Origin of the sequence: Cupriavidus phytohabitans (assembly GCF_000426345.1) — a bacterium.
Lineage (GTDB): Bacteria > Pseudomonadota > Gammaproteobacteria > Burkholderiales > Burkholderiaceae > Cupriavidus.
Map to the genome: position 1 here is coordinate 1 of NZ_AUFE01000011.1, position 57,671 is coordinate 57,671.

42 protein-coding genes and 1 pseudogene (1 of these 43 running past the window's edge) are annotated in these 57,671 nt (G+C 61.9%); 25 read left to right on the forward strand and 18 right to left on the reverse strand.

Annotated elements, in window-relative coordinates:
- The 4 genes from K309_RS36355 to K309_RS0110740 all read left to right on the forward strand — a co-directional run.
- On the forward strand, window positions 1–284 hold a 284-nt coding region (locus K309_RS36355; RefSeq protein ID WP_035877218.1), incomplete at its 5' end, for a transposase.
- Window positions 285–343: 59 nt separating this feature from the next.
- Window positions 344–2,047 carry a glyoxalase superfamily protein gene (locus tag K309_RS0110730; protein ID WP_029046408.1) on the forward strand — a complete coding sequence of 568 codons (1,704 nt, stop codon included), beginning with the start codon at window positions 344–346 and terminating at the stop codon, window positions 2,045–2,047.
- A 412-nt stretch (window positions 2,048–2,459) separates the two neighbouring features.
- Complete coding sequence (locus tag K309_RS0110735) at window positions 2,460–6,590, forward strand: hypothetical protein (protein ID WP_029046409.1); 4,131 nt, start codon at window positions 2,460–2,462, stop codon at window positions 6,588–6,590.
- 299 nt (window positions 6,591–6,889) lie between these two features.
- Window positions 6,890–8,809 (forward strand): hypothetical protein, encoded by a 1,920-nt coding sequence (locus tag K309_RS0110740; RefSeq protein WP_029046410.1) that lies wholly within the window; start codon window positions 6,890–6,892, stop codon window positions 8,807–8,809.
- 585 nt (window positions 8,810–9,394) lie between these two features.
- Here K309_RS0110740 and K309_RS0110745 read toward each other — a convergent pair.
- From K309_RS0110745 to K309_RS43935, 7 genes and pseudogenes are all read right to left on the reverse strand, one after another.
- Window positions 9,395–9,907 carry an HAD domain-containing protein gene (locus K309_RS0110745; protein ID WP_029046411.1) on the reverse strand — a complete coding sequence of 171 codons (513 nt, stop codon included), beginning with the start codon at window positions 9,905–9,907 and terminating at the stop codon, window positions 9,395–9,397.
- Between the two features lie 133 nt (window positions 9,908–10,040).
- The gene (locus K309_RS42895; protein WP_232232359.1) at window positions 10,041–11,066 is read right to left on the reverse strand and encodes a helix-turn-helix domain-containing protein; all 1,026 of its coding nucleotides are present in this window, start codon (window positions 11,064–11,066) and stop codon (window positions 10,041–10,043) included.
- Window positions 11,067–11,504: 438 nt separating this feature from the next.
- Window positions 11,505–11,861 (reverse strand): annotated as a pseudogene (locus K309_RS43930) (TniQ family protein); the annotation flags it as partial.
- A 991-nt stretch (window positions 11,862–12,852) separates the two neighbouring features.
- A complete protein-coding gene (locus K309_RS39185; protein ID WP_051320412.1) occupies window positions 12,853–13,632 on the reverse strand; it encodes a TniB family NTP-binding protein in 780 nt (259 codons plus the stop codon).
- Between the two features lie 11 nt (window positions 13,633–13,643).
- Complete coding sequence (locus K309_RS36365) at window positions 13,644–15,620, reverse strand: TnsB C-terminal domain-containing protein (RefSeq protein WP_198030804.1); 1,977 nt, start codon at window positions 15,618–15,620, stop codon at window positions 13,644–13,646.
- On the reverse strand, window positions 15,583–16,170 hold the full coding sequence (locus tag K309_RS41650) for a TnsA endonuclease N-terminal domain-containing protein (RefSeq protein WP_051320414.1): 588 nt from the start codon (window positions 16,168–16,170) through the stop codon (window positions 15,583–15,585). The genes K309_RS36365 and K309_RS41650 overlap by 38 nt, the downstream gene beginning before the upstream one ends.
- Window positions 16,171–16,559: 389 nt before the next feature.
- A complete protein-coding gene (locus K309_RS43935) occupies window positions 16,560–16,970 on the reverse strand; it encodes a helix-turn-helix domain-containing protein (RefSeq protein ID WP_035877220.1) in 411 nt (136 codons plus the stop codon).
- A gap of 567 nt (window positions 16,971–17,537) precedes the next feature.
- Between K309_RS43935 and mads1 the strand changes: the two genes are divergently transcribed.
- The 7 genes from mads1 (at window position 17,538) to K309_RS42415 (ending at window position 27,547) form a co-directional block, all read left to right on the forward strand.
- Window positions 17,538–17,738 (forward strand): methylation-associated defense system helix-turn-helix domain-containing protein MAD1, encoded by a 201-nt coding sequence (gene mads1, locus K309_RS0110770; protein ID WP_029046414.1) that lies wholly within the window; start codon window positions 17,538–17,540, stop codon window positions 17,736–17,738.
- A gap of 74 nt (window positions 17,739–17,812) precedes the next feature.
- A complete protein-coding gene (locus tag K309_RS0110775) occupies window positions 17,813–20,692 on the forward strand; it encodes an SNF2-related protein (protein WP_029046415.1) in 2,880 nt (959 codons plus the stop codon).
- Window positions 20,692–22,440 (forward strand): AIPR family protein, encoded by a 1,749-nt coding sequence (locus tag K309_RS0110780; RefSeq protein WP_029046416.1) that lies wholly within the window; start codon window positions 20,692–20,694, stop codon window positions 22,438–22,440. The genes K309_RS0110775 and K309_RS0110780 overlap by 1 nt, the downstream gene beginning before the upstream one ends.
- An 11-nt stretch (window positions 22,441–22,451) precedes the next feature.
- Entirely contained in the window at window positions 22,452–24,152 is a 1,701-nt protein-coding gene (locus K309_RS0110785) for a site-specific DNA-methyltransferase (protein ID WP_029046417.1), read from the forward strand.
- Complete coding sequence (locus tag K309_RS0110790; RefSeq protein WP_029046418.1) at window positions 24,152–26,881, forward strand: DEAD/DEAH box helicase; 2,730 nt, start codon at window positions 24,152–24,154, stop codon at window positions 26,879–26,881. Before K309_RS0110785 ends, K309_RS0110790 begins: the two co-directional genes overlap by 1 nt.
- 36 nt (window positions 26,882–26,917) lie before the next feature.
- Window positions 26,918–27,181 (forward strand): DUF8758 domain-containing protein, encoded by a 264-nt coding sequence (locus K309_RS42410; RefSeq protein ID WP_198030805.1) that lies wholly within the window; start codon window positions 26,918–26,920, stop codon window positions 27,179–27,181.
- Between the two features lie 21 nt (window positions 27,182–27,202).
- The gene (locus K309_RS42415) at window positions 27,203–27,547 is read left to right on the forward strand and encodes a DUF8757 domain-containing protein (RefSeq protein WP_198030806.1); all 345 of its coding nucleotides are present in this window, start codon (window positions 27,203–27,205) and stop codon (window positions 27,545–27,547) included.
- A gap of 452 nt (window positions 27,548–27,999) precedes the next feature.
- On the opposite strand, the gene gyrB is transcribed toward K309_RS42415, so the two are convergent.
- The 3 genes from gyrB to dnaA all read right to left on the reverse strand — a co-directional run bounded on the left by gyrB (window position 28,000) and on the right by dnaA (window position 34,039).
- Window positions 28,000–30,525, reverse strand: a complete 2,526-nt coding sequence (gyrB, locus tag K309_RS0110800; RefSeq protein ID WP_029046419.1) for a DNA topoisomerase (ATP-hydrolyzing) subunit B — start codon at window positions 30,523–30,525, stop codon at window positions 28,000–28,002.
- Window positions 30,526–30,737: 212 nt separating this feature from the next.
- Window positions 30,738–31,853: a DNA polymerase III subunit beta gene (gene dnaN, locus K309_RS0110805; protein ID WP_029046420.1), complete on the reverse strand. Its 1,116-nt coding sequence runs from the start codon at window positions 31,851–31,853 to the stop codon at window positions 30,738–30,740.
- A gap of 368 nt (window positions 31,854–32,221) precedes the next feature.
- A complete protein-coding gene (dnaA, locus tag K309_RS0110810) occupies window positions 32,222–34,039 on the reverse strand; it encodes a chromosomal replication initiator protein DnaA (RefSeq protein ID WP_029046421.1) in 1,818 nt (605 codons plus the stop codon).
- 803 nt (window positions 34,040–34,842) lie between these two features.
- Here dnaA and rpmH point away from each other — a divergent pair.
- From rpmH to tam, 5 genes are all read left to right on the forward strand, one after another.
- Window positions 34,843–34,977: a 50S ribosomal protein L34 gene (gene rpmH / locus K309_RS0110815; RefSeq protein WP_008650850.1), complete on the forward strand. Its 135-nt coding sequence runs from the start codon at window positions 34,843–34,845 to the stop codon at window positions 34,975–34,977.
- Between the two features lie 156 nt (window positions 34,978–35,133).
- Window positions 35,134–35,589, forward strand: coding sequence for a ribonuclease P protein component (gene rnpA / locus K309_RS0110820; RefSeq protein ID WP_156914340.1), 456 nt, complete (start codon window positions 35,134–35,136; stop codon window positions 35,587–35,589).
- Between the two features lie 10 nt (window positions 35,590–35,599).
- On the forward strand, window positions 35,600–35,908 hold the full coding sequence (gene yidD, locus K309_RS0110825) for a membrane protein insertion efficiency factor YidD (protein WP_029046423.1): 309 nt from the start codon (window positions 35,600–35,602) through the stop codon (window positions 35,906–35,908).
- 21 nt (window positions 35,909–35,929) lie between these two features.
- A complete protein-coding gene (yidC, locus tag K309_RS0110830) occupies window positions 35,930–37,600 on the forward strand; it encodes a membrane protein insertase YidC (protein WP_029046424.1) in 1,671 nt (556 codons plus the stop codon).
- Between the two features lie 226 nt (window positions 37,601–37,826).
- On the forward strand, window positions 37,827–38,597 hold the full coding sequence (gene tam / locus K309_RS0110835) for a trans-aconitate 2-methyltransferase (protein WP_029046425.1): 771 nt from the start codon (window positions 37,827–37,829) through the stop codon (window positions 38,595–38,597).
- A 25-nt stretch (window positions 38,598–38,622) separates the two neighbouring features.
- Here tam and K309_RS0110840 read toward each other — a convergent pair whose 3' ends face one another.
- Both K309_RS0110840 and K309_RS0110845 read right to left on the reverse strand, forming a co-directional pair.
- On the reverse strand, window positions 38,623–39,009 hold the full coding sequence (locus tag K309_RS0110840; RefSeq protein ID WP_029046426.1) for a VOC family protein: 387 nt from the start codon (window positions 39,007–39,009) through the stop codon (window positions 38,623–38,625).
- Between the two features lie 25 nt (window positions 39,010–39,034).
- Complete coding sequence (locus K309_RS0110845; RefSeq protein WP_029046427.1) at window positions 39,035–39,472, reverse strand: PaaI family thioesterase; 438 nt, start codon at window positions 39,470–39,472, stop codon at window positions 39,035–39,037.
- Window positions 39,473–39,650: 178 nt separating this feature from the next.
- Here K309_RS0110845 and K309_RS0110850 point away from each other — a divergent pair, with 178 nt between their 5' ends.
- The 6 genes from K309_RS0110850 to K309_RS0110875 all read left to right on the forward strand — a co-directional run bounded on the left by K309_RS0110850 (window position 39,651) and on the right by K309_RS0110875 (window position 44,827).
- On the forward strand, window positions 39,651–40,481 hold the full coding sequence (locus K309_RS0110850; RefSeq protein WP_035877249.1) for a CHAD domain-containing protein: 831 nt from the start codon (window positions 39,651–39,653) through the stop codon (window positions 40,479–40,481).
- A gap of 99 nt (window positions 40,482–40,580) precedes the next feature.
- On the forward strand, window positions 40,581–42,008 hold the full coding sequence (gene mnmE / locus K309_RS0110855; protein ID WP_029046429.1) for a tRNA uridine-5-carboxymethylaminomethyl(34) synthesis GTPase MnmE: 1,428 nt from the start codon (window positions 40,581–40,583) through the stop codon (window positions 42,006–42,008).
- 37 nt (window positions 42,009–42,045) lie between these two features.
- The gene (locus K309_RS0110860; protein ID WP_029046430.1) at window positions 42,046–43,290 is read left to right on the forward strand and encodes a glycosyltransferase; all 1,245 of its coding nucleotides are present in this window, start codon (window positions 42,046–42,048) and stop codon (window positions 43,288–43,290) included.
- Window positions 43,291–43,332: 42 nt separating this feature from the next.
- Window positions 43,333–43,908 (forward strand): OB-fold putative lipoprotein, encoded by a 576-nt coding sequence (locus tag K309_RS0110865; RefSeq protein ID WP_029046431.1) that lies wholly within the window; start codon window positions 43,333–43,335, stop codon window positions 43,906–43,908.
- 27 nt (window positions 43,909–43,935) lie between these two features.
- Window positions 43,936–44,136, forward strand: a complete 201-nt coding sequence (locus tag K309_RS0110870) for a hypothetical protein (protein ID WP_029046432.1) — start codon at window positions 43,936–43,938, stop codon at window positions 44,134–44,136.
- A gap of 136 nt (window positions 44,137–44,272) precedes the next feature.
- Entirely contained in the window at window positions 44,273–44,827 is a 555-nt protein-coding gene (locus K309_RS0110875) for an Sbal_3080 family lipoprotein (RefSeq protein ID WP_029046433.1), read from the forward strand.
- Window positions 44,828–44,869: 42 nt separating this feature from the next.
- Here the strand turns inward: K309_RS0110875 and K309_RS0110880 are convergent, their stop codons facing one another.
- From K309_RS0110880 to K309_RS0110890, 3 genes are all read right to left on the reverse strand, one after another.
- A complete protein-coding gene (locus K309_RS0110880) occupies window positions 44,870–45,841 on the reverse strand; it encodes a M14 family metallopeptidase (protein WP_029046434.1) in 972 nt (323 codons plus the stop codon).
- Window positions 45,842–46,102: 261 nt separating this feature from the next.
- Complete coding sequence (locus K309_RS0110885) at window positions 46,103–47,074, reverse strand: Bug family tripartite tricarboxylate transporter substrate binding protein (RefSeq protein ID WP_029046435.1); 972 nt, start codon at window positions 47,072–47,074, stop codon at window positions 46,103–46,105.
- Between the two features lie 124 nt (window positions 47,075–47,198).
- The gene (locus K309_RS0110890) at window positions 47,199–48,152 is read right to left on the reverse strand and encodes a LysR family transcriptional regulator (protein ID WP_029046436.1); all 954 of its coding nucleotides are present in this window, start codon (window positions 48,150–48,152) and stop codon (window positions 47,199–47,201) included.
- A gap of 164 nt (window positions 48,153–48,316) precedes the next feature.
- On the opposite strand from K309_RS0110890, the gene K309_RS0110895 reads away from it, so the two are divergent.
- Window positions 48,317–48,931 (forward strand): hypothetical protein, encoded by a 615-nt coding sequence (locus K309_RS0110895; protein WP_029046437.1) that lies wholly within the window; start codon window positions 48,317–48,319, stop codon window positions 48,929–48,931.
- A gap of 8 nt (window positions 48,932–48,939) precedes the next feature.
- Window positions 48,940–50,535, forward strand: a complete 1,596-nt coding sequence (locus tag K309_RS0110900) for a GMC family oxidoreductase (protein WP_029046438.1) — start codon at window positions 48,940–48,942, stop codon at window positions 50,533–50,535.
- Between the two features lie 137 nt (window positions 50,536–50,672).
- Here K309_RS0110900 and K309_RS0110905 read toward each other — a convergent pair whose 3' ends face one another.
- From K309_RS0110905 to K309_RS0110915, 3 genes are all read right to left on the reverse strand, one after another.
- Entirely contained in the window at window positions 50,673–52,160 is a 1,488-nt protein-coding gene (locus tag K309_RS0110905; RefSeq protein ID WP_029046439.1) for an efflux transporter outer membrane subunit, read from the reverse strand.
- A gap of 1 nt (window position 52,161) precedes the next feature.
- Window positions 52,162–55,314, reverse strand: coding sequence for an efflux RND transporter permease subunit (locus K309_RS0110910; RefSeq protein ID WP_029046440.1), 3,153 nt, complete (start codon window positions 55,312–55,314; stop codon window positions 52,162–52,164).
- A 72-nt stretch (window positions 55,315–55,386) separates the two neighbouring features.
- Complete coding sequence (locus K309_RS0110915; protein ID WP_029046441.1) at window positions 55,387–56,637, reverse strand: efflux RND transporter periplasmic adaptor subunit; 1,251 nt, start codon at window positions 56,635–56,637, stop codon at window positions 55,387–55,389.
- Between the two features lie 563 nt (window positions 56,638–57,200).
- Between K309_RS0110915 and K309_RS0110925 the strand changes: the two genes are divergently transcribed.
- A protein-coding gene (locus K309_RS0110925; RefSeq protein WP_029046443.1) for a TetR family transcriptional regulator crosses the window boundary here: on the forward strand, window positions 57,201–57,671 show its 5' portion. It continues 267 nt past the right edge of the window; only the first 471 of its 738 coding nucleotides appear in the window; the start codon lies at window positions 57,201–57,203; its stop codon lies beyond the right edge, outside the window.

Here is a 57,671-nt window from a genome sequence, read left to right on the forward strand (position 1 = left end):
TGACGTTCTACGACTTCCCGGCCGAGCACTGGCAGCACATCCGCACGACGAACGCGATTGAGTCGACCTTCGCGACTGTGCGTCACCGCACGACGCGCACGCGCAACTGTGTGTCACGAGCGACCTTCCTTGGCCTGGCCTTCAAGCTGATCGAGGAAGCCGAGAAAACCTGGCGCCGCATCAACGGTGCCGAACACATCGAACTGCTCTTGAAGGGCATTCCCTTCAAGGACGGTGCCCCGGCGCAAGACAATCCGCCGGATCAGCAGAAACTCGCCGCCTGAGAACCGGCCACGATCAACCTTCGTACACCAGATTTGACTTTATCTCGTCGGCGCCTGACGTGGGCGCCTCGCCAAAATCCGCCGAGATTCAAGCCGCAGCACTGTGGGCTTACTTCAACACCAGGCTGCCACGCTTCTCCCCACAGGCCGCCGTCGATATTGTCGCTCGGTTGCCTCCAAAACTCGGCGACAACCCCAAAATACTAGCCAAGCGCCTGCGAGAGGCAATGGCCGCACACGGCGTTAGGATCAAGCACGCCGCCGCACTCGAAGCCGCATCGCGGCTTTGCGGTTACGACAACTGGCACACTGCCAATCGCACTCTTAACGCTCCTCGGCTTAAACTCATGCCAATTTCTGTTACGGGGAGCATGGCGGACATGTTCACGACGCCGGAGAAGCAGTTCGAGAGTTGGCACGACCTCATTGAGCCTATGTGTCGATACTGCGACGCCAGATTGCAAGCCATATCGACGAAGATCCTGCAAGTGCATTTCGCTTTAACGTACGCCATGATCGGGACTCCGGCGCGCCGGGAGGGCGAGCACGGCGGTGTGATCCAGCTGGAGCCGCTCCTCGGTATCAGCCCGATAGCCGGGGAAGATGACTGGCTAGATGGAGCCGCATCGGCTTTTGAAGCCCTCCGGAGACATTTGGAAGAACAAGGCGTAGCGGTGCTGGACGGCATTTCCGCTTTGCAATTGCTGCACAAGTACGACGACCGTGAATCGCTCAGCTATGGGTTCCCCGGCGTTCGCGTTGCTGATGTCTGCAACTCGGAGCTGGTGCTTATGCGGGAGGACAACGACCTCGCCCCCAACTCCGGATATGAGATTGCCCGAGGCGATGAAATGACCTGCTGGGCACAGCTCGAACTGGCGATGAAGGATCACTCAAACAAGGAAGTGAGGCTGGATGGCGACGCTTGGCGTATTGGGAATGGCCGGTATGTGTGGGACCTGGTCACGCTTCATCCAGGCGACTATTACCCTAGGTTGACCAACAGGCGGCTCAACAAGGAGGATTCTGGGCGGCTGTTTCGCCGTTACCAGCTGGCGAATCGCACTCTGTCTGGCCAAGTGAAGTATCACGAGGTCAACAAGACGTTGGCTTACCTCACCAGCCCTATGGAGACATACCGAGTGGACCTGCACAGGGTGCTCCTAGCGTTGGCGAAGGTTGGACACACCTGGGAATCGATCTGCAACCTGCTCGAGGCAGAGCAGGAGCTAGTTCCAGAGCTTCCGATGGGCATCGTCATTTCACTCGTGGAACAACTCAAAATGAAAAATCCAAACGACATCTTCGCGCGCCCCAGTCGTGCCGAGATGGTTCGGATTGATGATGACACCATTCTCCGCGCGTTGCTCCCGCGCGTGGACACAATTCGCTTCCAATTGGGTGCCTTCGTGCCTGAGCATGCCAAACCGACAATTAGGGAGGCCGTCGAGGACTTGGCCGACTCGCTTCGTGTTCGCAACTTGACTGCGAGCGGCACTCTATTTAGTCATATCAGCTCCGACGACCAACTACCGCAACTTGTCTATGGGCAAGACGGAGAAGAGCTCCGCCTCAAACTGGAAGAGCTGGGGCTCATCCTCTACGCGAGCGTATTGCCGCATCTCTTTCCAATGGAAGGAATGAGCGAGAGGCTGCCAGCGATGGAGAATGTTGCGCCATATGCATTTGGCAACTCCCTGTACCTGCTCATTGAGGCGCTCGACGATGGAAAGGCCGGCAGCGCGGACCGGTCCCCCCTTTGATCAAATGAACTCCCACCCCACTTAAGTGGGTGGATTGACAGGGATGTAGCTGGCTTCGTAATATGGCAGCGCGGTTCGTAGCCGAACCGTAGGCAAGTTGGCGCCTGTCAGTGCACGCTAGCTCGGAGCCGATCCGAGGACCGGCAAAGCCAGTTGGTAATTACTAGAGATCCCGGCTAGGTGAACTCCTGGAAAGCCGGACAACGCGTGCCGTCCGTAAGTGCTTTCCGCTATGGAGCTCACTTATGACAGTCCCAGTCTCTGGCGCTGCGATCTCTCCCTACGTGCCCGCATTTGGTCAGGCTGCCGCATGGGCCTACAACCAGCATCAATTCCCTCGATCAACCACCGGCAACGCATCAGTCGCCGTCGCGGTATCCCTCCCTGACATCAATTTCGAGGGGCAAGCGCGATGAGCACCGCTCGCAAACCTCGCACTGCCAGCGACATCTTTAAGAAGGGCTTCCTAGAACCATATCTTCGCGCCGGAGATAAGCCGTTCATCAAGCTTCTGAACTGGTACACCGGATTTGGCAAGACCTACACCGCTGCAGTCTTCGCCATTGACCTTTTTATCAACTGCGACGTTATTCCGGTCTTCATCGCCCCCCTGCAATCCATCGTCTCCGGTTTTGCAAACGATGTTCGATGGCATAACGATAGCCGAGAGTATGCCGACCAGATCGAGCAAGCAATCAAGGCTCGTGGCGCCACAGTCCCGGTGCACCGGCTCTATTCGGTGGACTACCATCTCAATGACCGTACGTTCTTCTCTGCTGCGTTTGCCCTAGTCGACTGGCTTAGCGCCAACCCGCGCGTATCCGCGCAAATGGAGCGGTCTGATAAGCAGGCCGACACGCGCAAGGGCTACGCCGCGCGGGTGGCGGAACTCCGCAGCAAGTGCGGCATGTGCCACGCCTCTCAATTCCTCTCAATGTCGCCCGCGGACGATACCTACGAGGACACGAAAGCTGCGTATCTCAAAGCGGCGCGTCGAGCTCGATCGATTGCCGACAGCTTTACAAGACGTCTTATCGTTTTGGACGTCAGTACTCGGCATGCGGAGGACCCTATGGAGCGGTATATGGCCGTGCCTCAGGTAGCCGAGATGGTTCGGCGTCTATATTCCTTGCAGTCCTTCCTAGACAATCCTGGCATCATCGTCAGCACAGCCTCCAAGGCACAGGTCGCCCAAGAGGTGTACGGATTTGACGAAGCAAAGGGGAAGTATGGCTGGTGGAAGTTCGAGAATCTGCCGTTGTTCCTAGAAGAACTTAACCGTGACGAGAGCATCCTGGGCCGGATAGTGTCTCGCCGGCCCGACTCGGCCCGGGTGGTGACCTTCGTCGACGAGGAAGAGGATTCCTACTGGTATCTCTTTGACCAACGCAAGTCCACCGTCAACTCCGAAGGCCGCAACGACCTCAACATTGTTATCACTGAATTCTTCACCTACTTCGACCTGAAGTGGCCCCTGGCTTTCGAGGGCCACGGCGGCCCCGAGAGACTGGGGCTTGCAGGAAAAGTATACGATCACCTGGAACACTTCGCGCAGGTGGCGGAGGCCGTCAACCGAGAGTTTGAGGCCGAGAAGCTGAAAATGCGCGCGAAGTACATTCCCGAAGGCCGTCGCGTCGAGATCTTCCGAAATGAGTTGCTCGCGAAATTCCCGGGGACGGCTGACCGCCTCGACGACGACGAACTTCTGGAAGTACTCCAGCAATTGCACGACAAGAACGACGTGCAAAGCCAGTTCACGCGGTTCAGGCAAAAAGCGAGGGTGCTGGCGCAGCTCCGAGAGTACGTCCGGAAGATTCGCGGGTCCGGCCGTTCGGAGTACACGGCGTTCCGGGAACTTCGCGACCTGGTGTTCGACAAGAAGTTTTTCACCATGAGTCGATCCACCTACGGGGAAGTGCTGGACCAGCCCGGCCAGACGTTCTTTAATGAGTCCGCCAGTGTGATGGACACCGAGTTCCTCCAACAGGTCGAACTCAAGCGCGACACAGGCCACCAGACGGTCCGGCTGCACTACCACGAGGGCGAAATCCCGGAAGACGCCTACACCTTGCTGAATTATCTGGAGCTGGTGCTATTCGTCGCACGCGTCCTTGCCGTACGAGATGGCGAGGACGCCGTGGAGTTCGCGAAGGCCGACATCGAACGGTATCCGAATCTCTATAAATTTCGCAACGACGTGCGCCGGCTGTTCAAGGACCCTGTGACAACGGAAGGGCTAGCCCAGGAAACGAGCAGCGATGAACTCCTGACCGAAGCATTCTTCTTTAACTATACGAAGAGCGTCGTCACCTTGGAAGAAAGCTGGCGCCAAGCCGAGGAATACAACCTCCCTGCAGACGTTAGCTTGACCCTGACTATCACGACACTGCGGGCGACGCCAGAAGAGGACGTCGTGCATGCCCTCGGCCGCACGAACGGCATTTACCTCATGAGCGCAACGGGAGGCCTGTCGACCGCCTCCACCGGTGCTTTCAACACGCATCAATTGCGCCGTGCACTCGAGACTAAGAACGGCGTCTTCGGCGAGATGGCCGAGGAGGAGCTCGATATTGTGTCTGAAGCTGCTCGACAGCTTCTCGAGAAACGCGAGCGGCACGTCACCATCCTTAATGACAACGATCCTGCGGCTCGCTTCGGCGTCTCGCCGGGCTACAACGGGCTATTAGCGCAGTTTAAGGAAGCAATCCCAAAGAAGGATGAATCGGGATACACACTTCTCAACCGCCACAAGCACAACGAAATTGAGGGCCTTGTCGCCAGTCTCGACCGCCTGCTATCGAGTAATATGCGCTCCGGCCTGGTCCTCTGCCAAACGGTTACGCGCATTCAAAAATGCTTGATCCGTTTGGCCAATACCGAGGATGGTTGGGTCAAGCAGAAAGACCCGACCGGCAACCACTTCGTCATCAAGGCGCGGATGCTACCGGCATACCGCAAGAGCGGCAGCAGCGAAGATGTAACGCTTATCTTGTACAACGGACCACGATTCCGCAAACGTGATGCGTCCAAGACGGGTGCTGCGCAAGAAGCGGATGACGCTGGCCAATTTAACCAGGAGCTGATCGATGCTCTGGATATCTCCAGCAAGAAGGTACTCCTTTGGACCGCTTACGCCTCGGCGTCCCGTGGCATCAACTTTGTTACCACGCGCAATGGTGTCGAGCAGGACTTCGAGCTGTTTTGCCTGCTCAACGACCCATACTACACCCGACACACGCGCCCGGGCAGCCGCGGTTTTTCGATGGAGATGTTCCAAAGTTTCGCCCAAGTAATCCGCGACGAGAATGACGAGTGGGCGATGATGTCTCGCGGGGACCTGTTGTATCAGTATTCGCGCAATCGTTGGAAGCGGCTGCGCAAGGAACATGTTATCGACATAACACGCACTGTTTTTCAGGCGCTGGGTCGCGGCGAACGCAGGCCGCACGAGGCGATGCCTCGACAGCTCGTCTTCTTGAGCTCTGAGGCTGCTCGGATGGTCCACCTCGGCTTGCGTCACGCCGACGAATTGCGCCGGCGGGCTTCCCCAGCTCAACGCTCAGTCCTGGCAGCGCTGGAGTGCTATAACATGGAGTCCGCAGTCTTCTCGACTTCAGAGGAGCGCAAGGCCAACTCGGTAAATAGCCTTAAGCTCGCCATTGCATTCCGGAACTTCACCAGCGAAACGCCAAAGCGATTCCGCTCGGATTCGGACGCGCGAGCCACCTGGACGACCCTCTTCGACACGCTGATGTTCAAGGATCCGGTCAAGTACCTGGCCAAACTTGAAGCGGCTGGAGTGCCGCCCGAATTCCGCAATGGGTGCTATCTGGAAGTACCGGTGACTGCCGAGCCGTACACCAAGGAAGTTGCTATCGCAGGCATGACGGAAATGGTCATCACCGATGCCGTCGACGGGACAGACACCTATGATTGGATTGGCACCCTTGCACCGGACGGCCTGTTAGCTCATTTGTCACCGAACACACGGTCGCTTTTGCGAGCCTGGGGTGGATTCGAGGTAAACACGCCTAACGGCAAGCGCAAGCTGCTTCCACAGCCTTGGTTCGTTACCGAAGTCATGAAGGGCTATATTGCTGAGCTTGAGTTCGAAGCATATGTAGGCGACCAGTTCGGCCTCTCCACTGAGCAACTAGCGCTGGGGGATGGGCAGCTACAGTACCTGGCGCTAGCATCTCATCCCCTCTATAGCGAGTTGTACCAGCTATACGACTACTTCCTTGAGGTAGGTGACGACACAATAGTAGCCGTCGACATGAAGAACTGGGCTCGCAGTACTGACCGACTGAAGAAGGTGGAGTTGCAGCAGGAGGCTGTGGACAAACACGAGCGGTTGCGCGTGCTGCTGCCAGACAAAACGGTGCATGCGATCTACATCAACCTCTATGGTGCGCACAAGCATACGGTGGAGCATCCATCCCGAGGAAGTATCCGTTTCATGTCGCTCTTCGTGCCAAACACCAGTGGCATTGAGACGTGGATCGCCAATCAGAACCTCGCCAGCGTACTTCTCGGACAATAGGGTCGGATTCACAGATGCCTATACGACAACTTGACGATAGGGCCGCTGTTGCGCGGCTCAATTCCATCCGTTTTCAAGTCCCAGTGATGGAAGCAGCTCGGCGATTAGCTAGCTGGCAAGCAAAGGCTGGAGGGCTCTTGGTCCCAATACCTGTGCCTTTACCTCGCACACCGGTATCGGATGGTGAGGCCGAGGGAGGCGGTACAACGTACTTCAAGGATCGTGCGAAACAAGTCCGAATGCTGATTGCCGCAGCACTAGGGTTGGACAGTAGAGCCGCTAGCAAACTCACATTCACCATGAGCTCCAAGGACGCATGGTACCTTGGGCCTCGGCCAAACCTGGACCACGCAGCAATGTTGGCGGCAGTCTCAGCAGCGCCTGCCAAGTTCATCGAACTGATGCTACACCGGGAGCTCATTGAAGCCGCTGCCTTCGACCCTGAGCACATATTCGTAACCGGTGGCTTCGGGCCAAACGTCTACCTCGGCAGCGCCAGCCAGGTCGTCAAAAAGCGCCTGCAACTTGCTCAGGCCAGTTTCAGCATCAAGCCCAAACACGATCTCCTACTGTGCGACGTAACGTCGAAGGTCTTTGCTCGCAAAACCAAGACTGGCTCCGCTTCACCTCCTGCCGCCACGCTCGCGCTCGACGCTGGGCACGGGTTCATGCTCGGAGTGACACGTCTGGTTCCGGACGACTTCTTTGAGGTAGATGCTCGGCGCTATCCAATGGTTGGGGTTAGCCTAGACACAGTGAAGCTTCGCCAGAGCCGTCTCTACTATTTGAACGTTGTGACAGAGTTTGCGCTGGGGCTTTTTGAGAAAGCCGGCGTGCCCGTGGCGCGGGATACGTTTATCGCAACCCACTGCGTCGAGGATGGCTACATTCCGCTGGAACCACTAGCAAACTTGCAGCGTCCGCTGGCCATCGTAAACGCCAGTGGCGAGCCGATGGACGATGAAGCACTTAAGCCGCTAGCTCGGTTCCCCGATTTCTTTCCGGATGGCTACCATGCCGCTGGCAATAAGAAGGTGCACTTTGAGGCTCCGATAGTGCATACCACCAATCAATGGCAGGGAGATCCGGATGAGCGCCTGAATTACCTGTTCCTCAACGGCGAAGGGGACGAAGAGTACGGAAGCGTCCGGGTCTCAAAGGCTGGCAAAGCCGCGCCAGACTGGAGCCACACCACCGTAAGTTCGGCGTATGCAGCCCTCTCTCTGGGAGATACGATGGCGGACCCCTACACACAATGCAAGTTCCGACACTTAATGGAGTGCGACACTGTCAAAGTATGCATGCAGGGCATGGACGTCTCGCCCGCCGCAATGGCATCGATGCTCCCTGGCAAAGGCAACGCTGAGGATCGTCAGCTACAGGAAGCGTTGAAGCGCTGCCTTGTAGAGCTTTCACTCAAGGAAAGCCTTCTGGGACACAAGCCAGTACCTACGCCGACCATGCCACCGGGGCTTCTGCCAGCATCCCTAACGCTTCTTGCGACCCGCCAGATTCGCATGCCAGGCCGACGGCCTCGCAAGCAGCTCATTTCGGCAGTGGATGTCACCCTTGATACCCGAGGATTTTCAGTGGAAAGGGTACGCCGCTCGCCTTGGTCGTCCGATGCGATGGCTGCCATCGACTTCGTGGCCGAGTTCCCTTTCCTACAGGCGGAGGGCAAAGATTGGATTCGCGATGGCCAGCTATGGATCCTGGACCACAAGAGCCGGGAGCGACTTACGGTTTGGGCCGGCAACTTCGTTCCTCGAATCATCTTGAACGACAGATACGCTAGCATTGAGGCAGCTCTTGCAGCGCAGGATGCCTTCCTTTCTTCACAACGTGCGGGAGGGGGCGGACGCTATTATTCGAAGGGCCGCGATTTCAACCTGTTGCCATACTACATGTCCATGCACCGCGTTGGCGAGCATGTTCGTGGGGAGCGAACAGGCACGCGCATCCCCGTTCAGGACTGTGGCTCGTTCTTGCGTGTCTTTGTCCCGCCGGAAGGGGGAGTCAATGGCTCTGGCGACGCTCTGTCGGGAATGCGGGACATTATGGTCTACCGTGGAGACGACACTCTGGTCGACGGCGGACTGCTCGAGACGCAACTGGCCCAAATCTATCTCCACACGATGACAAATGGAGTTCTAGTGGGTGGCGACAACTCCAAGATGAGCATCTTGGAAAAGCTTGCGCGGCTCGCGCTGGAGAACTGACACAGTGTCAGCTAGGCAGCCCCTTCCCTGGCAATTTCCGGCGATCTTTCTGCCAGCATAGCCTGGCTTGCCCCATTCTCGGTCAATCTGGTTAGGGCGATGTGGAAGGCGGGCCGGGTCCTACTAGGGATCCATGACACGAATGGATCAGTACGTCTCCAAATGCCCGGGCGGTTCATCGTCCCAACGTACTGTGTCATGTACATTTTCGTGAAACGACGACATCGTCTTTTTGATGGGAGCGATTAGGCCAATTGCCACTCCAGCCAGCTGCTCCGGACGAACAATATCGCGCTCCACGTCCGCGATGTGACCGCTGCGCGACGGCAACACTCTCGTGACCAAAGCGCTCAGCGAATGCGCGATAGATAAAATCGTAGTGCCAGGTAAATTCGTTGCCAGTGTCATCGTTGATGATCTCGAGTTCACCAACGCGCGTTGCCCGCTTCGGTTCCCCATCCGGAATGATCTCAATGGTTACCTTAACATATGTTCTCCAAAAATTCGCCTCGGGATTTAAGCAGAGGAATGAAACTCCGCAGATACACCACGCCCAGTCTTTTAAGTGCATTCCCTTCGATGCAGCTACTTGCTTGCTAAGTGGCGAAGCTTGCTCCGCAGCTCCTCCTGAGCACCCGGTGAGGACAGGCCCACCTCTCCGTCCGTTTGGACAAGCCGATCGCGCAGTCCGTCGTCCCAACCATCTGCGTCATCGTCCACTGCAAGCCAGCTTGCAGCCCTTGGGCCCGCTCGCGCAATATACCTTGCGATCTCTTCATATCGAGACATGGCGATAAACCAGCCTTCATCCAGGCGATGCGATACCTCGCTGTGGCGACGCATCGCCGAATGCCACGTCCCGCCAATCACTCGATAGCTTAGTTCAGGGGGCAGGTAATCGCGTGCACGGGCAAAGCCCAGCACACGGACCCAAGACGTTGAGAGCACGATGCGAAGATCGGCATACGGCTGAAGAATGTCCCTAAGAATTGGCGCCCACATGAAAAGCTCGCCATCCGCATGCAACTCGGGGCGCCCATTTACCAGGTAAGCCGCATCCGGGTGTAGCACGCCATCGTAGTCAAGAAACAGAATCATCGCCTCACACCATTCCCGTTAGCGCCTTCGTTCCGCTCATCACGACACGTGCGTTCGCAACATAGAAAGACGTCACCTGCCGCAATCGAAGCCTTGTTCTTTCTTTCATTTCGATTGAACAAACCTGTTTCCCCTATTTCGCGACTGAGGCACGCGCCACCACTTCCCGACGGAAGAAATATTGACGACAGTCACCTGATTGCGGCCCGACGATTGGGAGCAGCTGTTGCCCGATCAAGACTCCCAGCGCCGCTCTGTGCGACATACACCAGCACTTCGCGACTTCAACGAGCGAGCAGTACTTGGAATTGAAAGTCTGGATCGCTTGCTGCGTCACCAGCCTCTGTCGTCGTCCGCCGACTGTCACCATTCTGCTTGTCAAGAGTCCGGCATCCAGCAGTTGGTAGACCACCTCCGACTTGATCCCGAGCTCCTTTGCTGCGGCGGTAGCACTCATGCCAAGCCCTTCGCGTCGGTCGGCTTCATGGCGGATCAACTCGATATCGGTTCGTGCCACGCGAAGCGTCGCGAGGTTCCTGGCAGTTGATTGCCAGCCGTAGTGACAAATTTCACCTACCTGCACGCGACGAAGCAATTCTGAGCCCATACGATCATCAAGATGGAGATATCGAAGCGCATGTCCTACTGCGACCAGCTCAATCTGGGGCGGCACTGTCCGCAAAGCGGGCTGTGCCGACAACAGACGTAGCTCGGATCGATCTATGTGCCACTTCCCGCCAGAGTAGGTTCCTGCTAGGAGACCTGCTTCAAGTAGCGCCCGAACACGACGTCGCCCAAGCCCGAGGATTCTGGCGGCCGCACGTAAATCAACCAGCGCGTGGAGACGTCTTTTCACCGTGGCGACATCCACTCGTTTGCAGTACGTGAACGGTCGACCATGCGGACTGCGAAGCGTTACAGCCGGCAATTCTCCAGCTGATGTCAGCGCGCGTACACGGCCGAAGCTAAGCCCGAGTGCCGCCAACAAAGACTTTCCTGTGAGAATATCGTCCGTTTCCGTGTACCCTAGCCGCCGGTAGCGGCGATCGAAGCGGCCGCGCCAGACCTCCAGCGTGTACGCCCGAAGCTCATTTCGAAGGAAGTCGAACGCCGCGTCGGAAAGCGCCCTTGAATACAGGATCCTGTAAATCAATCCCATGGTTTGACAAACACTGGATGCCTCGAGATGCTCTTCAACGTTTCGCTGTAGGACACCCCGAAAGCGGACTGGCCAATCGTCCAAGAGGTTGGCGATGGCCCCGACGTATGATCTCGCCCTTGCCACGTCATATAAGCCAGGAACAGTGCCAGTCCTACTCTTAGGCCGCGCCTCGACAATTGGACCTAGCGCAAACAACAGCGTTGTTAGCTCATAGCCTCCCAACGTTGAAATTGATGATCCGCGCACGTCAGACGGCCTCTCATACGATGTATCGCTCGAAGGAAGTAGTCGAGCCGCAACCTCGCACGCCCAATCGGTCGCGGCTTCCGACGCCATGTCACCGAAGTTGCGTCCACACGTACATCTGCCGAATGGGCCAGAGAGCCACGTAAGCGGATTTAGACATTTGTCGCACCTATCTCGCAATCCCACCCTGTGCCTGGGACACGCCACAGAAAACGCTGTGCTCCAAGTAGCTTTGATGTATGCCTCGTCCTTGAAGCAGTGTGGGCAGATGCGTACTCGGGTAAGGACTGTGCCACGCCGAATACACTTGTCAGCCCCTCTCCAACGATCCTCGACCCATTTGGGCCAAGGAGGCATCAACTGTTGCAGTATCGTTTTCGTAGCTCCCAGCCTCTCAGCCAGCTCGGAAAGCGGTATTCGGCAGCCTTCCACGCTAAACAGGTCGGACGCTGAACGATGGCCGTTTGTGTATGCCACCCTTGCGAGATATCCTAGTCCGCTCTCGTCCAATTGCGGATGCGGGCGAATCAGAGGGGTGCAGGTCATAGGCCAGCCTCTTGTGCAACAGCCTCGCACCGATCAAGAGCTCTGGTGACCAGCACATCAGAAATGGACCTTGCCTCCTGAACACAGTACGCGCTAAGTGTGCCTCTCAGTATGGCGGCGAGCACTTCAGCAACCACCCCTTTATTTCGAGCTCGCGCATCGATCCTGGCTTGGAAGATGCGACTCCGTCGCCGGCCCGTAATAGCTTGCACGGATTTCCCTACCATATCGCTTAGAGCCGTCCACTCCACAGCGTCATCTGGTGTCAGCCTTCGACACCGATCGTATATGGCCCGATGGAGCTCTTCGCAGGATCTCAGGTTAACTAGTTTCAGCGGTCGTAGTCCGCTGCTACCTTGGCGTGCCCTTAGCTCTATACACCGCGGCTGAACCTTTGCGATTTGCATGAGATGAAACAGACCATTGACGCTTACGCCAAGGCCATCAGCAGCTTGCTCACATGGAATGTACCCACGAGCCCTTCTTGCCAATTCATTCGCCAAGTCATATTCCAACGCAATATGCCGGTTTGGCAGGTGAACGACGGGCAGTCCCAATGCGACTGCCGCTGCTTCGGTCCCATGAACTGTCCAGCCTAATTCTTGGGCTACCGCTTCGCCGCGTAGAAGTGTTCGACTCACATAGCTGTAAGTCCGAACACATGGGTTTATGTATAGCTCCCCGGTTCCAACAGAGCGACGAGGGGACACTCGACGCGCGTCGAAGAAGCATTCAATCTGAGTGGCTACTTCCGAGCAGTGTTTCCTGCTTATGAACTTGGCGAATCCCGAACGTCCTCCGAGGAGGTATCGTCGGTCGACAACCTGATACGCTCCGCTTCCGCGCCGTTGCAGCACCTGCGAAAGCAGCGTTTGGAACTGTGAAGGCCACGAAACGAGTGCTTGGCGCGCGGCTAGGTGCGCGTCGGGAAGTTTCATCGACTCCGTGAAAGTCTGTAGCCAAAATGCTAGTTCGGTGGCTTCCGGAACGCTTAGAGTTTGCATCCACGGCGCAAGAGTTTGCCAGTGACTGTAGACAGCCTTGCATAGTAGATTCGCTCAATCGTATTTATGTCATCTATGTCAATTTCGGACCGTATGCGAATAGCACTGAGGAGCGCCGCGACAACGCCGACGAAGGCAGCTGCCTGGACATCATCCTGATCAATCACCATCCTATCTAGACTCAGGGCGGCACTGAACCTCCGTCGAAGCTGATCGTTGGCATCGAGCAAGATCTCTGCTCGAGGAAGGCCTGCCATAATGAAAGGAATCGAGACGGCTTCTTCCAGATCTTTTATCCAATCCGCGACTTTGGCGATCGTCGGATACTGGCCGCGGTCGTGGACATGCTGCAACTCATCGATGATGATCATCTGAACACCACATTTTCCAATGAGCCCGGTTAGGCGATCAGTCTTTTCTTTAGGCTTGCCTTTGTAGGGAGCCGGATCGCCTAACTTCACCAACAGCTCCTCGGCAAGCGAAGACACCGTTGCCAGCGGTGGAACTCTGACGTAGAGCACCGGCACTACCGTCCGCTCAACCTCGTCAAAGCGAGGGTGTTCGCTACAGATGATTCGGCATAACGTAGACTTACCACAGCCGGACTGCCCGAGCACTAGGTGATTCTGAACAATGCCAGTCGCGCGAAATAGGGTCAAAGCAGTCTTGATGCCACCATATGCACTGTTGAACAGTGGGAACATAATGGTCTGTCGTTTAAACCCAATGAGTGCATCACGCTGTTCTGTTGTTAGATTCTCGAGCATGTCTATCTCCCTCAGTTCCAAGAGCGCTGAACAACGTCGAAGGTCGGAATGTCGACTATGGATTTAGATTTTTTTGACCAATTCTTTGCGACATCGACTTGCGTCACAGTCGTCTCGACGGAATTGGTGACTGGCGGAGTGCCTTTTGGTTTGTCAGTGCTAATCCCCATCGCTCTAGCAGCGCGCTTGCGGTCTCGTAAGCGTTTGCCCGTAAATTGCGCTCGAATCGCGGCGGCGAGATCAATCTTTGCCTGCATCAGAGCCTTGAGATCGGTCTCATCTTGACCCTTTTTGATCACGATATCCTGAAGCATCTTGTGCTGCATCAGTGTAAGTTCCGCGGCGTAATCCAGTTCCGTCGCGTGCGCCACTACTGGATCTTGCGAGTCTGGTGACCAAACGTGAATGCGCCCGAGATTTTCCGGATCGTATGTCACCCGAACTTTGACGCCTTCCCCATAGGCCCGCAGAATTGACTGCAATGCATCGCTGGCGTAGTAGAGGTTGTGCAGACGGATACCGTCATGGCGCAAGCTTCGAGTTGTCGAGATTCCGAGATCGTCGACAAGCTTACTCATGGAGTCGGGGAGGTAAGGTGGATTGCCTTTTGCCGATTCGCACCAACGAGCGAATGGCGTAGTCTTGATGCCTTTGTGATAAGTCTGGGCGTACACATCGAGGAGCCACTTTTCGAACACGTGCTGAAACTCCGACATCGTCATGACAGCATGTTTCAGCGGGTCGTAGTCGCCTCGATCGGTCCACTTTGCAAGACTGGTTCCGGGGAGCTTGTGGATAAAGCTGTAGTTCACTGTCTTCAGATATCGCTCGATAACTCCTTTGAAGCGAGGCTGGCGCGCCGGACAGAAGTGGAGTTGGATGTTCAGAAGAAAGCAGGCCAGCTCCACGGAAGACCCGTGGAACTCCAATCCATTGTCCGTGACGAGCTCATCCATCAATCCATAGCAAGGCCACTTATGATGGATCTTGAGTCCCGCCACGGCTTCCGCAACTTGCGTTTTCGGGAGAATCGCGTGTCGGAGAGCTCGGATGACGGCGTTCATCGATGTGCCGCCGAAGCTGAGATAGTAGCCAAGCGGCATCCGGCTGAAATGATCAATCAGCAGGGTAAGTGTCGGACGTCCGCAGGGGATATAGCTTTCGTCCTTGACCAGGAAGACGTCTAGGGGTGTGTGATCTATCTCCACGCGCTCGAGTACGCGTGTTGTTTTCACGCCGACTCTCGTGATCTTGAACCTTCGTCTTGCGGCGTCCTCCCCCTCCTTGAAGATCGCAACGTCATACTCTTCGACACGATCCAGAAGCCGATACAGTGTGCGCAGCTTCGGCATGTGGAGCTGCGCGTCTAGTGGACGGGAGCGATTTTCGCGGTCGAGGAGCATCTGCAGCTGCGCTTGTGCGTCTTGTACGGTCCACCCCTTCGAGACCGTAGAAACATCGACTAGCGCCTGCATGAACAGCTTCACCACTTCCGGATTAGTGAGCGGCGCTCTTGGGCCGCGCCTATCAAAGCGAGGCACTAGACAACGTAGATCGCCGGATTGAATGGCGTCACGGTGCCAGCGGTACACCGTCGCAACGCTGGGTGGCTTGGCGTCACCCAGCGTTTGGGCCACCTCGCGAATTCGCGGCTCCATCAGCTTCCTCGTCCAGCACAAGGGCCCGTGGGTGCGGATTCCGTCCAAGTATCGCTTGCTACGTAGTGCGAGAGCCTGCAGTTTTTGCGGCAGGTCAGCAAACGGCCTGCCATATCCTCCAGATGGTCGCGAGTTGGCGATATCAGCGTTCGGTCGGCAGATTCTGCCCTGGGTGTATGCCTCTAGAAGCCGCTCCACGGGCTGCGTGCTGTACGTCCCGCTTTTTGTATCCTCGAGGGATACCGACCCGTCCTCTTGAATACGCACAATACGGGTTGCAATGCCGTCAAGCTCAAAAACCGTGTTCTTGGTCAAGGAAAAACCAGTCATGGCGAATCTCCTTCGAGAATTGAATTCGAGTGGCGGACGTGCAGACTTCATTCAGATCGATTTGCGCATAGCCAGCGGTCAGCAGCGACACTGTCACGCTCCACCCAAGGACCGATACGACGTCACCGAACGTGCAGGAGTCAGAGGCGGTCATTCGTCGCATCGCTAGGCGAAGTGCGTGGTGTCCAGGCGGAAATGGCGGTAGATACTTACGCAGCGACTTCAGATTGCTGAGGCGTGGCTGCTGCCTGATGGCCGTGTCTGTCAGAATGACGAACTCCTCCCCCTCTCTCAAGAGATGAGCATGAATTCCAGTCAGCCTGGCGTGGACGTCATCTTTCTGCAGTTGCGCCTTCGGCTTGACCTCGATGAGGACAGAGCGCCCACCGCCATTCGCGAGAAGTACTTCGAAATCCGGCGTGTACCGCCCGGTCTCTGCTCCGTCGGCAAAGTAGATATGGCGCGGCTGCTCCCTGACAGCGGCTATGGCCGGCGAGAACTCGAGCAAGACCAACGCGTCGCGCTCAAGCAGGTGCTCATGGGCGACCATCCTGCCGTTCTTACGGCTGGGGAACTTCCCTCGAGGGATTGCTCCGGATCTAGATATGACGTTTCGCACCGGGCGATGGGGGCGCTCAGGTCTGAGCCGTGGGTGAGTGCGTGAAGACGACATGCAAGCTCCTCTCTAGGCATACGACACTCCCTCCAAACAACAAAAAGTAGTTCGGATTTGATGTCGTAGGCACGAAGGAGGGCGACGGCCTGACGAAAAATGGTCAAGCCGCGGGCCTCCGGTTACGGAAAAAGAGAAAAGGGGGGCTTGACGCTTGAGGTGGGATGGTAGAGACTCAACTCACATGCTCTAGCCAGCTGTGGATCTTTGTCTCTACAGGGATCCCGGACAAGCGCTGCAGGCCTCCGGTCTGTGGCGCTTTTTCGTTACATAGATCCTCCTTGTTCGCTTGCCAGAACTAGCGTTGATGCTTGCGTGCGCTGCAGGCGTAGCGCTGAAAGGACATTCATGAGAATGTCCAAGGCAGGCGCGCCGAGGCGCGGCAGTTCGTCAACTAGCGCCCTTACGAACTCATGCTCTGCTGGCGATAGTTCCTCAGGCAGCCTTAGCAATCGCTGCGACAACTCTGCAGCTCTGCCAAGAGCGTGCCGGCCTTCATCGTCAAGCCCTAGCGCTTCCGCCAGAGCGTTCAATATCTGCGGTCCATCCGGCCTATTTCTGCCGGTCTCAATGGCATTGATATAGGTCGCATTGACGCCCGCACGCCGTGCGAGCTCAGCCTGAGTGAGCTCACATTCGATTCGATGCCGTCGAATGAAGTCGCCTAGCGCGGTCATGATTAAGATGACTTTTTGGGATCTTTCATGGGATGACTATAGCTCACCACAGATCGCCACGAAAGCTTGGATCGGAAATTTTTTTCCCAATGCAATCAATGAGTTGACTCTAGAAATTTTCGCGATTTCGAAGAAATTAATGTTATTTTTTTATACGAAATAATCAATCGTCTAAATTCAGCCGGCTTTCGTCGGAAATCTGTGGAGTCAGTCCTTAGCAAGCTGAATTCCGGAAAAGAAAAGCTTCTCCGAATGCGAGAGAAAACCTCAAAAGTGCTACTTGCAGCGCATTTCAGCGTGCAGGCCGACGGGATCGAAGCGTGCAGAAAACCTCCGGCGGCGGGTCGCGGGGCTAGATCGAGGCCAGCTAACCGCCGTTACCAACACCATGATGTCCGAGTGAGCCGCTGATTGGACTTCGACAATCCCTCCATGACCTGACTATCAAAACCGCGGATCGCCAGCTGACGCCGCCGACACGCCGCTGGTTGAGGGCATCAGATTGTGGGAAAATTGGCAAGACTTGGCAGGCGAAGTCCACTAAAGGCCAAAGCTAAAGGCGACAGAATGACCGACACTGAAGGTGAAATCCTCACACTTGACGAAGTCGCCGCATACCTCAAGACCGGAAAACGGACGGTCTATCGGCTGGTGCAGAGAGGTGAAATTCCCGCGTTCAAGCTCGGAGGCACATGGCGCTTTCGCCGTTCGGAGCTGGACCTCTGGATTGCCGAGAGCATCAGCAAAAAGAATACGAAGGCAGAGTAAGTGCGCAACTACCTTGCCTGCTCTCACCAAAGGAACGTAATGGTAGCGCTGATCGAACGGCCGGAGGATCGCAATTGACGACACAGCAGTTACTCACGCCGCACCAGAGCCAGTACTACGCTTGGCTACTGACCAGACGCGCGGCGAGCGACACTGTAGAGTCGCTGGCGTCTACCTTGGTGGATTCGCAGGTCGACCTTAACCCGCATCAGGTCGAAGCGGCGCTGTTTGCCTGCAAAAATCCACTCTCGCGAGGAGTGATCCTTGCTGACGAAGTCGGGCTTGGTAAGACGATTGAAGCAGGGTTGGTGATTTCACAACACTGGGCCGAACGCCGTCGCCGCATCCTGATCATCGTGCCGGCCAACTTACGCAAACAGTGGCATCAGGAACTGCAAGATAAGTTCGGTCTGCAAGGGCTGATTCTTGAAGCCAAAAACTACAACGCCATCCACAGACAAGAACGTCAAAACCCATTCCTGAACTTGCCACAGACAGGGCCAGTCATTTGCTCCTATCAGTTTGCGAAGACCAAGGCAGGCGACATTAAGGGGATCGATTGGGACCTCGTTGTGTTCGATGAAGCGCATCGTCTGCGCAACGTCTACAAGGCGAGCAATGTGATCGCAAAGACTCTCAAAGAGTCGCTGGCGCACGTCCATTCCAAAGCGCTGCTGACCGCGACGCCACTGCAGAATTCATTGATGGAGCTCTACGGTCTGGTCAGCATGATCGACGACCGAGTCTTTGGCGACCCGGATAGTTTTCGGGCGCAGTTCACCCTGCAGAACAAGGAACAGGCATTCAGTGGCCTTCGGAACCGCATCGCCCCTATCTGCAAACGTACATTGCGCCGGCAAGTACAGCAGTACGTCTCATATACGGCGCGACGTGCCATCGTTGAGGAGTTCGTCCCTTCTGACGAGGAGAAGAAGCTATCCAGTCTAGTGGCGGAGTACCTTCGTCGCCCAAACTTGAAGGCCCTGCCAGACAGTCAGCGACAACTGATCTCGCTGGTGCTTTGGAAGTTGCTGGCGTCCTCGACGCATGCAATTGCCGGTGCGTTGGAAACGATGGCCAATCGCCTTCAAGCATCGATTGATGAATCGCCCGATGTTCCAGAACTCGTCGACGAATTGGACAAGGACTATGAGTCGCTCCCCGAAACTGCCGACGAGTGGAGTGATGACGATGGCAGCAGCGAGTCACGGCAAGGGAATGAACGGGATGCCATAACCAAGGAAATTGAAGAGCTTCGGAATTTCAAGGCACTCGCGACCAACATTCGCCACAACGCCAAGGGCAATGCATTGTTAACGGCGCTCGGCCGGGCCTTCGCCGAGTTGGAGCGGCTGGGTGCAGCCAAGAAGGCCATCATCTTCACGGAATCAAAACGGACACAGGAATATCTGCTCTCGTTGCTCGCCGATACATCTTACGGCGAGGGAATCGTGCTCTTCAACGGCACGAACAGCGATGCGCGTGCTCAGGCGGTCTACAAGGACTGGCTGGAGCGGCACGGGGGAACGGACAAGATCACGGGCTCGAAGACTGCCGACACACGTGCCGCCTTGGTCGAGCATTTCAAGGAGCGTGGCACGGTGATGATCGCGACCGAGGCGGGAGCGGAAGGCATCAATCTTCAGTTCTGCTCACTAGTCATCAACTATGACCTGCCGTGGAATCCACAGCGCATCGAGCAACGCATCGGTCGCTGCCATCGGTACGGGCAGCAGCACGATGTTGTTGTCGTCAATTTTGTCGACCGTGGCAACGAAGCGGATGCCCGTGTCTACGAGCTGCTCGCGCAAAAATTCCAGTTGTTCGAGGGTGTCTTTGGGGCCAGCGACGAGGTGCTCGGCACAATCGGTTCCGGGGTGGACTTCGAGCGGCGCATTGCCGATATCTACCAGAACTGCCGCGACCCCGAAGCAATTAAGGTGAGCTTCGAGCAGTTGCAACTCGATCTGTCAGGCGAGATCAACGAGGCGATGGTCAAGACCCGGCAGCTTCTGCTGGAAAACTTTGACGAAGAGGTTCAAGACAAACTGCGAATGCGCGCGGATGACAGTCGCGCTGCTCGAAACCGCTACGAACGGATGCTGATGGATTTGACGGAGGCTGAACTAGATGGTTACGCGGTCTTCGATCAAGGGGGCTTTTTTCTACAACGCCCGCCCTGCGCAGATCTCGCTGCCATCGACCTCGGTCGGTACGAACTACCACGACGCAGCGGCGAAGCCCATCTCTATCGCGTTATGCATCCGCTCGCCACGTGGGCTATTCAGCAAGCCAAGGACCGGCAATTGACGGGCGCGCGACTCGTGTTCGATTACGACAGCTATGGTACGCAGGTGAGCACGCTTAGAGCCTACAGAGGGCAGACCGGATGGCTTACGGTCAGTCTTATATCCGTTGCCACATTGGGGCAGACAGAACAGCACCTGATTGTCGCGGCGACCACGTGCGACGGCGCAGTACTCGCCGAAGATGACCCGGAGAAGTTAATGCGATTTCCTGCGCAACAGCACGCTGCAGGACTGTTCAGCGTGAGCAACGGCGCGCTGTCCGCAGATCTGGAGGCAAGAAAGCGGCAACTCCTGCGCGAGATCAACCAGCGCAACCTCGGGTACTTCGAGCAGGAAGTCGAAAAGCTTGACGCATGGGCGGACGATTTGAAGCTCGGCCTAGAACAAGAGATCAAGGAGATCGATCGTGAGATCAAGGAAGTCCGCCGCACTGCCTCTACGTCACCGACACTCGACGAAAAACTACACTGGCAGAAGCGGCAGCGCGAATTGGAAGCCAGGCGTAACAAGCTGCGCCGTGATCTATTCAACCGACAGGACGAAGTCGAGGCCCAGCGCAACGAATTGATTGCGCAGCTTGAGGTTCAGTTGCAGCAGCAGATTCAGGAGCAGGCACTGTTCACTATCGAGTGGGAGCTGGTGTAATGGCCGCTCAACCACGTCCCCTCGAACTTGACCTTCTGTGTCAGAGGCTCGACGCAGACTTCGCCGCGCGCATTGTGGGCACAGGCACGTCTCCAGAAGCCCAGCGCAGTAACTTCTATTCCAAGGCCGTCGCGGCATTCGTTCTCTGTGAAGAGGCCGGTGCCACGCCTGACGACGCCGTAGCTGCCAGCATTGATGGCGGCTTTGACCATGGTATTGACTCGGTCTTCATCGCCGCTGATGAGACGATCTGGCTTGTGCAGTCCAAGTACAAAGAGGCGGGTTTCGGCGAGCCCGAGTTGGGCGACGTTGCCAAGTTTCGTGACGGTGTGACCGACCTGTTGCATGGACGCTGGGATCGCTTCAATGCAGCGCTACAGGCGAAGCGGGTTGCGCTAACGAATGCACTGAATAGCGGCGCTTGTCGGGTTCGCGTGGTCTTGGTGTACACAGGTACAGCCGTTTCGGACGATCGCCGCGATATTTTTGGTGACCTGGAGCGTGCTTTTAATGGAACAAATCCGGGCTTTTTGCGTTGCTCCGCGTACGGTCTAATCACACTGCACGAGCTTCACGTCGACGGGCTTTCGGCACCACGCATTGAGGCTGATATCGAGCTTCGTGACTTCGGCCATACACAAGCGCCATACAGAGCGTTTTACGGACGGATTGCTGCCAAACGCCTCGCTGAGCTTTGGATTGAGTATCAGGATCACCTCGTCGAACGGAATATTCGTCGATTCAAGGGATCGACTGCCGTAAATACTGGACTGGGTGAGACGCTTCAACAGGAAGCAGATCACTTCTTCTATTTCAACAACGGCGTGACATTCTTGTGTGACACGATTCAAGAGCAGCATCCTCGAGATGCCCATCGGCAGCTTGGACGATTTCGCGTTCGGGGCTTATCTATCATCAATGGCGCCCAAACCGTCGGAGCCATTGCTCGCGAGCCAGTTGCTCACTACGAGGCCCATCCTGCCGAGGTTATGGCAACCTTTGTGTGCCTGGAGAACGCGCCTGACGACTTTGGAAACAAAGTCACGCAGTCTCGCAATCGGCAGAACGCCGTCGACCTGGAAGATTTCGCCGCACTCGATGAACGGCAAGCGGTCTGGCATCAGACACTGAAGATGGCGGGCATTGAGTATCTCATCAAGCATGGCGATGATGAATCTCCAGCGTCGGTGTCTTGTTTCAGCGTTCGGGAGGCCGCTCCCATATTAGCGTGTACGGTGACAGCAGGGGACTGGCAGGAGTTCGTCGTAGCCGCCAAGACCGACAAGAAGAAGCTGTTCGGACGTGAAGGGCTGGTCGCTGCCACTGATCCATTGCGTGATGCATACATGCGCCTGTTTCCTGATTCACTGACGGCAAGACACATCTGGCGCGCCGTTCAGGTAGGTAGGATCGTCCACACTAAGATTCGGGATCGGGCCAACGCAGAAGCTGATCCCGCGAATCTGCCTTTGGGCACCCTCCCGGCTAGGGAGATTCTCAAACATGGAGCGTGGCTTCTGTTGCACGTCCTGTTTATTCGGACGCAACTTCAGAACGGGCCAGCACTGGCGTTGACGCACGATGAACTTGACCGATTGTCCAGAGACGTAGATCAGTTGGCGCAACGGCTGGTGGAAGTTGCACAAGCCATTCAATGGAATAAGCAAGCGCGAAGTGTGTTCGAGAATCGGACAGACTGTCGCACAGTAAAAGGGCGCCTCATGGCGGCGCTTGCACAGCAAGCCTAGGAAATGAATTGATGAGCAAACAAAAACTCGAGTTGACCTGGATCGGCAAGGAAAAGCGCCCCCGACTGGAGCCGCGCATCCTGCTCGAAGACCCAGAAAAGTCCTACCACGCCAAACACCGGGTTTCCGACAACGATATTTTCGATAACCGATTGATCTTCGGGGACAACCTGTTGGCGTTAAAGGCTCTGGATCAAGAGTTTTCAGGCAAGGTGAAGTGCGTCTTCATCGACCCGCCGTATAACACCGGAAGTGCCTTCGACCACTACGACGATGGACTGGAACATTCAATCTGGCTGGGACTAATGCGTGACCGGCTGGAGATCATCCGGCGACTACTGGCAGACGACGGATCGTTGTGGATCACGATTGACGACAACGAGGCACATTATCTGAAAGTGCTATGCGATGAGGTTTTTGGTCGCGCCAATTTCGTTGCCTCCGTGATTTGGCAAAAGCTCTTCACTGTTAAGAACTCTGCAAAGTATTTTTCGGACATGCATGAATATGTCCTCGTCTACGCCAAAGATCTTTCTAAGTGGAGTAGAAATTTGCTTCCTCGGAGCGCGGAGCTAGACGATTCATACTCAAACCAAGACAACGATCCGCGCGGCCCTTGGACCACTAATGCGATTCAGGCACGCAACTACTACAGTCAAGGTACCTATGAGATTGTTTCGCCCACAAATAAATCTTTTACGCCTCCTCCGGGGACGTATTGGCGTGTCTCAAAGTCGACATTCGATGAGCTGGAGAAGGACGGTCGCGTTTGGTGGGGGCGTGATGGTACTGCGACTCCTCGAATCAAGAAATTCCTGAATGAAGCAAAGCAAGGGGTTGTTCCAGCAACTCTTTGGTTCCATGAAGATGTTGGAACAAATGCCGAAGCGAAAGTTGAGATTCGAAAGCTATTTGAGGGGATCAATGACGATGACGTCTTCATGACCCCAAAGCCAGAAAAGCTACTCAAACGAATATTGGAACTTGCCACCAGTCCTGGCGATCTCGTACTTGACTCCTTTGCCGGCTCCGGCACTACCGGCGCGGTCGCCCACAAAATGGGCCGCCGCTGGATTATGGTGGAACTGGGTGAGCACTGCCATACGCACATCATTCCCCGACTCCAGAAAGTCATCAACGGCGAGGACAAGGGTGGCATTTCCGAAACGGTGAACTGGCAGGGTGGCGGCGGCTTCCGGTACTACAAGCTAGCGCCCACACTCGTTGTCAACGATCGCTGGGGCAATGCGGTGATCAACCCTGAGTACAATGCAACACAACTGGCCGAGGCACTGTGCAAGCTGGAAGGCTTTACCTACGCTCCCTCCGAGACGCAGTGGTGGCAGCACGGGCATTCCAGCGAGCGGGATTTCATCTATGTCACAACGCAGAACCTCTCATCCGAACAGTTGCAAGCGCTTTCCGACGAGGTAGGCGGCGAGCGAAGCCTGTTGGTGTGCTGTTCCGCCTTTCGCGGTGTCACGGCAGCCAAGGCGGCAGATCGGTGGCCAAATCTGACGCTGAAGAAAGTCCCCAAAATGGTGTTCGCGCGATGCGAATGGGGTCACGACGATTACAGCCTGAACGTGGCGAATTTGCCGATGGCGGAAGAGCCGGTTACTGAACCTGCAGTTGCAAACAACTCAAGGAGAGCATCTAAGAACAAGAAGGCCGCTCTCGGACAGGGCGGGCTGTTTGGGGAGAACGAATAATGAATGCACGTGTCCTGCACGCCGTCACTGGTCGCCTGTCGCTTCGTCCGCCCCAAGCGGAATCTCTCTCCCGTCTGGTGCGCGCGCTTTCTGCTGCGCCGGAGCTGCTGGGGCACGACCAGGATCTGTCGGCCGTACTGGCCAGCCTCAAGGCTGAATTCCCGACGCTGGAGGACTTTGAACGCGAATTTCCATCACTGTGCTTTGCACTGGCGACCGGCGTAGGCAAGACCCGCTTGATGGGAGCGTTCATCGCCTACCTGAATCTGGCGCACGGCATCAACAACTTCTTCGTACTGGCCCCCAACCTGACGATCTACAACAAGCTGATCACCGACTTCACGCCCAACACGCCCAAGTATGTGTTTAAGGGCGTCGCCGAGTTCGCGCAGCAGTCGCCCGAGATCATTACCGGCGATAATTATGAGCAACGGGCAGCCAACGTGCAGGGCAGCCTGCTGTCGCCAGTGACAATCAATATTTTCAACATCTCGAAGATCAATTCCGAGGTGCGGGGTGGCAAGGAGCCACGCATCAAGCGAATGAGGGAGGTGCTTGGTGATAGCTACTTCAACTATCTCGCCGACCTGTCCGATTTGGTGTTGCTGATGGACGAATCGCACAGGTACCGGGCTAGCGCCGGAGTGCGCTCGATCAACGAGCTGAAGCCACTATTCGGATTGGAAGTCACGGCTACGCCGTTTGTGGAATCGACGCGCGGGCCGGTGCAGTTCAAGAACGTTGTGATGGATTACCCGCTGGCGCGTGCAATGGAAGATGGCTTCGTGAAGGAGCCCGCGGTCGTGACCCAGCGCAACTTCGATGCCAAAGCTCACACGCCGGAGGAGATCGAGAAGATCAAACTTGAAGATGGCGTGCGCCTGCATGAGACCACCAAGGTGGAATTGCTGACTTACGCCCGCGAGAACGGCGTCAAGGTGGTGAAACCCTTCATGCTTGTCATTGCGCGCGATACTACGCACGCGGGGCAACTATTGGCGCTTCTTGAGTCAGGTGCGTTCTACGACGGCCGCTACCGGGGCAAGGTGATCCAGGTAGACTCCAGCCGCACCGGGGCGGAAGAGGAGGAGATGATCACTCGTCTGCTAGCCGTGGAAAGCGTAGACGAACCGACCGAGATCGTGATTCACGTCAACATGCTGAAGGAAGGCTGGGATGTGACCAATCTCTACACCATCGTGCCGCTGCGCGCCGCCAATGCGCGCACACTGATCGAGCAGTCTATTGGTCGTGGTCTGCGTCTGCCCTACGGCAAGCGCACTGGCGTCGTATCTGTAGATCGCTTGAACATCGTCGCCCACGACAAATTCCAGGAGATTATCGATGAGGCCAATCGCTCCGATTCGCCTATTCGCCTCAAACAGGTGGTCCTTGATGCGCCGAGCGCAGACGACAAAAAAGTTAGCGTGCAAGTGGGCTCGGGGGCGATGACACGGCTGGGGTTGGTGGACGCTCCCGTCGTGTCGCCAATCAACGGCACTTCCAACGGATCGGCGCAGGCCTCGACGCCGCTCACGCCAGTTTTTGCCACAGATTCGGAACGGCAAGCCGCGCGAGTTGTGATGGACGTGATCGGAAGGTGCGAGGTCAGGCGTGATCTGGTGCCGACCAGCAGCGCGCTACTCAAGCCTGAGGTGCAAAAGGAAATTTTGGCCGAGGTCGCCGAGCGGCTGAGACCGCTGCAGGGTAGCTTGCTTGCGGATATCGATGCCGCTGATGCCACGCTCGACCTGGCGGCCGTGGTGGCGAAGACCACGGAGATCGTGGTGCAGCAGACCATAGACATTCCCCGCATTGCCGTAGTGCCAACGGGCGAGGTGACGACGGGTTTTCACCCATTCAAATTGGATGTGAGCCAATTGCACCTGCAGCCCGGTGAGCGCGAGATCATTGTTCACAATTTGCGTACGAACGAGCAGGACATGTTGGCGCCGGAAATCGGACTCAAAGAGCAACGGCTGGAGGATTACATCGTCCATGCCCTGGTCGACTTCGATGATATCGACTACTTCACGCACGCCGATCTACTCTACGACCTCGCTGGGCAAATGGTGCAGCACCTGTTGGGCTACCTCTCGGAAGACGAGGCGCGCAACGTGCTGGATCGCGACCGCCGCATGATCGCCCGCGAGATCCACGCGCAGATGATGGCGCATTTCTGGGAAGAGGCGACAGAGTATGAGGTTCAAGTCAGCCGGGGCTTCACCGAGCTGAAACCCTGCAATTACACCGCCACGGCAGGCCAGACAGCGCACCACTTCCGTGAAACGGTCACCGAGACCAGCCGTATCAAGCAGATGCTGTTCGGTGGATTTTCGCGGTGCTTGTATCCGCTGCAGAAGTTCGATTCAGATACCGAGCGACGCTTCGCCATCATCCTGGAGAGGGATGCATTGAAGTGGTTCAAGCCTGCCAAGGGCCAGTTCCAAGTCTATTACAAGCTGGGTACGGAGCAGCCGGAGTACATCCCGGATTTCGTCGCCGAAACGGATACCGCTCTCTTCATGGTCGAGACCAAGGCTCGCGCGGACGTCAATACCCACGAGGTACAGGCGAAGGCCAGTTCAGCAGCACGTTGGTGCAAACACGCATCAGTCCACGCGGCCGAGGTCGGCACAAAGCCGTGGAAATACCTCCTGCTGCCACACGATGAAGTCGTAGAATCGAGGCGGCTATACGACTATCTACGCTTCGAGGTGAAGGGGTAACGGCCGCGCCATAGATTACGAATGGGAGGATTGTGAATGGCATCGCAAGTTGAACGCATCCTGATTCTGGCCAAGACGTACCCGTCTCCCAGTGCACAGCACGTTGAAACGTCGTGCGTTGCTGGTATAAACGAGCACGGCACGATGCGACGCTTGTATCCGGTGCCATTCCGGCTGATCGATGAAGGTCAGAAGTTCAAGAAATGGCAGTGGATCGAGGTGCGCGTCGAAAAGGCGAACAAGGATCATCGGGCCGAAAGCCACAAGCTTTCGTCGATACAACCACCTGTGGTGACGTGATTGATACCAAGAACCAGTGCCGTGGCCGGTGGCCTTGGATTGCCGACTTTCACGAACTTCGACGACATCGAAACGATGTCGAGCCGAAACCGGGCTATCGCTCGCGTTGACGCAACCGAGGAAGGTGTTGTTGCTGGAGATCGTCGAGGCGCGGAACGCCCCGAGTGGACCGATGAGGAGCGAGAGAAGCTACTGCACTACGAGATGCAGGGGCAGCTGTTTAGTGACACCGAGGTTAAAAAAATAACGCAGACGCTGCGAAAAGTGCCGTTCGACTTCTACTACCGATATGTGTGCGCTACCCCCGAGGGCGAAAAGGTGTTCAAGCACGAGATTGTGGACTGGGAAGCAGGCGTCCTTTTCTGAAACTGCAGAGAGCGCTAGGGGACTGGCTGGGAGAAGCCGTTTCGGGCAAAGCTCTAAGAAGAGCTTACCGGCAAAGACCTGATGTTCCTCATGGGCAATCTGCATCGATTCCAAGACCAGTGGTTGATCATCAGCCTCATCTCAGACAAGGACTACTGCGGTACACGCGTCACGCACATCAAGGCTGCCGACGCTAAAACAGTGAACCCTGTCGCTACGAGGTACGCCGGATGCAAGCGGATTCAGGCGGACGCTAGCAAACAAAAACCCGCGCAGATGCTTGATCTCTCGCGGGCTCCTGATCTTCTCTGGACTGCTTAGAACTTGAATCTAGTGCGACCGCAGGTCACTGCAGTTGCAAGCCTATCCATCGAGATTTCTCAGTAGTCGTGACATCCGTTTTCACTAATCCTGGCGCCAATCTCACTAATGATGTCACTCGACAATACAGATCAAACATCAATATTCCGCGCCACCAACGCATTACTCTCAATAAAGTTCCTTCGGGGCTCCACCTCATCCCCCATAAGGGTGGTAAAGATCTGATCCGCCGCAATAGCATCCTCAATCTGCACCTTCAGCAAACGGCGTTGTGTAACATCAAGCGTCGTCTCAAACAGCTGCTCAGGGTTCATCTCACCAAGACCCTTATAGCGCTGACGCGAAACTCCGCGTTCGGCTTCAGCCAGCAGCCATTGCATCGCACCGTGGAAGTCGTTGACGGTCTGATCCCGCAGCTTATCGCCTTCACCACGCTGCACCTTGGTCCCTTCCGGCGTCAGCCCTTGGAAAGTCTTGGCTGCATTGGAAAGGGCAGCGTAGTCAGCCCCGTGGACAAAGTCCGCATCCAGGTGTGACAGCCGCACGTTGCCATGATGGCGACGCGCAATCATCAACCGATGCTTGTCAGTCTTCTCATCAAACTGCGCATAGACGTCAGCCGTACCGTCATCATTCACGGCAGCACCAATCAACGTCTTGGCATGCATCTCAGCCAACTTAGCCTTCAGCGCAACGGCGGATGCCTCAGCAGCAGCAGCGCTGTCGAGATCCAGCGCCACCCCATCAGCAATCGCCCGCAGCGCGTCGGTATCCACCACGCGCGACAAGCGGCCGATCACGCCCTCAGTCAGCTGATACTGCCGCGCCAGCTCGGTCAGCGCATCCCCGCTGATCTCCGACCCATCCGGCCGTACCAGCGACGCCTTTTCCATCGCCAGCTTCAGCAGATAAGCATTGAGCTCGACATCATCCTTGATATACCGCTCTTCCTTGCCATGCTTGATCTTGTACAGCGGCGGCTGCGCGATATACACATACCCGCGCTCGATGATGTCAGGCATCTGCCGGTAGAAGAACGTCAGCAGCAGCGTGCGGATGTGCGAGCCGTCCACGTCCGCGTCGGTCATGATGATGATGCGGTGGTAGCGCAGCTTTTCCAGGTTGTAGTCGTCCTTGCCGATGCCGGTGCCCAGCGCGGTGATCAGCGTCAGCACTTCCTGGCTGGAGAGCATCTTGTCGAAGCGGGCGCGCTCTACGTTCAGGATCTTGCCCTTGAGCGGCAGGATGGCCTGGAACTTACGGTCGCGGCCCTGCTTGGCGGAGCCGCCTGCGGAGTCACCCTCCACCAGGAAGAGTTCTGACAGGGCGGGGTCTTTTTCCTGGCAGTCGGCCAGCTTGCCGGGCAGGCCCATGCCGTCCATCAAGCCCTTGCGGCGGGTCATTTCGCGGGCCTTGCGGGCGGCTTCGCGGGCGCGGGCGGCGTCTACGATCTTGCCGCAGATGATCTTGGCGTCGCCCGGGGTTTCCAGCAGGAAGTCGTTCAGGGCCTTGCCGACGAGTTCTTCCACCGGCAGGCGCACTTCGGACGAGACCAGCTTGTCTTTGGTCTGCGAGCTGAACTTGGGCTCGGGCACCTTGACGGAGAGCACGCACGACAGGCCTTCGCGCATGTCGTCGCCGGTGGTTTCCACCTTGGCTTTCTTGGCGACTTCGTTTTCTTCGATGTACTTGTTGATGACCCGGGTCATCGCGGCGCGCAGGCCGGTCAGGTGGGTGCCGCCATCCCGCTGCGGGATGTTGTTGGTGAAGCAGAGCACCTGCTCGTTGTAGCCGTCGTTCCACTGCATGGCCACTTCCACGGCGATACCGTCTTTTTCGGTATTGGCGTAGAAGATGGTGGGGTGCAGCACGCTCTTGGAGCGGTTGATGTATTCAACAAAGCCCTTCACACCGCCGGAGAAGGCAAAGTCTTCTTCCTTGCCGGTGCGCTGGTCGACCAGCTTGATATGGACGCCGTTGTTCAGGAACGAGAGCTCGCGAATGCGCTTGGAGAGGATCTCGTAGTGGAACTCGACGTTGGTGAAGATTTCTTCGTCGGCCAGGAAGTGGACTTCGGTGCCGCGCTTGTCGGTGGCGCCGATGACCTTCATCGGCGAGACTTCAACGGGCTGGCCGTCGGGGCCGGGCACGGTCTCGATGATGCGGTTCTGCACATCGCCCTTGGCGAATTCGATCAGGTGGACCTGGCCGTCGCGGCGCACGGTCAGGCGCAGCCACTTGGAGAGCGCGTTCACGCAGGACACGCCCACGCCGTGCAGGCCGCCGGAGACCTTGTAGCTGTTCTGGTTGAACTTGCCGCCAGCGTGCAGCTCGGTCATGGCGATTTCCGCCGCGCTGCGCTTGGGTTCGTGCTTGTCGTCGAACTTGACCAGGGGCGGGATGCCGCGGCCGTTGTCGACGATGGAGATCGAGTTGTCGCTGTGGATGGTGACCTGGATCTCGGTGCAGTAGCCGGCCAGCGCTTCGTCGATGGAGTTGTCCAGCACCTCGAAGACGAGGTGGTGCAGGCCGGTGCCGTCCGACGTATCGCCGATATACATGCCCGGGCGCTTGCGTACCGCCTCCAGGCCTTCCAGGATCTGGATCGAGGAGGCTCCGTAGGTGTTTTCCTGTTGTGCTGCTTGCGGTTGGGTCATGTTTTCCTACTCACGGCAAATGCGGAAACCGGCCATATCGGCAAATTTGCCAGGCCGGGGGCTTCCGCAAGGCGGTTACTAAAAACGGCAAAAGGGGCGGATCGCTTGCGATCCTGCCCCCGCTGCAAAAGGACTGCCCGATTGTTGGCGGGTGTCGTAGCGTGCCGTTTGCTGCTCCGGTATGTCGTTCTCTGCGTGTCCTTACCGGATCATCAGATGCGCATCGGCATGACGACGTACTTGAAGTTGTCGTCTTCCGGCACGGTAATCAGCGCACTCGAATTCGAGTCGCCGAGGCTGACCTGCACTTGCTCGGTCTTGAGGTTGGCAAGGACGTCGAGCAGGTAGGTCACGTTGAAGCCGATATCGAGCGCGTCGCCCGAGTAATCGAGTTCCAGCTCTTCCTGTGCCTCTTCCTGGTCGGCGTTGGTGGAGCTGATCTTGAGCATGTGCGTGTCGAGGATGCAGCGCACGCCCTTGAATTTGTCGGTGGTCAGGATCGCGGTGCGTTGCAGCGCCTGCTGCAGGCGCACGCGGTCGATCGCGAAGGCGTTCTTGTAGCCCTTGGGGATCACGCGCTGGAAGTCGGGGAACTTGCCTTCGACCAGCTTGGAGATCAGCTCGATATTGGCGAACGTGAATTTGACCTGGTTGGCGGCCAGCTGCACCGTCACCGGATCGTCGTTGTCTTCCAGCAGGCGCTGCAGTTCCAGGATGGTCTTGCGCGGGATGATGACTTCCTGGCGCGAGCCGACGCCAGCCGCTTCGTTCTCCAGCTCCACGCCGCAGTAGGCCAGGCGGTGGCCGTCGGTGGCGACTGCCATGACCTTCTTGCCTTCCACCACCAGCAGCATGCCGTTCAGGTAGTAGCGGATGTCCTGCTGCGCCATGGCGAAGTGGACCATCGCCAGCAGGTGCTTGAAGGTCTTCTGCGGCAGGCTGACGCTGGCGTTGAATTCGCTGGCTTCGGCAACGGTCGGGAATTCTTCGGCGGCCAGCGTCTGCAGTGCGAAGCGGCTCTTGCCGGATTGCACCGTCATGCGCTTGTCGTTGAGCGACAGGGCGACGTCGCCGTCAGGCATGGCACGCAGGATGTCGAGCAGCTTGCGCGCGGCCACGGTGGTGGCGACGCTGTCGTTGCCGACGCCGCATTCCGCGTGCGTGGTGATCTGGATTTCGATGTCGGTCGACAGGAAGGACACGTTCGACCCGGACTTGCGAATCAGCAGGTTGGCCAGGATCGGGAGGGTGTGGCGGCGCTCCACGATGCCGCTCACGATTTGCAGCGGACGCAGCAGGTTGTCTCGCGAGGTTTTGACCAATTGCATTGAATTTATCCTTCGTCGTTTGTAGTCGGCGACCGCAGAACGCAAACAACTCCAAATTCACTTAGGAATCAAGGAGTTAATATGGCATTGTACCAAGGATAAGCCGCTGCGGTGAAGCGGGGCGGGACCGGCGGGCGGGCCAGCTGTGCACAAAAAGCCACGCTGGCACTGAATGCGCCTGCCATCCCGGCCCGACTCACCGCAAAGCCTTATCGGTGGCCACTTTCCGGACTTTTGCTCCGGCGATGCTGACGTTAATTCCCCAGGCGCCACGGGTTGTCCGTGGCGCGCACCCTACAGTATGCCAGCCTCGGGGGCCGGCCCTTCAAAATGCGCCTTTCCCGGTCTACGGCCGGGAAGGCCATCCATCAACCCTTGAGCGTCTGCTCCAGCACGTGCAGCTCGTGGTTGAGCTGCGCGTCCTTGCTGCGTTCGTCGGCGATCTTGCGCACGGCGTGCAGCACGGTGGTGTGGTCGCGGCCGCCGAAGAGCTCGCCGATCTCGGGCAGGCTCTTCTGCGTCAGCTCCTTGGCCAGGTACATCGCGATCTGGCGCGGACGGGCAATATTGGCAGGCCGCTTTTTCGAGTACATGTCAGCGACCTTGATGTTGTAGAAATCCGCGCAGGTCTTCTGGATGTTCTCCACCGAGATCTGCCGGTTCTGCACCGTCAGCAGGTCCTTCAGCGCTTCGCGCGTCACCTCAATGGTGATGTCCTTGCCGTGGAAGTTGCTGAACGCCAGGATCTTGCGCAGCGCGCCTTCCAGCTCGCGCACGTTGGAGCGCAGGTGCTTGGCGACGAAGAAGGCGACTTCTTCCGGAACGTTCACGTTCTCGGCGGCGGCCTTCTTCATCAGGATCGCCACGCGCATTTCCAGCTCGGGCGGCTCGATCGCCACGGTCAGGCCGGAGTCGAAGCGCGAGATCAGGCGGTCGTCGATGCCGGTGATTTCCTTGGGGTAGGTATCGCTGGTGATGATCACCTGCGCCCGGTTGGCGATCAGGGCCTCGAAGGCGTAGAAGAACTCTTCCTGCGTGCGGTTCTTGCCGGAGAAGAACTGGATATCGTCGATCAGCAGCAGGTCGAGCGAGTGGTAGTAGCGCTTGAACTCGTCGAACGCCTTGCGCTGGTAGGCCTTCACCACGTCGGACACGTACTGCTCGGCGTGGATGTAGCGGATGCGCGCGCGCGGGTTCTCCAGCAGCATGTGGTTGCCGATGGAGTGGATCAGGTGGGTCTTGCCCAGGCCGACGCCGCCATAGAGATACAGCGGGTTGTACGACTTGCCCGGGTTGTTGGCGACCTGGATGGCGGCGGCGCGCGCCAGCTGGTTGGCTTTACCGGTGACGAAGTTGTCGAACGTCAGGATCGGGTTCAGGCGCGAGCGCTCGTGGACCGTGTCGCTGGGCTGGTGGCCGGGCATGCCGCTGGCGCCGCCCATCGCTTGCTGCGACGGGTGCTGCTGGTGAGGCTGCTGCGGCTGCACGCGGTAGGAGCGCGCGCTGGCTTCGGCGGGGTCCATGTGGACCACGTCGATATCGCCCATGTCGTTGGCGTGCTGGCTGCCATGGGCGCCCATCTGGCCCATCTGGCCATGGTGCTGCTGGCCCATGCCGGGCATCGGCGCACGCGCGCCGCCCGGGACCGAAGCGGCGGACGGATTGCCCGGATTGCCATATGGCGGCTGGCCCATGCCGTAGGAAGCGGCGGCGGGATAGTCGCCATAGCCCGGCTGGCCGGCATGGCCGGATTGGCCGGCCATGGGGTAGGGCGCCTGCGCGCCCATCTGCTGGCCGCCCGGGTAGCCGCCCATCCCCGTACCCGGGGCTGCGTGGCCATCCATGCCCGGCATGCCCATGGCGCCGCCCTGCTGCGCGTGCGCGCCCGGCCCGATGGCCGGTTGCGGCGCCTGCATATAGGCAGCGGCACGGCCGGAAGCCGCGGGATCGAGCACGAACTGGACGCTGACCTGCGCTTCCCAGTACTCGCAGGCCAATGCGGTGATGCGCCCCGAAAACTGGCTCTTGACCCAGTCGAGCTTGAAACGGTTGGGCGCAGCAATCCGCAGCGCGTGCGTTTCTTCATCGAACGCAACGGGCGCCAGCGGCTTGATCCACGTTTTGAACTGTTGCGGCGTCAGCTCGCGCTCGAGTTGCGCGGCTGCCGCCTGCCAGAAATCTTGCATTGTTTGTTGTTTAGTAGTGGCACCCGGGGATCGCGGCCCGGGCACATCAAAAGCGGCGTTGACGTTGCGTCGACCGGGCCTTACTTGCCGAACTGGTAATCACTACCAGTTGGCGTACCCCCGCGACATGCCAGCGCCAGCCAACGAGCGACCGACTCGCCGCACTGTGCGCGCGTTAACTCATGCGTTTTTCGCGGAGGGGGACCCGGGTTGCGCCTGCGCCACGCAGCCCGTGATGTGTTTAGACCGGGATTGTACCCCCGGCCCGGAGTTATCCACAAAGGATAAGTCTGTGGACAACTTGTGCAAATTCAGTGGATTGTTGTGCACAACCCGTGGTGCAGTGCGGGGTAGCGGGCTGTGGAAACCCGCGAAAATTCAGGGAAAACATAGACTTCGGCCTGAGTTGTCTTATATGTTGGCGGCGCTGCATGCACATAAATTTGTGCACCGTCCACTGTGGACAATGACGCACTGACAAGTTCTTCGGTATGTGGCATATGTGCCGGCGCACAACATCGTTTACCTTGACACCTTCGCTAAAACTGGATTAAATGCCGGGTTCTGCGATGCGGCAGGGGATCACGTATGCGCATCGCCGGGTCTGGCCTGTTCGTGCCGTCCGCGCCCACAGGCCCACGCCTGCACCGCGCCGCCGGCCGGCAGCAAGACAGAACCAGAATCGTCGGCAACACCGCGGCAGTTCCTTGCCAGCGGCAGCCCCATGCGAACCATACGCGGCGGCCACGGCACCCCGGCACCGGCCGAAGCCGGGCACGCCCAGATCAACCAGAGAGTGCAACATGAAACGTACCTACCAACCTTCCGTTACCCGCCGCAAGCGTACCCACGGTTTCCGCGTGCGCATGAAGACCCGTGGCGGCCGTGCCGTCATCAACGCTCGCCGCGCCAAGGGCCGCAAGCGCCTGGCCATCTGAGGCCCGGGCAACCGGCCTGACGGCGCCACCGGCGCCGTCGATGCCTCTTGCCTCGGGTCCAGGGCGGCCTGCGCAGTTTGCGCCGCGCAGTTTGCACCGGGTTGCCGCCGGGTCCAGCTAGTCAGTCAGCAGTATCTCTCGCCAGCCTTGCCCAGCGTGTCAGCCCATGCCTTCCCCAAAGCCGCGAGGCTAACAAAGACGGATGAGTTTTCATCCGTTTTTGCTTTGCGGCCCCGGCGTCGCAGCACGCATTTCGTGCTGTACGTGCGCGCCAACGGCCAGGCCGAAGCCCGGCTGGGCGTGGTCGTGGGCAAGAAGTTCGCGCCGCGCGCCGCCGAGCGCAACCTGGTGAAGCGGATGGCGCGCGAGCTGTTCCGCCAGCGCCGCGAGCAGTTGTCGGGGCGTGACGTGCTGTTGCGCCTGCAGGCAAAATTCCCGCGGGCGGAATTTGCCACGCGCACGGCGGTCCGACAGGCGTGCGCGGCGGAAATCGCCAGCCTGCTGGAGGTGGCGGCCAGGCCGCTGCCGCCGCCGCCCGCTGCCAACCCTGCACCGCCCGCCCCACCGCCGGCTTCTGCCCCGCAGAGCCAGCCACCGGGCCTTCCGGCCTGACGGTCTCACCATGAAGCGAATCCTGCTAGCCCTGCTGCGTATCTACAAGATCGCCCTGAGTCCTTACCTGGGCTCGCAGTGCCGCTTCCTGCCGACCTGTTCCGACTACGCCCGCGACGCGATCGTCCATCACGGCGCCGCGCGCGGCAGCTGGATGGCGGCCTGCCGGCTGTGCCGTTGCCATCCTTTCGCACAAGGCGGGTATGATCCCGTGCCGGGCACGGAAACCGACACAGCCAGGGCGGACTCCGCCTCGGGCCGTTCCGTCCATGCCGCGGCGGGCCATGCGCCTGCCGCAATCCGTCTGCCCAGACCCTGATTTCTCCGACCACAGCCAGACATGGATATCAAACGCACCATCCTCTGGGTCATCTTCTCGATGTCCCTCGTGCTGCTCTACGACAACTGGCAACGCTCCCAAGGCCACGCGTCGATGTTCTTCCCGAGCGCGACGCAGCAGCAGGCCGCTTCGGCGCCGGCCGCCAGCGGCGCGGCCGCGCAGGGCGACGTGCCCAAGGCCAACGTCCAGCCGGGCGCAGCGGCTCCGGCCGCCGGCGCTGCGCCGCAGACCGCCGCCCAGCCCGCCGGCGAGAAGATCGTGGTGACCACCGACACGGTGCGCGCCGAGATCGACACCGCCGGTGGCATCGTGTCGCGCCTGGAACTGCTCAAGGAGCACGAGAAGGACGGCAAGCCGGTGGTGCTGTTCGAGCGTGACAACGTGCGCACCTACATGGCGCGCTCGGGCCTGATCGGCGGCGACCTGCCCAACCACACCACGGTGTTCACCGCCGCGCCGGGCCCGCGCAACCTGGATGGCGCCGAGCAACTGGAAGTGGTGCTGACCGGCGACAAGAACGGCGTAAAGCTGGTGAAGACTTACATCTTCCGCAAGGGCAGCTATGTGGTCGACACCAAGTTCGATGTGACCAACGCGGGTACCGCGCCGGTGTCGCCGACGCTGTACCTGGAGCTGGCGCGTGACGGCACCAAGGTGGAGCAGTCGCAGTTCTACAGCACCTTCACCGGCCCGGCGGTCTACACCGACGCCGACAAGTACCACAAGATCGACTTCGAAGACATCGCCAAGGGCAAGGCCACCGTGCCGGCCGCCGCCAACAACGGCTGGGTGGCGATGGTGCAGCACTACTTTGCCTCGGCCTGGATCCCGCAGACCGGCAAGGAGCACAGCTTCTACGTCCAGCAGATCGATCCGAACCTGTACCGCGTGGGCATCCAGCAGCCGCTGGGCGAAGTGGCCCCGGGCGCCACGGTGAGCACCGATGCACGCCTGTTCGCCGGTCCGCAGGAAGAGCACATGCTCGAGAAGGTTGCCCCGGGCCTGGAGCTGGTGAAGGACTACGGCTGGCTGACCATCCTGGCCAAGCCGCTGTTCTGGCTGCTGGAGAAGCTGCACGCCTTCCTGGGCAACTGGGGCTGGTCGATCATCGCGCTGACGGTGCTGATCAAGCTGGTGTTCTTCCCGTTGTCGGCGGCGAGCTACAAGTCCATGGGCAAGATGAAGGACCTGCAGCCGCGCATGACCGCGATCCGCGAGCGTTACAAGAACGACCCGCAGAAGATGAACCAGGAGATGATGGGGCTGTACAAGACCGAGAAGGTCAACCCGCTCGGCGGCTGCCTGCCGATCGTGATCCAGATCCCGGTATTTATCGCGCTGTACTGGGTGCTGCTGTCGTCGGTTGAGATGCGCGGTGCGCCGTGGCTGGGCTGGATCAAGGACCTGTCGGTGCCGGATCCGTTCTACATCCTGCCGATCGTGATGGCCGTGTCGATGTTCCTGCAGACCAAGCTGAACCCGACGCCGCCGGATCCGGTGCAGGCCAAGGTCATGACGATCATGCCGCTGGTGTTCTCGGTGATGTTCTTCTTCTTCCCGGCCGGCCTGGTGCTGTACTGGGTGGTGAACAACATCCTGTCGATCGCGCAGCAGTGGCAGATCAACCGGATGCTTGGCAAGGGCAAGACGGCGGTTGTGGCCAAGAGCTGATTGCCCGATCGCAACAAATCGATGCAGTCACCATGAAGCCCGGCAGTGATGCCGGGCTTTTTGTTTGGTCGATCGCCGATGGAGCTGGACTGTCGCGCGGTTTGCTCCCCTCTCCCATGAAGTGGGAGAGGGGAGCCTTGTTCCCGCGGTGACGGCTGCGGCTGGCCTCTGCTGGCTGCGGCAGGCGTATGCTACTGGCCTGCGCCTCAATGCCTGGAGACCCACCATGAGCTGGTCCGCCCGCCAATACGTTGCCTTCGAAGACGAACGCACCCGTCCCGTCCGCGACCTCGTCGCCGCCATTCCCAACGAGATCGTGCGCAACGCGGTGGATATCGGCTGCGGCCCGGGCAACTCCACGGAGGTATTGCTGGCGCGGTACGCGGGCGCATCGATCACCGGCCTGGACAGCTCCGACGACATGGTCGACGCCGCGCGCAAGCGCCTGCCTGATGTGCAGTTCCGCGTGGCCGACATCGGCGCCTGGGACGATCCCGGCCCGTACGACGTGATCCTGGCCAACGCCGTGCTGCAATGGCTGCCCGACCATGCCACCCTGTTTCCCAAACTCGTTTCCAAGCTTTCGGAAGGCGGCACGCTGGCCGTGCAGATGCCTGACAACCTGGAAGAACCCGCGCACCGGCTGATGCGGCAGGTGGCGGCGGAAAGCCCGTGGGCGGAGCAGCTGGCCAGCGCCAGCAAGGCGCGCGCCGAGCGTTCACCGGCGCAGTGGTACTACCAACTGCTGCGCCCGCTGTGCCGGCGCGTGGATGTGTGGCTGACCACCTACCACCATCCGCTGGCCGGCGGCGCGGCGGCGGTGGTGGAGTGGTTCAAGGGCAGCGGACTGCGGCCTTTCCTGCAGCCGCTGGACGAGGCCGGGCGCGTGGCGTACCTGGCGCGCTACGAAAGCGAGATCGCGAAGGCGTATCCCGCGCTGCCCGACAAGTCGGTGCTGCTGCCGTTCCCGCGGCTGTTTATCGTGGCGACGCGCTGAAGCGCCGCCTTCCGGATCTGCCGGATCAGGCCGGCTTGTGGCACACCGCTTCGATGTTGTGCCCGTCCGGGTCCAGCACGAAGGCGCCGTAGTAATCAGGGTGGTAATGCGCCCGGACACCCGGCGCGCCATTGTCCCGGCCACCCGCCTCGATCGCGGCGCGGTAGAAGTTGTCCACTAGCTCGCGGCTGTCCACGCGGAAGGCCACGTGGACCGGCGGCCGGTTGGGCTCGCCGCGGTGGATCCAGAAATCCGGCTTGCCCGGTGGCCCGAAGCCTGCCACGTCGGTACTGCCCGTGACGCTGGCCGGAAATTCCTTGACGAGGCCGTAGCCGATGGCGCCGAGCGCGGCCAGGTAGAACGCGCGGCTTTTGGCGTAGTCGCTGACGCTGGCGCCGGTATGGTCGATCATGCTTGGCTCCTTGCAGTGGGTTGGCTCAGGCCAGGTCCAGCACGCTCATGGTGGCGTTGTAGCGGCTCACCAGCACCGATTCGCCGTGCACGTCCGCAAACACATCCGCCTCGACCACGATGATCGAGCGGCCGGACTTGAGCACGTCGGCACGGCAGCGCAGCCGTTCGCTGCGCACGGCCCTGAGCAGGTTGATCTTGAATTCCGCGGTGACCACGTGCTGGCCCGCTTCGAGGATGGTGCTGGCCGCCGCGCCCGCGGTGTGGTCGGCCATGGTGGCCTGCACGCCGGCATGGACGATGCCGCCGTGCTGCAGGTGACGCGGCGTGATGGCCAGCGTCGATTCGCACCAGCCTGGCCCACAGTCCGCCAGCGAGATGCCGACGTCATTGACGAACGCGGCCTGGCGGAAGCCGGCCTCGATGGTGTCGCGCAGCAGGAGACGCTCCTGTTCAGTGGTCATGGCGGGTCCTCGGTCAGGTCACTGCATCACCAGGCGGTGTGCGCATTCCAGCGCGACGGCGGATCCCTGTCAACCGCGGCGGCGCCTGATGCGTCGCGCGGAAGCATTCGCGCGTGCCGTCGCCTACACTGGTGGCATCTGCGTCCCGCCTGCGCGCCTGCCCCGCATAAAGACTGCCATGACCGACGCCCAGCCGCCCGTGCTGCGCCGCAAGACGCACTCGGTCGTTGCTTTTGCCGCGCTGACACAGGCAAGTCTGGCGCGGATCGACACGTCTCTGCAGGATTTGTTGCACCGCGACGAAACGGAAGACCTGCACCAGCTGCGCGTAGCGGTGCGCCATGCGCGCGCGGTGCTGTGGGCGCTCGGGCCTGCGCTGCCCCGGCTGGAACGCGAGCGCTGGAAGCGCGAGCTGCGCACACTGGCGCGAGCGACCAGCGAGGTGCGCGACTGGGACGTCTTCCTGGCCGAGACCGTCGCCCCCGCACGCAAGAAAGCCCCCGAAGATCCGGTGCTGGCCGCCGTGGCCGACACGGCGGCCAAGCGGCGCAACACGGCTCGCGCGGCCATGCTGGCGGCACTGGTCACCTATCGCGACGGACAGTTGCCTGTCGTGCAACGCGATCTCGCCCACCTGGGCCACCTTGCGGAAAAGGTCGCCGCCCAAGGCAAGACCGGGCGGCGCGACCGCCTCGGCCCGTTCGCGCGGCGGCGCGTGCGCCGCGGCCGCAAGCGGCTGCGCGCGATGAAGCGGGCCGCCCGGGGCGGCGACCCGGGCGCGGTGCATGACCAGCGCATCGAGGGCAAGCGGCTGCGCTATACGATCGAGGCGCTGGCACCGGTGTTGCCGTCACGCTATACCAAGCGGCTGCAACGCAAGCTGGTCAGGCAGCAGACGCGGCTGGGAGACTTTGTCGATGCCATGGTCGCGCGCCGGCTGATGCGCGAATGCCTGGACGTGCCTGAGCTGCCCGACGACGTGCCACCGCCACCGCCCGGCGCGAGCTGACGCCCCGCCGGAGATGGCGGCCGACTTGCCGCGCCGTGTGGCGCCCCGCGAGTGCAAGCCGCGCCACGCCAACTGCAATCGATCTGCGACAATACCGCCATGACTGCTCCCCAGGTTCCCATTGCCGCCATCGCCACCGCGCCCGGACGCGGCGGCATCGGCGTGGTGCGCGTGTCGGGCCCCGATGTCGGCTCCGTCATGCGCGCCGTCTGCGGCCAGGCACTGAAGCCACGCCATGCCACGTACCTGCCGTTCCTTGACGGCCAGGGCAAGGTCATCGACCACGGCCTCGCGCTGTACTTTCCCGCGCCCAATTCGTACACCGGCGAAGAGGTTCTGGAACTGCAGGGCCACGGCGGCCCGGTGGTGATGCAGATGCTGCTGACGCGCTGCCTGCAGTCCGGCGACGGCATCGGACTGCGCCTGGCCGAGCCGGGCGAGTTCACGCGCCGCGCCTTCCTCAACGACAAGCTCGACCTGGCGCAGGCCGAGGCGGTGGCCGACCTGATCGAAGCCAGCACCGAAGCCGCGGCACGCTCGGCGGCGCGCTCGATGGAAGGCGAGTTTTCCAATGCGATCCGCAAGCTTGTGGATAAGGTCATCCACCTGCGCATGCTGGTCGAAGCCACGCTGGATTTCCCCGAGGAAGAGATCGATTTCCTGGAGCAGTCCGACGCGCGCGGCCAGCTTGCCACCATCCGCAATGAACTGGGCGGCGTGCTGGCGCAGGCGCGGCAGGGCGCGCTGCTGCGCGAAGGCCTGTCGGTGGTGCTGGCGGGCCAGCCCAACGTGGGCAAGTCCTCGCTGCTCAACGCCCTGGCCGGCGCCGAACTCGCCATCGTCACGCCGATCGCCGGCACCACGCGCGACCGCGTGCGCGAGACCATCCAGATCGACGGCATCCCGCTGCATATCATCGACACCGCCGGCCTGCGCGAGAACGCCACCGATGAAGTCGAGCGCATCGGCATCGAGCGCACCTGGGACGCGATCCGCCGCGCCGACGTCGTGCTGCACCTGGTCGACGCCACCGACTACCTGCGCCACGGCCTGTCCGAGATCGACGACGCCATCGACGACCAGCTCAGCGGGCATCTGCCACCGGGCTCGCCGATCGTGCGCGTGGTCAACAAGATCGACAAGGCGCCGGCCGTGGGCGACACGATGTTCGGCGGCAACCGTCCGCACGTGGTCGCCGCGAACGGGCCCAACCCGACCGAGATCTGGATCTCGGCGCGCACCGGCGCCGGCATCGAATTGCTGCGGCGGGAATTGTTGCGGCTGGTGGGCTGGCAATCCGGCAATGAAGGCACCTTCCTCGCGCGTGAGCGGCACCTGACGGCGCTGCGGCAGGCGCAGTCGCATTTGGATGTGGCCGCCGAGCAGAGCGAGCGCCAGGCGCAGGCGCTTGACCTGTTTGCGGAAGAGCTGCGGCTGGCGCAGGAGCACCTGAACAGCATTACCGGCGAGTTCACCAGTGATGATCTGCTGGGGACGATCTTTACGCGGTTCTGTATCGGGAAGTGAGGCGGTCGCAACCGGAACGCGCCCACCTTCTTCTCCCATGCGCCTCATCCTCATCACCTTCGGCACCCAGGGCGACTGCCGCCCCATCGTAGCCCTCGGCCTGGGCCTGCGCGACGCCGGGCATGACGTGCTGATGCTCGGCGAACGCTCCGCGGCACCGCTGGCCGCCGGGCATGGCCTGCCGTTCGCGCCGATGGCCGGCGATATCCAGCAAACCTTGCAGCCCGGCGGTGCCTTGCACAAGCTGATGACCGAAGGCGGCAACGTGGCCGAGGCCACGCGCGCGTTCGGCAAGATTGCCGAGGACAACACCGAGGCCTGGATGGCGCAGCTGGCCGATGCTGCACGCGATGCGGACGGGATCGTGTTCTCGGGGCTGACGGCTTACGTGGCGTTGTCGGTGGGCGAGCAGTTGGGCAAGCCGGTGGTGGGCGCGGGCATGTTCCCGATCTCGCCGACGCGCGAATTCCCGTCCGCCTTGCTGCCGCCGTTGCGCCTGCCCGGGTGGGCCAACCGTGCCAGCCATGCGGTGATCAACTTCGTGCTGTGGCGCATGTTCCGCAACGCCACCAACGCGGCGCGCGCGAAGCTGTTCGGCGTGCCGCCGCGCAGGGCGATGTGGCCCGAATTCCCGTCGCTGTACGCGATCTCGCCGCACCTGGTGCCGCGTCCGCGCGACTGGCATGCCGACTGGCTGGTGACCGGCGCGTGGACCATGCCGCCACAGCCGGACTGGCAGCCCGACGCACCGCTGCGAGACTTCCTGGAGGCCGGCGAGCCGCCGCTGTATATCGGCTTCGGCAGCATGGCGGGCTTTGACCGGCGGAAGGTGGCCGATGCCATGCTGCAGGCCGTGGACGGCCGCCGTGCGCTGTTCTATCCGGGCTGGTCCGGCATCGATGTGTCCGCGCTGCCGCCAAATTTCCACGTCATCGGCGCCACGCCGCATGACTGGCTGCTGCCGCACGTGGCGGCGGCCATCCACCACGGCGGCGCGGGTACCACGCATGCGGTGGCCGCGGCGGGGGTGCCGTCGATCGTGCTGCCGTTCGCGGGCGACCAGTTCTTCTGGGCGGGCCGGCTGGCCGCGCTGGGCGTGGCGCCGCCGCATGTCGCCGGGCACAAGATCGACGCGGCGCGGCTGGCGTCGATGATCGCCTTTGCCGAGCGTGCCGAGACACGCGAGCAAGCCGCCACGCTGGGCCGCGCCATGGCCGCCGAGCGCGGCGTGGATCACGCGGTGGTGGCCATCGAACGCTTCTGCGCCCGGCGTGGCGCATAATCGCGCTTTCGTCTTTCGCATGCCCCCAGGCAGGACCCTTCGATGTTGAACCGTACCCAGCAGATCCTCATTGCCATCGTCGCCGTGGCCGTCCTTGGCATGTTGTGGCTTGCCGGCAATGACCGGCATGACGATGCCGCCATCGCGCCCGCCGGTTCGGGCGAGCAGGCCGCCGCCAGCGCGGTGCCGGCCAGCGACGTGCGCGGCGTGCCGCGCGACGGCACGCTCGACCCGGTCAGCATCGACCCGCAGCGGCCCGCCGACCGCCTGCCGCAATACCAGGCCAGCGCCATCCTGGACGACTACCGCAACGATTCCAGGGCCGCGGATGCGCGCTACCTCGACCACTATGTGATCGTCGAAGGCGTCGCCAGCGGCGTGCGCCGCGAGGGCGAGCAAGTGTTTGTCGATATCCGCACCAACGATCCGGCCGCCAATGTGCGTGCCTTGCTGCTGCAGCGGCAGATCTGCGGCCCGGCGGGCCGGGTCTGCGAAGTGGAGGCCCGCGCGACCATGGTGCGGCGCGGCCAGAAGGTGGCGGTGGAATGCCACGGCGCGGGCGTGGCCGATGGCGTGCCGCTGCTGCGCGACTGCCTGCTGCGCGGCGGCGCCAACTGAGCGCGAGCCTGAACCGGAGAACCTGCGATGCAATCCGTGCTGTCCGTGCTTGCGCTCATCATCCTGGCGGCAACCGCCGCGGGCCTGGCTTCGCCGCGCTGGCTCAGCGAGACCCTGCTCGGCGGCAGGCCTGTGACGCGGCTGCAGGTCGCCGTGGTAGGCCTGTGCCTGGCGGCGTTCTGCCTGATCCTGGTGGGCCGGCTGGCGCAAGGCGGGGCGGGCGGCTGACTCGCCACGCCGCCACAGCAGCGCGCAATTTGCGTGTCTGTTCCGGCAATTGGCTGGCGCCGGCAGCGCCTACAGTGTGAAGGCACGCTGCCCGCATTGCGCGCCGGCTGCGGTGCTCAAGCCATCCAGGATTCCCATGAACAAAGCCCTGCTGGCCGCCAGCGTCGGTCTGCTGCTATGCGGCTGCTCGACCTATCAGGCCGTGACCCCGGTCGACCCGCTCGACCGCTCCGATCCCAATACCGCGTTCCAGGTGCCCGCCGGCGGCGGCCCGCGCGGCACCTATGGCGCCAACGGCATGCTGCTGTGCGTGGTGGTGAACCCGGTCAGCGGCAACAACTATGTCGACGCCTTCCGCGCTTCGCTGGAGCAGCGCAATTTCGAGGTGAAGATGCTGCAGGCCGAGGCGGCGTCGGTGCTGGCTTGCCCGATGGTGGCGTATTACACCGCGCGCAGCGCCTGGTTCTGGACGTCATACCTGGACAGTGTGGACATCACCGTCTTCCGCCAGGGCGACCGCGTCGGCAAGGCGATCTACAGCGCCAACCGCAGTGCGGGCGGACTCAACCTCAGCAACCTGGTGCAGCCCGCGTCCAAGCTGGACGAGCTGGTTGAACAGCTGTTCCCCGGCATGCTGCCGTCGCCGGCGCCGTCGGCCGGCACGTCGCAGGCATCGACGGCGGGGGCCTGATCAGGCGAGACCTAACCTTGCCACGCCCTCGGCAAACCCGGCTCAGCGCTCCAGCCGGCCCAGCCGCACCACGGTCACGCCGGGTCGCAGCTGGCGCAGCGAAGGCATTACCAGCACGCAGTCGGGGTAGGGCGTCACCACCGGCTCGCCGTCACGCCAGCCGATGACCGTGCCGGCGTCGGCAAAGGTCTCCAGGCCCGTATAGGGACCGGCGAAGCGGAAATCCATGCTGGCGGCGACCACCGGCTCGGTCACGCGTACCACCCGCTGCGTGGCGGGCAGCGGCTGCAGCCAGCCGGCGGGGAGGTCGGCGGCGTCGACCACGCCGGCGTGCAGCAGGAAGCGCGCGGTGCTGTCCTGCGCTACCGTCACGGCGGCGGGCTCCCAGTGCTGGCCGCATTCGATCAGCAGCGCATTGCGCGGGCTGGCGGGATCGCCGAAGCCGTCGTAGTCGCGCATGCGGCGGCCCTCCGGATGGCCTTCGTCGACGATCACGTCGGCCGGCGCGCCCAGCGCGCGCGACAGGGCGATGCCTTTGTCGAGCGGGCCCGAGACGATCAGCGGGCGGCTTTTCTCATGCATCGAATGCAGGTCGAGCAGCAGGTCGACGGTGTCGATCACCGGGCGCATGGCGCGCGCGCGGCGCAGCTCGGAGCAATCGCGGCTGGTGTCGTCCAGCGTGGCGTATGTCCATACGCGGTTGAAGTCCTGGTCGACGAAGCGCGAGGCGTCGGGCCTGGCCGGGTCGAAGCTGTGGTAGGCGTCGACGTTGGCGAAGGCCAGCGTCAGGCGGCCGCGGCGCGGGCGCAGGTTGTGGTCGAGCAGCGCCTTGACGGCGATGGCGCCGCAGACTTCGTTGCCGTGCGTGAGGGCGTTGACCATCACGTGCGGGCCGGGCTGGCCGCTGTCGAACGTGTACAGGTAGGGGATGCCGGTGTTGCCGGTGGCGTAGGGGCGGATGTCGGGGAAGGCGACGTCGACGGGGTAGGCGTCGAGGTGGGTGGGGTGGGTCATGGGAATCGGTGCTCTCAGGGGTGCCCGGTAGCTCGGTGGCTGGCGGGTCGCGATTTATTTTGAGGGGGGTAGTGGTACTGGCAGGCGCCGGCCCTCACCCCCGGCCCCTCTCCCGCACGCGGGAGAGGGGAGCAAACCGGCGGCGAGGGGCGACGCCTACAGGCCTTTTCATGCTGGCTGTGGTCTCCCCTCTCCCGCCTGCGGGAGAGGGGCGGGGGTGAGGGCCGGCGCTGGCAGAAGCGACCACGCCCGCGCTACCCCTCACTCACGAATCCCGGCCGCCTGCACGATCGTCCGGTAACGCCCGGTCTCGCGCTTGATGAAGCTGCCGAACCGGGAAGGATTGCCCGGCGTCACTTCCACACCCGCCTCGGCCAGCTTTTTCTTCACGTCCGGCATCGCCAGCACGGCCTGCATCTCGGTGTTGAGCCGCTCGACCACCGGCTTGGGCAGGTTGGCCGGGCCCATCAGGCCGAACCACACGCCCATGTCCACGCCCTTGAGCGCCGGCGTCTCGGCCAGCGCTGGCACGTTCGGCGCCACCGCGGCGCGCCTGGCGCCGGTCACGCCGTAGGCCTGCACGCGGCCCGCCTGGATATGCGGCAGCGCCGACGACAGCACCATCACCGCCAGGTCGATCTGGCCGCCGAGCAGGTCGGTGGCCATGGCCGATGCGCCCTTGTACGGCACGTGCGTGATATTGACGTTGCCCTGCTGCTTGATCAGCTCGCCGGCCAGGTTCAGCGGCGTGCCCACGCCCGACGACGCATACGACAGCTTGCCCGGCTGGGCCTTGGCCAGCGCGATCAGCTCGGCGGCGTTCTTCGCCGGCAGCCCGGGCTTGCCGACCAGCACCATCGGCTGGGTGCCGATGAAGGTCACCGGCGCCAGGTCCTTCTCGCCGTCGTAGCGCACTGCGGGATTGGTCAGGCGCGCGATCGACACCTCGCTGCCCGAGCCCATCAGCAGCGTGTAGCCGTCGGCCTCGGCCTTGACCACCTTGGACGCGCCGATGGTGCCGCCGGCGCCGCCCAGGTTCTCGATGACCACGCTCTGGCCGAGGCGCTTGCCCAGCTCCGGCGCGATGGTGCGGGCGACGAGGTCGACGCTGCCGCCGGCGGTATAGCCCACCACCAGCGTGATCGGCTTGGCGGGCCAGGTGCCGGCAAAGGCGCCGCCGGTGGCGGTGGCAAGGCAGAGTACGGCAGCGGCCGCGCGCAGGATGGTCTTCATGGTCTTGGCTCTGGGGGTCCCGGAATCGATGTTGTGACCCGATGTTAGTGAGCGCGGGTCCGGCCGGCATGCGGCTTTGGCAAGGGGGCTTGCCGATTCGGCAATGGTGGCGCAAGGGCCGCAACTAGCGCGGCGCCGTCACCGCCGCGCGCCAGAACGCCTCGGCCAGCGGCCGCATCGGCGCGCGCGGGCGGTACAGGCGGATATCGAGGGCGAGATCGCCGCCATCGTCGGCTCCCGCCGCAGTGGCGCCGATCGCACGCACCAGCCGGCCTGCGTGCAGGTCGTCGGCAATGAGCCGCGCAGGCAGCCATGCCAGGCCCATGCGCTGGCGCACCATTTCGTGCACCGACTCGGCAAAGTCGCTGACCGCGATCACCTCCAGCCGCGGCGCCAGCTTGCGGCGCGCGATCTCCTGGTTGACCATGCGCCCCAGCGTCAGGGTTTCGGCATAGGCGATCATCGGCACCGGCTTTTCCTTCGCCGCCTTGCCGGTGCGCAACCGGTGCAGCGGCCCGCCATGCGCGTCGGCGGCGCTGACGCAGACCAGCCGCTCCACGCCGGCCAGGTGGAACTGGTAGCGCGCGTCGTCCAGCATCACCGGCAGGTCGGGCGGGCTGTAGCACAGCAGGAAATCGGCATCGCCCTCGCCGAACATCGCCAGCGCGTCGTGCATGGGAAAGGTCGACAGCCGCGTGCGGAAGCCTGCCGCGGCGGGGTCGCCGCGCAGCGCTTCGCGCAGGCCGGACAGCCACGCCGGCACCATCGAGCGCGCCAGCGTCTTGCCGGTGGCGATGGTCACGGTGCTGGCGTCGGCCCGATGCGCGGCGCGCAGTGCCAGCCGCGTTTCATCCAGCGTGCGCAGCGCGCTCTGCGCGGCCTCCAGGAACTGGCGGCCCTCGGCGGTAAGGCGCACCGGGAACGCGCTGCGGTCGATCAGCGGGGCGCCGGCCCACACTTCCACGGCCTGCATGCGCCGGCCGAATGCGGGCGGGGTCACGTTGCGCAGCTCGGCGGCGCGCGCCAGGCTGCCGGCCTGCGCCAGGCAGACGAAGTCTTCGAGCCAGCGGATATGCATGGAAGGCGGGACGAGTAGCGTTGGTCTGCCCACATTATCGGCAAAACCAGCCGCCATCTTGCATGCCCGGCTGCGTCGGCTGGAATGTTTGCCGACCATACTAAAGGCAGCGTCAAGGCGGACTCGCCCCGCCCGGACCAGAACACCGACGCGCAGGAGGCCACATGTCCACGCATTCCCAAGGGGCGCCGCACCGGCGCGCGGATGCCGACGCCGGGGCGCTGCACGCGCTGTCGCGCCGCGGCTTCCTCAAAGTTGGACTCGGGTTCTCGGCCATGCTGGCGTGTACCGCGCTGGTGCCGTCGCTGTCTGGCTGCGGCGTGGCCGATGCCGCGCCGCAGGCCGGCATGGCCTGGCTGCGGCCCGACGACGTGGCCATGTTCCGCGCGCTGCTGCCGGCCGTCGTCACCGAACTCGCCGAGGCGCCGCCGCCGCGGCGCGAGGCCCTGGTGCAGGAAACGCTGCGCAATATCGACACCACCTGCGCGGCGATGAACGCGGGCGCGCGGGCCGAGCTGCGCAAGCTGTTCGGCCTGCTCGCCAGCACGCCGCTGCGCTGGGCGCTGGCCGGCATCGGCCAGCCCTGGGACGCCACCACGCCGGCGCAGGTACAGGCCTTCCTGGAGCGCTGGCGCGCCAGCCGGCTGGCCACGCTCAATGCCGGCGCCGTGGTGCTGGTCAAACTCGCCAGCGTGAGCTACTACGTGCTGCCTGCCGCCTGGGCGGGCAGCGGCTATCCCGGCCCCTATGCGCCCGTCTACAGGGCGCTGCACGCCTGAAACCCGACATGGCCATCGACAATCTCTACGACGCCGGCATCGCCGCCGGCTGGAAAGTGCTGGATGCCGCCACCATCACCGCCTCCCGCACGCTAGATGCCGACATTGCCATCGTCGGCAGCGGCGCGGGCGGCGGCATCAGCGCCGAAACACTGAGCCGCGCCGGGCTGCGCGTGGTGCTGCTGGAAGAGGGCGCGCTGCGCACCTCCGACAGCTTCCGCGACATGGACGAGAACCGCGCCTACCGCGAGCTGTACCAAGAGGCGGCGGCGCGCACCACCGCCGACGGCGCCATCGCCATCCTGCAGGGCCGTGCCGTCGGCGGCAGCACCACGGTGAACTGGTCATCCAGCTTCCGCACGCCGCCGCAGACGCTGGCGCACTGGGCCAGGCACCACGCCGTCAGCGGCCATGGCGAGGCCGACATGGCGCCATGGTTCGCGCAGGTGGAGGCGCGGCTGGGCATCGCGCCCTGGGCCATGGCGCCCAATCCCAACAACGACGTGCTGCGCCGCGGCTGCGAAAAACTGGGCTGGGAGTGGCACGTCATCCCGCGCAACGTAAAGGGCTGCTGGAACGCCGGCTATTGCGGCTTCGGCTGCCCCGTCAATGCCAAGCAGTCGATGCTGGTATCGACCATCCCGGCGGCGCTGGCGGCCGGCGCGACGCTGGTGCACCGGGTGCGGGTGCGCACGCTCGAACATGACGGGCAGCACGTGCAAGCGGTCATCGGCGAAGCGCTCGGTGCCGATGGCCGCACGCCCACCGGCGTGGGCGTGACCGTGCGCGCGCGGCACGTGGTCGTCGCCGGTGGCGCCATCAACTCGCCGGCGCTGCTGCTGCGCTCGCGCGTGCCGGACCCGCACGGGCGGCTCGGCGAGCGCACATTTATCCATCCGGTGAATATCAGCATCGCCGTTATGCCTGAGCGCATTGATCCTTATTATGGCGCGCCACAATCGGTGGCCTCCGACCACTTCCAGTGGGTGGACGGCGCCACCGGCCCGATGGGCTACAAGCTGGAGGTGCCGCCATTGTTCCCCGGCATCAGCGCCGGCGTGCTCAACGGCATGGGCGACGCGCTGCGGCGCGATATCGCGCAGCTGCCCAACACCAGCGCCATGCTGGCGCTGCTGCGCGACGGCTTCGTGCCGCAGAGCGAGGGCGGGCGCGTGCGGCTGGCCGCCGACGGCAGCCCGCTGCTCGACTACGAGATGAACGACTACGCCTGGGACGGCGTGCGCCGCGCATGGCTGAGCATGGCGCAGGCGCAGTTCGCCGCGGGCGCGGTCAAGGTGCGGCCGGCCCACCTGGACGCCACCGACTACCGCAGCTGGCCCGAAGCGCGCGACGCGATTGCCAAGCTGCCGCTCAAGCCGTTCCGCACGGCGCTGTTCACCGTGCACCTGATGGGCGGCTGCGGCATGAGCGACGATCCCCGCCGCGGCGTAGTCGACAGCCATGGGCGCCACCACCAGCTGGAGAACCTGTCGGTGTTTGACGGCTCGGTCTTTCCGACCAGCGTGGGGGCCAATCCGCAGTTGTCGGTGTTCGCGCTGACGGCACAGAATGCGGAGACGCTGGCCCGGCATCTCACGGCATGACGAACCGGCACGGCTGCGATGCGGGCGAAAAAAAACCAGTGACACCCGCCACTGGTTTCTTCGCTTGAACCGCCGACTGTTTGCTCCCTCTCCCGCTTGCGGGAGAGGGGAGTACCCCCTCGGCAAACGATATTGCGTTACTGCGCCACCGGTTGCTGCCCCGCCGGCGCCGCCTGCTGCGCCACCGCGCTGTCCTCCTTCAACCCGCCGCCCAGCGCGCGATACAGATCGATCGCGTTGTTCAGCCGCAGCTGCCGCGCCTGGATCAGCGCCTGCTCCGCGGTGAACAGCTGGCGCTGCGCATCGAGTTCGTCCAGGTAGCTGGCCACGCCGCTGCGGAAGCGCAGGCGCGACAGCTCGTAGCGAGCGGCTTCGGCGTCGCGCACCTGTTCCTGGCCGGTGACCTGGTCTTCCAGCGTGCCGCGTGCCACCAGCGCATCCGCCACTTCCGCGAAGGCCGTCTGGATGGTCTTCTCGTAGTTGGCGATCTGGATGTTCTTGCGCACGTTGGCCAGGTCCAGGTTCGACATGTTGCGGCCATAGTCGAAGATCGGCAGCGTCAGCTGCGGCGCAAACGACCAGGCGCGCGTGCCGGCATCGAACAGTCCCGAGAAGGTCGGGCTGATGGTGCCCACGCTGGTGGTCAGCGAGATGCGCGGGAAGAACGCCGCGCGCGCCGCGCCGATATTGGCGTTGGCCGACAGCAGCTGCTGCTCGGCCTGGCGGATGTCGGGACGTTGCTCCAGCAGCTCCGACGGCAGGCCCGCCGGGATATCGCTGATGATGCGCTCGTCCGACAGCCGCATCGGCTCCGGCAGGTTCTCGATGGTGCCGATGGGCTTGCCCACCAGCACTTCGAGCGCGTTCTGCGCCTGCGCGCGCTGGCGTGCCAACTGCGCCGCGGAGACGCGTGCCTGCGCCACCAGCGACTCGTTGTCACGCAGGTCCAGCGCCGAGGTGGCGCCGGCTTCGAAGCGCTTCTTGGCCAGCCCGTAGGTGCTTTCACGCGCCTGCAGCGTGTTGCGCGCCAGCTCGTACTGCTCGGCAAAGGAGCGCTCGGCCAGGTAGGCCTTGGCGACTTCCGACACCAGCGAGATATACGCCGAGCGGTGCGCTTCTTCCGTGGAGAAGTACTGCGCCAGCGCGGCGTTGGACAGGCTGCGCACGCGCCCGAAGAAATCGAGCTCGTACGACGAGATGCCCAGGCCGACGCGGTAGACCTCGGTCACTCCCGGCTGGCCCAGCACGGTGGCCGCCTCGGCCGGCGTGGTACGGGCGCGGGTGTAGCCGCCTTCTACATTGATCGTGGGCAGCAGGTCGGCGCGCTGCACCTGGTACGTGGCGCGCGCTTCCTCGATGCGCAGCGCGGCCTGGCGCAGGTCGCGGTTGTTGTCCAGCGAGGTGGCGATCAGCGCCTGCAGGCGCGGGTCGCGGAAAAACTCGCGCCAGCCGATGTCGGTCGCGCGGCGGGTCTCGCCGCTCTTCACCTCGGCGGTGGCGTAGCCCTCCGGTGCCACCGGAAAGCTGCCGGCCACCGGCGGGGCGGGGCGCTCATACTTGGGCGCCAGCGTGCAGCCGCTCAGAACGCCGGCCACCAGCAGCAGTGTGGTCAGGGTCTTGGTCATGTCAGATTTCCTCTTGCGGGTCATGCCACTTCTTGTCCAGCATGCGCTGGCGCTCGCTGCCCTTGAAGCGCTTGCGCACCACGACGAAGAAGACCGGCACCAGGAAGATCGCCAGCACCGTGGCCGTGATCATCCCGCCCATCACGCCGGTACCGATCGCGCGCTGGCTGCCCGAGCCCGCGCCCGTGGCGATCGCCAGCGGCAGCACGCCCAGGATGAACGCCATCGACGTCATCAGGATCGGGCGGAAGCGCAGATGCACCGCTTCCAGCGTGGATTCGATCAGGCCCTTGCCTTGCGCCTGCAGGTCCTTGGCGAATTCCACGATCAGGATGGCGTTCTTCGCCGACAGGCCGATCGTGGCGATCAGGCCCACCTTGAAGTACACATCGTTAGGCATGCCGCGCAGCGTCACGCCCAGCAGCGCGCCGAGCACGCCCAGCGGCACCACCAGCAGCACCGAGAACGGGATCGACCAGCTTTCATACAGCGCGGCCAGGCACAGGAACACGATGATTAGCGACAGCGTGTACAGGATCGGTTCCTGCGAGCCGGCCAGGCGCTCTTCATACGACTGGCCCGACCACTCGAAGCCGAAACCCGGCGGCAGCTTGGCGAAGTTCTCTTCCATCGCGCGCATGGCTTCGCCGGTACTGCGTCCCGGCGCGGCCTGGCCCGCGATCTTCACCGCCGGCATGCCGTTGTAGCGCTCCAGGCGCGGCGAGCCCATGATCCACTTCGAAGTGGCGAATGCGGCGAACGCGACCATGTCGCCGTTGCTGTTCTTCACGCGCAGCTTGGTCAGGTCGTCCGGCAGCCGGCGGTCGGCGCCTTCGGCCTGCACGATCACCTTGCGCACCCGGCCTTCATAGATGAAGTCGTTGACGTAGCTGGAGCCGAACGCGATCGACAGCGTCGAGTTGATCTCGGCCACCGACACGCCCAGCGCGCGCGCCTTCTCGCGGTCGATGTCGATCTGCAGCTGCGGCGCGTCTTCCTGGCCTTCGGGGCGCACGCCCATCAGCACCGGGTTCTGCGCGGCCATGCCGAGCATCATGTTGCGCGCTTCCATCAGCTTGGCGTGGCCCTGGCCGGTGCGGTCCTGCAGGCGGAAGTCGAAGCCCGAGGAGTTGCCCAGCTCGGCGATCGCCGGCGGATTGAGCGGGAAGATGATCGCGTCCTTGATGAACGAGAGCGCGCCGAAGGCACGGCCCACCAGCGCCTGCGCGGTCTCGTCCGCACCGGTGCGCTCCTTCCAGTCCTTCAGGCGCACGAACGCGATACCGCCGTTCTGGCCGCGGCCGAAGAAGGAGAAGCCCGCCACCGTGATCATCTGGTCCACCACCTTGCTTTCCTTCTGCAGGTAGTAGTCCTCGATCTGCTTGAGCACGCCGATGGTACGGTCCTGCGTGGCGCCGTTGGGCAGCTGCACCACCGTGATCATGTAGCCCTGGTCTTCATCGGGCAGGAACGACGACGGCAGGCGCTTGAACAGCACCACCACGCCCGCGATGATCAGCGCGTAGATGATCAGGTAGCGGCCGGTGCGCTTGAGGATGCGCGCGACCACGCCCTGGTAGCCGGTCGAGGCCGTGGCGAAGGTGCGGTTGAACCAGCCGAAGAAGCCCTTCTTCTCATGGTGATGGCCAGCTTCCACCGGCTTGAGCAGCGTCGCGCACAGTGCCGGGGTCAGCGTCAGCGCCAGCAGTGCCGAGAATGCCATCGAGGCAATCAGCGACAGCGAGAACTGGCGGTAGATGTTGCCCACCGAGCCCGAGAAGAACGCCATCGGGATGAACACCGCGGTCAGCACCAGCGTGATGCCGATGATGGCGCCGGTGATCTGGCCCATGGCCTTGCGTGTCGCTTCACGTGGCGAGAGTCCTTCCTCGCTCATGATCCGTTCGACGTTTTCCACCACCACGATGGCATCGTCCACCAGGATACCGATCGCCAGCACCATGCCGAACATGGTCAGCACGTTGATGGAGAAGCCGAACGCCAGCAGCGCGCCGAACGTACCCAGCAGCGCGATCGGCACCACCAGCGTCGGGATGATGGTGGCGCGGAAGTTCTGCAGGAACAGGTACATCACCAGGAACACCAGCACCACGGCTTCCAGCAGCGTCTTGATCACTTCCTCGATCGAGATCTTGACGAAGGCCGAGGTGTCGTATGGCACCGTGTACTGGTAGTCCGCCGGGAAGGTCTTCGACAGCTCTTCCATCTTGGCGCGCACCGCGGTGGCCGTGGCCAGCGCGTTGCCGGTCGGGGCCAGCTTGATGGCAATGGCCGCCGACGGCTTGCCGTTGGTGCGGGCCAGCGTCGAGTAGTCGGCGCCGCCCAGCTCCACGCGGCCGACGTCCTTGATGCGCACCGACGAACCGTCGGGGTTGGTGCGCAGCAGGATGTTGCCGAACTGCTCAGGCGTGGACAGCCGGCTTTCGGTGGTGACGGTGGCGTTCAGCTCGGTGCCCTTGGGCGAGGGCGTGCCGCCCAGTTCGCCCACGGCGACCTGTACGTTCTGCTCGCTCACCGCGGCGGTCACGTCCAGCGGCGTCAGGTTGTAGCCGGTCAGCTTGGACGGGTCCAGCCAGATGCGCATGGCGTACTCGGTGCCGAACAGGTCGGCCTGGCCCACGCCCGGCACGCGGCGGATCGAGTCGATCACCTGCGCCGAGACATAGTTGCCGAGCTGGATCGCGCTGGCCGTGCCGGACTTGGACGACACGGTCAGGAACATCATGTAGTTGTTCCCGGCCTTGTCCACGCGCACGCCCTGCTGGCGCACCTCCGCCGGCAGGCGCGCTTCCACGCGCTTGAGGCGGTTCTGCACTTCGACCGAGTTCAGGTCGACGTTGGAACCCGGCGCGAACGCGATGGTGATCGTCGCCAGGCCGGTCGATTCGCTGGTCGAGTTGTAGTAGAGCAGGTTGGGGGCGCCGTTAAGCTCCTGCTCGATCACCGAAGTGACGGAATCCTCCAGCGTCTTGGCCGACGCACCCGGATAGGTGGCGGTGACCGAGATCGTAGGCGGGGCGATGTTCGGGTATTGCGCGATCGGCAACTGCATGATCGACAATATCCCGCCCAGCACGATGATCAGCGCGAGCACCCACGCGAACACCGGCCGGTCGATAAAAAACTTGGCCATAAGACTGGCTCCCTCTTTGTCTAGCCCTGTGTGCCGCGGCGGCTGGCTTCAGCTGCCGCGGCGCGGCGGTGTTCAGCCCTGCTTGCCCTCGGCCTTCACTTCCTGCCTGGCCTCGGCCTTGGGGGCCGAGGCGGGGGCAGCGGAGGCCGAAGCCGGCGTGGCGGCCGGTGCCGAGGCATCCGCCTGCACGAACGGCACCGGCCTGGCCGGCGCACCGACCTTGACCTTCTGCAGGCCCTCGACGATCACCTTCTCGCCGCCCTTCAGGCCTTCGGTCACGATCCAGCGGTCGCCGACGGCCTGCGGTGCCTTGACTTGCACCGATGCGACCTTGCCGTCGTTGCCCACCACCAGCACGGTGGCGCCCTGCGCGCCGCGGATCAGCGCCCGCTGCGGCACGGTCAGCGCGTTCTCATCCACGCCCTGCTCGATCTTCACGCGCACGAAGGTGCCCGACAGCAGCTCGCGCTTCGGGTTGGGGAACTGCGCACGCAGCGTGATCGCGCCGGTGGTCGGGTCGACCGTCATGTCCGAGAACAGCAGCTTGCCGGTGTGCTCGTACTCGCGGCCGTCTTCCACGTACAGGTGCACGTTGGCGCCGACGTTGACGCCCTTGACGGCGCCCGACTCGATGGCGCGGCGCAGGCGCGTGACTTCCGAAGCCGGCTGGGTGAAGGTGACCCACATCGGGTCGATCTGCTCCACCAGCGCCAGCTTGGTCGCCTCGCCCTTGCCCACCAGCGCGCCCTCGGTCACCAGCGCGCGGCCGGCGCGGCCGCTGATCGGCGCGGTCACGGTGGTATAGCCCAGGTTGATCTGGGCGGTGCGCACGGCGGCCTTGGCCGATGCCACGTCGGCATTGGCCTGGCCGGCGGCGGCCACGGCGTCGTCGTATTCCTGCTTGCTGACCGCGTTGACGGCCACCAGCGGCTTGTAGCGCTCGGACTTCAGGCGCGCCGACACGGCGTTGGCCTCGGCGCGCTGCAGCGCGGCCTGGGCCGACGACAGCTCGGCCTGGTAGGGCGCCGGGTCGATGCGGAACATCACCTGGCCGGCCTTCACTTCGCCGCCCTCGGTGTAGTTGCGCGACAGCACGATGCCTTCGACGCGGGCGCGCACTTCGGCAGTGCGCACGCCTTCCAGGCGGCCCGGCAGTTCATTGACGACGGCAACCGGCGACGGCGTCACGGTGACCACGCCGACTTCCGGCGGCGGCGGGGCGCCGCCCTCGGCCTTCTTGTCGCCGCAGGCAGTGAGCGCCAGCGCCGACAGCGCAGCGGCTGCAAAGGTGGCAACGCAACTGATACGTTGGGACTTCCTCATCGATAACCCCATGATGGCAATTTGAGATCTGCCGCATCGCCCCGACCTGCCATCCCAGGAAAGCAGAAACGACGCAGCCCGCCGCATTATTTGCTGCGGATAAAAGCGTGATGCTAGCCACAACTCACGTCGACGCGGTGACGAATGCGACGAACGGTGGCTTTTATATGACGACTGGATTGTTGCCGGCTGGCCTGCGCAAGGAGTCGCCCAAGGTGCTGGCTATGTCACAAGGGGCGGCTGGCCGAAAGCCGGGCGAGCGCGTATTATATATACATTCAAGCATGTATGTTAAGTCGATTCACCAGCAGGGGCTTTCGGACGCACATCGCGTCGGGCGGATCTGGTGAGAACCATCGGATCCCATCGAAAAGCCGGCAAACCTGATCCGGATCCCCGGCGCAAACCGCCGGCTCGGGTTAGGATGCGCGCCGTCCTGTCGGACCCAGGGCTAGCGACAACATCGCCATGTGACGACAACGACCCGCCGCGCACCTGCGCTGCACCGGGGGAGATTCAACACGCCGGACCGTGGCCATGCGCCGCCGGCATATGAGACAAAAATGGTCAGACGCACCAAGGAAGAGGCGCTAGAAACGCGCCACCGCATTCTCGACGCGGCCGAAACCGTGTTCCACGCCCGCGGTGTGGCGCGGCCATCGCTGGCTGACATCGCCCAGGCGGCGGGGGTCACCCGCGGCGCGATCTACTGGCACTTCAAGAACAAGAGCGACGTGTTCGCCGCCATGTGCGACCGCGTGCATCTGCCGGTGGAAGCGCTGTGCGATCCGGAACGGATCGCGCGCCAGGAAGACCCGCTTGGCGGCGTGCGCGACATCTGCGCCTACGTCATGCGACAGACCGTGGTGAACCCGCGCCTGCGCCGCGTCTTCGAGATCATCTTCCACAAGTGCGAGATGGTGCAGGACAACGGCGCCATCTTCGAGCGCCAGCGCCAGTCGCACAAGGAAGGCCTGGTCAAGATCCGCGAGCACCTGCGCCTGGCGCGCGAGCGCGGCCAGCTGCCTGACGAC

Excerpts from the sequence above, each read along its gene's own strand:
- K309_RS0110845 (WP_029046427.1), bottom strand. The coding sequence starts at position 39,472 with ATGACCACTGAACAGGAGCGTCTCCTGCTGCGCGACACCATCGAGGCC.
- K309_RS0110910 (WP_029046440.1), bottom strand. The coding sequence starts at position 55,314 with ATGGCCAAGTTTTTTATCGACCGGCCGGTGTTCGCGTGGGTGCTCGCG.
- K309_RS0110840 (WP_029046426.1), bottom strand. The coding sequence starts at position 39,009 with ATGATCGACCATACCGGCGCCAGCGTCAGCGACTACGCCAAAAGCCGC.
- K309_RS42895 (WP_232232359.1), bottom strand. The coding sequence starts at position 11,066 with ATGGGATTGATTTACAGGATCCTGTATTCAAGGGCGCTTTCCGACGCG.
- K309_RS0110895 (WP_029046437.1), top strand. The coding sequence starts at position 48,317 with ATGTCCACGCATTCCCAAGGGGCGCCGCACCGGCGCGCGGATGCCGAC.
- K309_RS0110890 (WP_029046436.1), bottom strand. The coding sequence starts at position 48,152 with ATGCATATCCGCTGGCTCGAAGACTTCGTCTGCCTGGCGCAGGCCGGC.
- K309_RS36365 (WP_198030804.1), bottom strand. The coding sequence starts at position 15,620 with ATGACTGGTTTTTCCTTGACCAAGAACACGGTTTTTGAGCTTGACGGC.
- K309_RS0110875 (WP_029046433.1), top strand. The coding sequence starts at position 44,273 with ATGAACAAAGCCCTGCTGGCCGCCAGCGTCGGTCTGCTGCTATGCGGC.
- K309_RS0110740 (WP_029046410.1), top strand. The coding sequence starts at position 6,890 with ATGAGCTCCAAGGACGCATGGTACCTTGGGCCTCGGCCAAACCTGGAC.
- tam (WP_029046425.1), top strand. The coding sequence starts at position 37,827 with ATGAGCTGGTCCGCCCGCCAATACGTTGCCTTCGAAGACGAACGCACC.
- K309_RS42410 (WP_198030805.1), top strand. The coding sequence starts at position 26,918 with ATGGCATCGCAAGTTGAACGCATCCTGATTCTGGCCAAGACGTACCCG.
- mads1 (WP_029046414.1), top strand. The coding sequence starts at position 17,538 with ATGACCGACACTGAAGGTGAAATCCTCACACTTGACGAAGTCGCCGCA.
- K309_RS0110870 (WP_029046432.1), top strand. The coding sequence starts at position 43,936 with ATGCAATCCGTGCTGTCCGTGCTTGCGCTCATCATCCTGGCGGCAACC.
- K309_RS0110880 (WP_029046434.1), bottom strand. The coding sequence starts at position 45,841 with ATGACCCACCCCACCCACCTCGACGCCTACCCCGTCGACGTCGCCTTC.
- K309_RS0110905 (WP_029046439.1), bottom strand. The coding sequence starts at position 52,160 with ATGACCAAGACCCTGACCACACTGCTGCTGGTGGCCGGCGTTCTGAGC.
- K309_RS0110885 (WP_029046435.1), bottom strand. The coding sequence starts at position 47,074 with ATGAAGACCATCCTGCGCGCGGCCGCTGCCGTACTCTGCCTTGCCACC.
- K309_RS41650 (WP_051320414.1), bottom strand. The coding sequence starts at position 16,170 with ATGGTCGCCCATGAGCACCTGCTTGAGCGCGACGCGTTGGTCTTGCTC.
- K309_RS0110900 (WP_029046438.1), top strand. The coding sequence starts at position 48,940 with ATGGCCATCGACAATCTCTACGACGCCGGCATCGCCGCCGGCTGGAAA.
- dnaN (WP_029046420.1), bottom strand. The coding sequence starts at position 31,853 with ATGCAATTGGTCAAAACCTCGCGAGACAACCTGCTGCGTCCGCTGCAA.
- K309_RS0110915 (WP_029046441.1), bottom strand. The coding sequence starts at position 56,637 with ATGAGGAAGTCCCAACGTATCAGTTGCGTTGCCACCTTTGCAGCCGCT.
- rpmH (WP_008650850.1), top strand. The coding sequence starts at position 34,843 with ATGAAACGTACCTACCAACCTTCCGTTACCCGCCGCAAGCGTACCCAC.
- K309_RS0110860 (WP_029046430.1), top strand. The coding sequence starts at position 42,046 with ATGCGCCTCATCCTCATCACCTTCGGCACCCAGGGCGACTGCCGCCCC.
- yidC (WP_029046424.1), top strand. The coding sequence starts at position 35,930 with ATGGATATCAAACGCACCATCCTCTGGGTCATCTTCTCGATGTCCCTC.
- gyrB (WP_029046419.1), bottom strand. The coding sequence starts at position 30,525 with ATGACCCAACCGCAAGCAGCACAACAGGAAAACACCTACGGAGCCTCC.
- K309_RS0110865 (WP_029046431.1), top strand. The coding sequence starts at position 43,333 with ATGTTGAACCGTACCCAGCAGATCCTCATTGCCATCGTCGCCGTGGCC.
- K309_RS0110850 (WP_035877249.1), top strand. The coding sequence starts at position 39,651 with ATGACCGACGCCCAGCCGCCCGTGCTGCGCCGCAAGACGCACTCGGTC.
- mnmE (WP_029046429.1), top strand. The coding sequence starts at position 40,581 with ATGACTGCTCCCCAGGTTCCCATTGCCGCCATCGCCACCGCGCCCGGA.
- K309_RS43935 (WP_035877220.1), bottom strand. The coding sequence starts at position 16,970 with ATGACCGCGCTAGGCGACTTCATTCGACGGCATCGAATCGAATGTGAG.
- K309_RS0110780 (WP_029046416.1), top strand. The coding sequence starts at position 20,692 with ATGGCCGCTCAACCACGTCCCCTCGAACTTGACCTTCTGTGTCAGAGG.
- yidD (WP_029046423.1), top strand. The coding sequence starts at position 35,600 with ATGAAGCGAATCCTGCTAGCCCTGCTGCGTATCTACAAGATCGCCCTG.
- K309_RS0110790 (WP_029046418.1), top strand. The coding sequence starts at position 24,152 with ATGAATGCACGTGTCCTGCACGCCGTCACTGGTCGCCTGTCGCTTCGT.
- K309_RS0110785 (WP_029046417.1), top strand. The coding sequence starts at position 22,452 with ATGAGCAAACAAAAACTCGAGTTGACCTGGATCGGCAAGGAAAAGCGC.
- dnaA (WP_029046421.1), bottom strand. The coding sequence starts at position 34,039 with ATGCAAGATTTCTGGCAGGCGGCAGCCGCGCAACTCGAGCGCGAGCTG.
- K309_RS0110735 (WP_029046409.1), top strand. The coding sequence starts at position 2,460 with ATGAGCACCGCTCGCAAACCTCGCACTGCCAGCGACATCTTTAAGAAG.
- K309_RS39185 (WP_051320412.1), bottom strand. The coding sequence starts at position 13,632 with ATGCTCGAGAATCTAACAACAGAACAGCGTGATGCACTCATTGGGTTT.
- K309_RS0110745 (WP_029046411.1), bottom strand. The coding sequence starts at position 9,907 with ATGATTCTGTTTCTTGACTACGATGGCGTGCTACACCCGGATGCGGCT.